53 protein-coding genes and 2 pseudogenes (2 of these 55 running past the window's edge) are annotated in these 57,671 nt (G+C 38.6%); 12 read left to right on the forward strand and 43 right to left on the reverse strand.

Annotated elements, in window-relative coordinates:
* The 3 genes from JNUCC41_RS21790 to JNUCC41_RS26885 all read left to right on the forward strand — a co-directional run.
* A protein-coding gene (locus tag JNUCC41_RS21790; RefSeq protein ID WP_192204811.1) for a sigma-54-dependent Fis family transcriptional regulator crosses the window boundary here: on the forward strand, positions 1-708 show its final stretch. Its footprint begins 1,179 nt before the window's first position; the window shows 708 of its 1,887 coding nt (coding positions 1,180-1,887); its start codon lies off the left edge, out of view; it ends in the stop codon at positions 706-708.
* A 72-nt stretch (positions 709-780) separates the two neighbouring features.
* A complete protein-coding gene (locus JNUCC41_RS21795; RefSeq protein ID WP_192204812.1) occupies positions 781-1,758 on the forward strand; it encodes an NAD(P)H-dependent flavin oxidoreductase in 978 nt (325 codons plus the stop codon).
* Positions 1,759-4,208: 2,450 nt separating this feature from the next.
* The gene (locus JNUCC41_RS26885) at positions 4,209-4,913 is read left to right on the forward strand and encodes an exosporium leader peptide (protein ID WP_228467406.1); all 705 of its coding nucleotides are present in this window, start codon (positions 4,209-4,211) and stop codon (positions 4,911-4,913) included.
* Between the two features lie 465 nt (positions 4,914-5,378).
* Here JNUCC41_RS26885 and JNUCC41_RS21805 read toward each other — a convergent pair whose 3' ends face one another.
* From JNUCC41_RS21805 to JNUCC41_RS21815, 4 genes are read right to left on the reverse strand one after another with little or no spacing between them, the layout of a single operon-like run.
* Entirely contained in the window at positions 5,379-5,651 is a 273-nt protein-coding gene (locus JNUCC41_RS21805) for a hypothetical protein (RefSeq protein ID WP_228467407.1), read from the reverse strand.
* Positions 5,645-5,782, reverse strand: coding sequence for a hypothetical protein (locus JNUCC41_RS26890; RefSeq protein ID WP_228467408.1), 138 nt, complete (start codon positions 5,780-5,782; stop codon positions 5,645-5,647). The genes JNUCC41_RS21805 and JNUCC41_RS26890 overlap by 7 nt, the downstream gene beginning before the upstream one ends.
* A gap of 45 nt (positions 5,783-5,827) precedes the next feature.
* On the reverse strand, positions 5,828-6,802 hold the full coding sequence (locus JNUCC41_RS21810; protein ID WP_192204813.1) for a bile acid:sodium symporter family protein: 975 nt from the start codon (positions 6,800-6,802) through the stop codon (positions 5,828-5,830).
* 4 nt (positions 6,803-6,806) lie between these two features.
* The gene (locus JNUCC41_RS21815) at positions 6,807-8,195 is read right to left on the reverse strand and encodes an FAD-binding oxidoreductase (RefSeq protein WP_192204814.1); all 1,389 of its coding nucleotides are present in this window, start codon (positions 8,193-8,195) and stop codon (positions 6,807-6,809) included.
* Between the two features lie 502 nt (positions 8,196-8,697).
* Here JNUCC41_RS21815 and JNUCC41_RS21820 point away from each other — a divergent pair.
* On the forward strand, positions 8,698-9,486 hold the full coding sequence (locus JNUCC41_RS21820) for a FadR/GntR family transcriptional regulator (protein ID WP_192204815.1): 789 nt from the start codon (positions 8,698-8,700) through the stop codon (positions 9,484-9,486).
* Positions 9,487-9,667: 181 nt separating this feature from the next.
* On the opposite strand, the gene JNUCC41_RS21825 is transcribed toward JNUCC41_RS21820, so the two are convergent.
* Complete coding sequence (locus JNUCC41_RS21825) at positions 9,668-9,850, reverse strand: hypothetical protein (RefSeq protein WP_192204816.1); 183 nt, start codon at positions 9,848-9,850, stop codon at positions 9,668-9,670.
* Positions 9,851-10,186: 336 nt separating this feature from the next.
* Here JNUCC41_RS21825 and JNUCC41_RS21830 point away from each other — a divergent pair, with 336 nt between their 5' ends.
* Positions 10,187-10,558, forward strand: a complete 372-nt coding sequence (locus JNUCC41_RS21830; protein WP_192204817.1) for a cyclic-phosphate processing receiver domain-containing protein — start codon at positions 10,187-10,189, stop codon at positions 10,556-10,558.
* Positions 10,559-10,913: 355 nt separating this feature from the next.
* Here JNUCC41_RS21830 and JNUCC41_RS21835 read toward each other — a convergent pair whose 3' ends face one another.
* The 12 genes from JNUCC41_RS21835 to JNUCC41_RS21890 all read right to left on the reverse strand — a co-directional run bounded on the left by JNUCC41_RS21835 (position 10,914) and on the right by JNUCC41_RS21890 (position 23,514).
* Positions 10,914-11,831: a DMT family transporter gene (locus tag JNUCC41_RS21835; RefSeq protein ID WP_192204818.1), complete on the reverse strand. Its 918-nt coding sequence runs from the start codon at positions 11,829-11,831 to the stop codon at positions 10,914-10,916.
* Complete coding sequence (locus JNUCC41_RS21840; protein ID WP_228467689.1) at positions 11,824-12,516, reverse strand: GntR family transcriptional regulator; 693 nt, start codon at positions 12,514-12,516, stop codon at positions 11,824-11,826. Before JNUCC41_RS21840 ends, JNUCC41_RS21835 begins: the two co-directional genes overlap by 8 nt.
* Positions 12,517-13,259: 743 nt before the next feature.
* Positions 13,260-14,084 (reverse strand): class I SAM-dependent methyltransferase, encoded by an 825-nt coding sequence (locus tag JNUCC41_RS21845; RefSeq protein WP_192204820.1) that lies wholly within the window; start codon positions 14,082-14,084, stop codon positions 13,260-13,262.
* A gap of 339 nt (positions 14,085-14,423) precedes the next feature.
* On the reverse strand, positions 14,424-15,245 hold the full coding sequence (locus JNUCC41_RS21850) for an alpha/beta fold hydrolase (RefSeq protein ID WP_192204821.1): 822 nt from the start codon (positions 15,243-15,245) through the stop codon (positions 14,424-14,426).
* 627 nt (positions 15,246-15,872) lie between these two features.
* Positions 15,873-16,328, reverse strand: coding sequence for a hypothetical protein (locus tag JNUCC41_RS21855; RefSeq protein WP_353618289.1), 456 nt, complete (start codon positions 16,326-16,328; stop codon positions 15,873-15,875).
* A gap of 42 nt (positions 16,329-16,370) precedes the next feature.
* Complete coding sequence (locus JNUCC41_RS21860; RefSeq protein WP_192204822.1) at positions 16,371-16,865, reverse strand: (2Fe-2S)-binding protein; 495 nt, start codon at positions 16,863-16,865, stop codon at positions 16,371-16,373.
* On the reverse strand, positions 16,858-17,700 hold the full coding sequence (locus JNUCC41_RS21865; protein WP_192204823.1) for an FAD binding domain-containing protein: 843 nt from the start codon (positions 17,698-17,700) through the stop codon (positions 16,858-16,860). The genes JNUCC41_RS21860 and JNUCC41_RS21865 overlap by 8 nt, the downstream gene beginning before the upstream one ends.
* A complete protein-coding gene (locus JNUCC41_RS21870) occupies positions 17,700-20,021 on the reverse strand; it encodes a xanthine dehydrogenase family protein molybdopterin-binding subunit (RefSeq protein WP_192204824.1) in 2,322 nt (773 codons plus the stop codon). The genes JNUCC41_RS21865 and JNUCC41_RS21870 overlap by 1 nt, the downstream gene beginning before the upstream one ends.
* Before the next feature lie 31 nt (positions 20,022-20,052).
* Positions 20,053-20,655, reverse strand: a complete 603-nt coding sequence (locus JNUCC41_RS21875; protein ID WP_192204825.1) for a nucleotidyltransferase family protein — start codon at positions 20,653-20,655, stop codon at positions 20,053-20,055.
* The gene (locus JNUCC41_RS21880) at positions 20,652-21,593 is read right to left on the reverse strand and encodes an XdhC family protein (RefSeq protein WP_228467691.1); all 942 of its coding nucleotides are present in this window, start codon (positions 21,591-21,593) and stop codon (positions 20,652-20,654) included. The genes JNUCC41_RS21875 and JNUCC41_RS21880 overlap by 4 nt, the downstream gene beginning before the upstream one ends.
* 316 nt (positions 21,594-21,909) lie before the next feature.
* The gene (locus tag JNUCC41_RS21885; RefSeq protein WP_192204827.1) at positions 21,910-22,356 is read right to left on the reverse strand and encodes a HEAT repeat domain-containing protein; all 447 of its coding nucleotides are present in this window, start codon (positions 22,354-22,356) and stop codon (positions 21,910-21,912) included.
* Between the two features lie 330 nt (positions 22,357-22,686).
* A complete protein-coding gene (locus tag JNUCC41_RS21890) occupies positions 22,687-23,514 on the reverse strand; it encodes a TrmB family transcriptional regulator (RefSeq protein ID WP_192204828.1) in 828 nt (275 codons plus the stop codon).
* A gap of 138 nt (positions 23,515-23,652) precedes the next feature.
* On the opposite strand from JNUCC41_RS21890, the gene JNUCC41_RS21895 reads away from it, so the two are divergent.
* The gene (locus tag JNUCC41_RS21895) at positions 23,653-24,282 is read left to right on the forward strand and encodes a homoserine/threonine efflux transporter (RefSeq protein ID WP_192204829.1); all 630 of its coding nucleotides are present in this window, start codon (positions 23,653-23,655) and stop codon (positions 24,280-24,282) included.
* Positions 24,283-24,560: 278 nt separating this feature from the next.
* On the opposite strand, the gene JNUCC41_RS21900 is transcribed toward JNUCC41_RS21895, so the two are convergent.
* Both JNUCC41_RS21900 and JNUCC41_RS21905 read right to left on the reverse strand, forming a co-directional pair.
* Positions 24,561-25,892: a (Fe-S)-binding protein gene (locus tag JNUCC41_RS21900; protein ID WP_192204830.1), complete on the reverse strand. Its 1,332-nt coding sequence runs from the start codon at positions 25,890-25,892 to the stop codon at positions 24,561-24,563.
* Complete coding sequence (locus JNUCC41_RS21905) at positions 25,889-27,295, reverse strand: FAD-binding oxidoreductase (RefSeq protein WP_192204831.1); 1,407 nt, start codon at positions 27,293-27,295, stop codon at positions 25,889-25,891. The genes JNUCC41_RS21900 and JNUCC41_RS21905 overlap by 4 nt, the downstream gene beginning before the upstream one ends.
* Before the next feature lie 112 nt (positions 27,296-27,407).
* On the opposite strand from JNUCC41_RS21905, the gene JNUCC41_RS21910 reads away from it, so the two are divergent.
* Entirely contained in the window at positions 27,408-28,049 is a 642-nt protein-coding gene (locus tag JNUCC41_RS21910) for a hypothetical protein (RefSeq protein ID WP_192204832.1), read from the forward strand.
* 63 nt (positions 28,050-28,112) lie between these two features.
* Here the strand turns inward: JNUCC41_RS21910 and JNUCC41_RS21915 are convergent, their stop codons facing one another.
* The 11 genes from JNUCC41_RS21915 to JNUCC41_RS21965 all read right to left on the reverse strand — a co-directional run bounded on the left by JNUCC41_RS21915 (position 28,113) and on the right by JNUCC41_RS21965 (position 42,679).
* Positions 28,113-28,919, reverse strand: a complete 807-nt coding sequence (locus JNUCC41_RS21915) for an ABC transporter permease (RefSeq protein ID WP_142244692.1) — start codon at positions 28,917-28,919, stop codon at positions 28,113-28,115.
* Positions 28,919-29,863: an ABC transporter permease gene (locus tag JNUCC41_RS21920; RefSeq protein WP_098372380.1), complete on the reverse strand. Its 945-nt coding sequence runs from the start codon at positions 29,861-29,863 to the stop codon at positions 28,919-28,921. Before JNUCC41_RS21920 ends, JNUCC41_RS21915 begins: the two co-directional genes overlap by 1 nt.
* Entirely contained in the window at positions 29,827-30,960 is a 1,134-nt protein-coding gene (locus JNUCC41_RS21925) for an ABC transporter ATP-binding protein (RefSeq protein ID WP_192208277.1), read from the reverse strand. The genes JNUCC41_RS21920 and JNUCC41_RS21925 overlap by 37 nt, the downstream gene beginning before the upstream one ends.
* A 46-nt stretch (positions 30,961-31,006) precedes the next feature.
* Entirely contained in the window at positions 31,007-32,107 is a 1,101-nt protein-coding gene (locus tag JNUCC41_RS21930; protein WP_192204833.1) for an ABC transporter substrate-binding protein, read from the reverse strand.
* Between the two features lie 20 nt (positions 32,108-32,127).
* Positions 32,128-33,135 (reverse strand): TAXI family TRAP transporter solute-binding subunit, encoded by a 1,008-nt coding sequence (locus JNUCC41_RS21935; RefSeq protein ID WP_192204834.1) that lies wholly within the window; start codon positions 33,133-33,135, stop codon positions 32,128-32,130.
* 163 nt (positions 33,136-33,298) lie between these two features.
* Entirely contained in the window at positions 33,299-34,675 is a 1,377-nt protein-coding gene (locus tag JNUCC41_RS21940) for a sigma-54-dependent transcriptional regulator (RefSeq protein WP_228467409.1), read from the reverse strand.
* A gap of 25 nt (positions 34,676-34,700) precedes the next feature.
* A complete protein-coding gene (locus JNUCC41_RS21945) occupies positions 34,701-36,641 on the reverse strand; it encodes a transporter substrate-binding domain-containing protein (protein ID WP_192204835.1) in 1,941 nt (646 codons plus the stop codon).
* Positions 36,642-37,574: 933 nt separating this feature from the next.
* Positions 37,575-38,672, reverse strand: coding sequence for an L-dopachrome tautomerase-related protein (locus JNUCC41_RS21950; RefSeq protein WP_192204836.1), 1,098 nt, complete (start codon positions 38,670-38,672; stop codon positions 37,575-37,577).
* A gap of 545 nt (positions 38,673-39,217) precedes the next feature.
* Positions 39,218-40,297 (reverse strand): Ger(x)C family spore germination protein, encoded by a 1,080-nt coding sequence (locus JNUCC41_RS21955; protein ID WP_192204837.1) that lies wholly within the window; start codon positions 40,295-40,297, stop codon positions 39,218-39,220.
* Positions 40,294-41,358 (reverse strand): GerAB/ArcD/ProY family transporter, encoded by a 1,065-nt coding sequence (locus JNUCC41_RS21960; RefSeq protein ID WP_192204838.1) that lies wholly within the window; start codon positions 41,356-41,358, stop codon positions 40,294-40,296. The genes JNUCC41_RS21955 and JNUCC41_RS21960 overlap by 4 nt, the downstream gene beginning before the upstream one ends.
* Positions 41,351-42,679, reverse strand: coding sequence for a spore germination protein (locus JNUCC41_RS21965; RefSeq protein WP_192204839.1), 1,329 nt, complete (start codon positions 42,677-42,679; stop codon positions 41,351-41,353). The genes JNUCC41_RS21960 and JNUCC41_RS21965 overlap by 8 nt, the downstream gene beginning before the upstream one ends.
* Positions 42,680-42,872: 193 nt before the next feature.
* Between JNUCC41_RS21965 and JNUCC41_RS27485 the strand changes: the two are divergent.
* A pseudogene (locus JNUCC41_RS27485) lies at positions 42,873-42,981 on the forward strand (GTP 3',8-cyclase MoaA); the annotation flags it as partial.
* A gap of 326 nt (positions 42,982-43,307) precedes the next feature.
* On the opposite strand, the gene JNUCC41_RS21970 reads toward JNUCC41_RS27485, so the two are convergent.
* The 5 genes from JNUCC41_RS21970 to JNUCC41_RS21990 form a co-directional block, all read right to left on the reverse strand.
* Positions 43,308-44,771, reverse strand: a complete 1,464-nt coding sequence (locus JNUCC41_RS21970; RefSeq protein ID WP_192204840.1) for an NAD-dependent succinate-semialdehyde dehydrogenase — start codon at positions 44,769-44,771, stop codon at positions 43,308-43,310.
* A gap of 57 nt (positions 44,772-44,828) precedes the next feature.
* Complete coding sequence (locus tag JNUCC41_RS21975) at positions 44,829-46,124, reverse strand: MFS transporter (RefSeq protein WP_192204841.1); 1,296 nt, start codon at positions 46,122-46,124, stop codon at positions 44,829-44,831.
* Positions 46,125-46,258: 134 nt separating this feature from the next.
* Positions 46,259-47,503: an iron-containing alcohol dehydrogenase gene (locus JNUCC41_RS21980; protein WP_228467410.1), complete on the reverse strand. Its 1,245-nt coding sequence runs from the start codon at positions 47,501-47,503 to the stop codon at positions 46,259-46,261.
* Positions 47,504-47,618: 115 nt separating this feature from the next.
* Complete coding sequence (locus JNUCC41_RS21985; RefSeq protein ID WP_192204842.1) at positions 47,619-48,824, reverse strand: hydroxyacid-oxoacid transhydrogenase; 1,206 nt, start codon at positions 48,822-48,824, stop codon at positions 47,619-47,621.
* Positions 48,825-48,842: 18 nt separating this feature from the next.
* Positions 48,843-50,285 (reverse strand): aldehyde dehydrogenase family protein, encoded by a 1,443-nt coding sequence (locus JNUCC41_RS21990; RefSeq protein WP_192204843.1) that lies wholly within the window; start codon positions 50,283-50,285, stop codon positions 48,843-48,845.
* Positions 50,286-50,870: 585 nt separating this feature from the next.
* On the opposite strand from JNUCC41_RS21990, the gene JNUCC41_RS21995 reads away from it, so the two are divergent.
* Together JNUCC41_RS21995 and JNUCC41_RS22000 are read left to right on the forward strand one after the other, a co-directional pair.
* Positions 50,871-51,536, forward strand: coding sequence for a GntR family transcriptional regulator (locus tag JNUCC41_RS21995; RefSeq protein ID WP_192204844.1), 666 nt, complete (start codon positions 50,871-50,873; stop codon positions 51,534-51,536).
* 367 nt (positions 51,537-51,903) lie between these two features.
* On the forward strand, positions 51,904-52,131 hold the full coding sequence (locus tag JNUCC41_RS22000) for a hypothetical protein (RefSeq protein WP_192204845.1): 228 nt from the start codon (positions 51,904-51,906) through the stop codon (positions 52,129-52,131).
* Positions 52,132-52,351: 220 nt separating this feature from the next.
* On the opposite strand, the gene JNUCC41_RS22005 is transcribed toward JNUCC41_RS22000, so the two are convergent.
* From JNUCC41_RS22005 to JNUCC41_RS22015, 3 genes are read right to left on the reverse strand one after another with little or no spacing between them, the layout of a single operon-like run.
* A complete protein-coding gene (locus JNUCC41_RS22005) occupies positions 52,352-53,488 on the reverse strand; it encodes a zinc-dependent alcohol dehydrogenase (protein WP_144529302.1) in 1,137 nt (378 codons plus the stop codon).
* A 15-nt stretch (positions 53,489-53,503) separates the two neighbouring features.
* A complete protein-coding gene (locus JNUCC41_RS22010) occupies positions 53,504-53,866 on the reverse strand; it encodes a spore coat protein (protein ID WP_192204846.1) in 363 nt (120 codons plus the stop codon).
* 12 nt (positions 53,867-53,878) lie between these two features.
* The gene (locus JNUCC41_RS22015) at positions 53,879-54,094 is read right to left on the reverse strand and encodes a spore coat protein (protein ID WP_192204847.1); all 216 of its coding nucleotides are present in this window, start codon (positions 54,092-54,094) and stop codon (positions 53,879-53,881) included.
* A gap of 188 nt (positions 54,095-54,282) precedes the next feature.
* On the opposite strand from JNUCC41_RS22015, the gene JNUCC41_RS22020 reads away from it, so the two are divergent.
* Both JNUCC41_RS22020 and JNUCC41_RS22025 read left to right on the forward strand, forming a co-directional pair.
* Positions 54,283-54,486: a hypothetical protein gene (locus JNUCC41_RS22020; protein ID WP_192204848.1), complete on the forward strand. Its 204-nt coding sequence runs from the start codon at positions 54,283-54,285 to the stop codon at positions 54,484-54,486.
* The gene (locus JNUCC41_RS22025; protein WP_192204849.1) at positions 54,486-54,785 is read left to right on the forward strand and encodes a spore coat protein; all 300 of its coding nucleotides are present in this window, start codon (positions 54,486-54,488) and stop codon (positions 54,783-54,785) included. Before JNUCC41_RS22020 ends, JNUCC41_RS22025 begins: the two co-directional genes overlap by 1 nt.
* 211 nt (positions 54,786-54,996) lie before the next feature.
* Here JNUCC41_RS22025 and JNUCC41_RS26895 read toward each other — a convergent pair whose 3' ends face one another.
* The 5 genes and pseudogenes from JNUCC41_RS26895 to JNUCC41_RS22040 form a co-directional block, all read right to left on the reverse strand.
* Positions 54,997-55,149: a DUF8096 family protein gene (locus JNUCC41_RS26895; RefSeq protein ID WP_228467411.1), complete on the reverse strand. Its 153-nt coding sequence runs from the start codon at positions 55,147-55,149 to the stop codon at positions 54,997-54,999.
* 106 nt (positions 55,150-55,255) lie between these two features.
* Entirely contained in the window at positions 55,256-55,849 is a 594-nt protein-coding gene (locus JNUCC41_RS22030; RefSeq protein ID WP_192204850.1) for a YdeI/OmpD-associated family protein, read from the reverse strand.
* 82 nt (positions 55,850-55,931) lie between these two features.
* A complete protein-coding gene (locus JNUCC41_RS26900; RefSeq protein ID WP_228467692.1) occupies positions 55,932-56,324 on the reverse strand; it encodes an SRPBCC family protein in 393 nt (130 codons plus the stop codon).
* 93 nt (positions 56,325-56,417) lie between these two features.
* Positions 56,418-56,657 (reverse strand): annotated as a pseudogene (locus tag JNUCC41_RS26905) (ArsR/SmtB family transcription factor); the annotation flags it as partial.
* A 903-nt stretch (positions 56,658-57,560) separates the two neighbouring features.
* A protein-coding gene (locus tag JNUCC41_RS22040) for a hypothetical protein (protein ID WP_228467412.1) crosses the window boundary here: on the reverse strand, positions 57,561-57,671 show its end. The gene runs 351 nt beyond the window's last position; only the last 111 of its 462 coding nucleotides appear in the window; the start codon falls outside the window, past its right edge — the gene reads right to left on this strand; the stop codon is at positions 57,561-57,563.

The raw sequence follows: 57,671 nt of genomic DNA on the forward strand, positions 1-57,671 counted from the left end.
GGGGCTAAACGGCAAGGGCACAAAGGGAAGTTCGAGCAGGCAAATGGAGGGACCATTTTTCTCGATGAAATCGGTGAAATCCCTTCAGCGATGCAAGTCGCCTTACTGCGTGTACTTCAGGAAAGAAAAATCGTTCCAATCGGTGGCACAAAAAGCATTTCATTGGATATTCGCATTATCACTGCAACACACCGTAATCTTGAAGAGCTTGTCAATGAAGGGTCCTTTCGGAAGGATTTATACTATCGGTTGAACGTTTACCCCATTCATGTACCGCCCTTGAGGGAAAGGATTGAAGACATTCCTTATCTAGTCAACTACTTGTGTGTGAAGAATAATTGGAATATTCCATTAACGGAAGAATTATTGAATCGTTTAAAAGAGTACAATTGGCCAGGCAATATTAGAGAATTGCAGAATGTACTTCAGCGATTGACCATCTTACTTGCGGAAGGACCTCTGGATTATGGTAAAGTGTTGAATTCCATGTATTCTCAACCCGTTACACGGCATGATGATTTCCCTGCATGGGAGGAACCTGGTGATAAAGGCATATCGGGAAAAGAACTGACGATCCGTGAAAAAATTCAACGGGATTTAATGATAGAGGCATTACAAAAATCAAGAGGGAATGTAACGGCTGCAGCAAAGTTGATGGATATACCAAGAAGTACATTTTACAAGCGGCTCCATAAGTATGGTATATAGACATGGCGTGTGTACATGATGTAAGAAGAGTAGATTGATGGAAATCCATGGAAAGTGAAAGGGGTATGGCAAATGAAAACAAGAATTACTGAATTATTGGGGATTGAATATCCGATTATTTGCGGCGGGATGTTTCAAGTTGGCCGAGCCCCGCTCGCAGCCGCCGTGTCAGAAGCGGGAGGACTAGGCATCATTACTTCGAAAACACAGGTGACCCCAGAAGGTCTCCGTGATGAAATACGCAAAGTGAAAACTTTGACCAAGAAGCCCTTTGCTGTCAACCTGAACTTGTTTCCAAGTCAAACCGAAACCCCGAATGATGAGTTCATTGATATTTTAATTGATGAAGATATAAAGATTGTTGAAACGAGTGGCCGAAGCCCAGAAAGTTTAATGTCCAAACTTAAAGAGCACGGCTTTACCGTGATACATAAGGTAGCGAACGTCAAAAACGCAATCTCAGCAGAGAAATTAGGAGTCGATGCCATTATCATTGTAGGGAATGAAACAGGCGGGCATCCAGGCATGGGGGATGTAGGAACGCTTGTCATGCTCCCTAGAGCCGTTGACTCCGTTACTATTCCAGTAATAGCAGGCGGTGGATTTTCGGATGGCAGAAGCCTAATTAGTGCCTTGTCACTCGGTGCCGAAGGAATCGTCATGGGAACTCGCTTTATGGCAACGAAAGAAGCGCCGATCCATGATAACGTGAAGCAGTGGATGGTATCTGCCAATGAAATGGATACAGTTGTCATCCAACGGAATATAGGCAGTCCGTCGCGTGTAGCATTAAATGCCATCAGTAAAGAAGTGGACAAACTTGAAAATGAAGGTGCCACCATAGAGGAATTGATTCCACTAATTACGGGACAACGAAGCAAGAACGTGTACTTTGAAGGAAATTTAGACGGAGGAATATGGTCATGCGGACAATCTGTAGGACTGATAAAAGAAATATTGACCGTCAATGAACTAATAACACAAATCATCCATGAAGCAAAAACTTCGTTCGAATTCATCCAAAGCCGTATCGAATCCATTCGAACATAAATAACGTATCAGGAACATGAGATCAAGTGCTATTTCGTGTTCCTTTTTTATAGGTTGATGGGAAATTGGGTTTAATCGAACTCTAACGCGAAATGCGTATTCAAGAAAGTAAATAGGTATATAACCCATCAATAACTTGCTTACCAATTTTCATAACATTTCGTGATTAGAGTTTACATAATATTATTATTCCGTTTTATAAAAATATGTTGTCATCTGGCATTAACTTATAATCTGCCTTTATTTCTGAAACTTTTTAAACCTTACTTAAAAATAAGTTTAAAACAGAGCGGATGGATCATCATTTATTAAAGATTATTCATGATATAGGCAGTTATAAGTTAAAAGAGAGATTATGTTGCTAAATAGAGGTGCCTATTATCACTTTCAGGAAGAAAAAGTGGGAATTTCAAGTTGAAGACCCTGGGAGTTGTTATAGGTAAAGTTATATTAATATATTTTTTTAGAAGTGTTAACCCGTGATTTTTGTCATATTGCCATATATTTTATATATCAGAATAACAAAAACAGTAGATTAGGTCAGTTAATGATAATATTTTGATAAATATAGAATTATTAATGAGCAGCATGAATAAAAAGGCATTCAGAGTAGCAGTTTGTGATAGAAGGGGGAACCTTTTATTGCTTCATGTCTATGTCTTTACACACAACAACAGAAGGTTTATCATATTTCTTTGCATCGAGAAAGGCTGAATTGGTTCAGATAGGAGCAATTATGATGTTATGACTTCCGATGACAACGTAATCCAAATGGACATGTATTAGTCCTTAAACGGACGGAAAAAGGAAGAAAATGAAGGTGCCACCGGGTTTTACTGAATGGAAAACTAATATAGCTTAGAATTGATATGAGATCCTTAAAGTCAAATGACTAAGTGTATTAAATAATTGAACTAAAGTGATTAATCGTAGTCATAACAAAATAGCGACAAACAATAAATATTAGCAATTATATTAACAGATAAATTACGATTGAGAATAAAAATCAGAATTTTATTTGACATTTGAGAATTAAATATTATGGGACTTAATTCATTGTAAAATTAGCTTAAATCAAGGCAAAAAGTTACTGCCAATATTTAATCCAATATAAATATAAAATTGAAGATCAACCATTTTTTCTAAATGAACGTAACAATATTTAATTAAAGTATTAGTTAACAATGAGTAATTAGATAAAAAGATATTAATAAATAATTGTAGTGTATCAATTTTTAAAATTCGTATTTCGTCTCACTAAGTTAAGTATTCTTAAGATATGAGATATAATTAACAATAAAAATATAACTTCCTATAATATATATTATGTAAACTAGAATCAAAATAATGATAGTACCAATTTGTTGTCTATCTCATCTCTTATCTCATCTTTAGGATATTTATCGTTTGATATAGTACTGTTTTTTTAAAATGATGTGTTTATCGTTGATACATTGCTTTTCCGTTTCCACTTTTGAAATATTTATAACAATGTACGTAGTACGTAATTATTGCTCACCACAACGATACCTTTTTATACATGCTAGACATATCCTACAATTACCATTTAAAGTTTTTTTATTAAAAGCTTCATTACTTATTTCATATAGATTATTGTGATTGATTCTAAATTCTCTGTTAAGACATTCTTTCTAAAATCTTTATCTAATTGATAAAGATCTTTGTTAGTATATATTCCTTTCATTCCGTTATTCTCGATAAATCCACAAAGTCTTTACAAGATATTCCATTCATGAATCTAAACTTTTCAAATAAACTCCAGGGTGATTCAAATTCAGAGATCCACTTATTGTTCCAATCGCAATGGGACTCGACAAATACTTCTCTTATTATGAAAATCATATTACTCAAAGGCGACAATCCATTGTTCGAAATGCACTTCGAAGACTTGAAAGTTTAGGTTACACGGATACATTGACAGAACCAGAGGCTTCTTAATTCAGTTTTATATCCAATCCGGTTCCACGAATAAGACGCTCCCCCCTTTTACAAATGAGCTGCGTCTTATTCAGTAATGCCCATAACTTCAGAAGTTAATTTTCATGGTGGTTCAACAAACACATTCTCCTCAGTTGCACTTTCTATTTGGTATATACATAACGTTGGTAAATCGCTATCCTAGCTTCTTCTTTAAAACGCCTGCGCCCAAACGATATTCAGTGATCCTTCATAAATAGTACGTACTCAATTTAAACTTTAAATAGAGCCTGATTTAAAAATCAAACTTAAAAATCCAAGCCTTTTTTTTATATCGGCATATATATTGTAGAAAGGAGTGATTAACATGTCCAATTACGATTAAAAGTATTATCAGGAAAAGTATCGATATTTTAAAAAGAAGTACAATTGTTGCAAAGAATGCCTCGAAGAAAACAGAAAAAAAAGCTTCATTGCTCGACTTTTCGGAAAGTGAACAATGAGGAAAAAGGGTGAGTAAAATAGAAAAGCCAATTCAAGGTCGTAGATTTGTTGACACGACCTATAAGAATAATAAAAATAAGAGTAATAAAGATGATTGCCTTAATAAAAACGAACATAAAAAATGTAAGGAGTGTGAACAAGGTCCTCGAGGACCTCAAGGACCTTCAGGACCCCAAGGATTTCAAGGACTTCCAGGACCCCAAGGACCTCCAGGACCAGGGGGTGCTTTGGCTTATGGATCATTGTACGATCCGTCTGGAGATTTTGTCACAGTGTCTACGGTAAATCCCCCTACTCTGGGGCAGAAGGTTGTTTTCACAACTCCTGGTCCGTTATTAGAAACAGCTCCTTTTCCTCCTGGTCTTGGACCTTATACTGATATTGAGGTTCTGACTGAGGGGTTATATGAGATTAGCATGGATTTAACAGCTAGACTAATTAATGCTTCTAACTTAACGTTTAATACGGAAGTGCAGTTCAGGTTATTCATCAATGACACAACCCCAGTTCTTGAAAGTACTTTTGAATCCTTTAATCGAATTACAGGCGGTCCAGGCGGGCAACCATCGCAAGTTGAAACTAGAAACACGATAGGAAGAACAATCCAACTTCAATTATCCGCAAACGATAGGCTAAGTATTAGAGTTATTACTGCTTCAGCCAATGTAACATATAGGTATCCCTCATTAGTAGTCACAAAAATCGCCAACTAGCTGCCAAAGTAAAGTAAATAGGAGCAAGAAAAGCCCCAACCTAATGTTGTGGGCTTTTTCCGTTTTACAACTTTATTATACTTAATGGCGGTGGTGGTTTTGGTTAACAGGTAAATTAAGCGAAGCCTCATTCCTTCTTCAACTAACATGCCCCATTTGTTAAATAAGCAACTCCTTCTTATTATGTATAAATATTGCCTTGAACTGTTATCTCTGCGATCAATGAAAGTAAATAATATCGTCTCTCGTTTTTTCCGGCAACACTCGTGGAGTCATAGTTCTTGATGTTACAGAATTTCCCCTATCCTCTACTCATTAAATTTGTAAATACAAAGACAACGGTTTTCTGTCAAAAAAATATAAAGATAGCAGATTAATGGCAAAAATCTGCTGTCTTCGGCCTAGAATTGTATATTTGATAAGCGAATGAAAGAATCTCCAACAGAATGCTGGAGATTCTTTCGGTTATTTTTTAAACTTATCCGGAAACTGCTTTGCAACTCCCGCAGAGATAGTATCGGCCATTAAGATTATATATGTAACCCCTTCATCAATTGAAACGATTCTTCCGTTCCAATTTTTTGCTATGCTTGAAGTTACATCATTTGTCACTAATTTCAAATGAATATAAAGCAGATTTTTTAGAGTTTCATTTTTCAAATAGGGGTTGGCACCGCTAAGGAAAGCTGCTATTTCATCAGCATTTCTATACCATTCTTTGTTTAGCTGTTTCACCAAGACTTCATTTCCGCTTTCTCTCCGTATACTGGCTTTATAGCATTTCCAATATCCTCCTGATTTTTCAGAAGCCTAGCCAATACCTGTTTTTGCCCCTCCACTTCCCCGCCCGGAAAATATTGCAACAGCAAAAAAATCCCTGCTGGGAGCATAGGATCTTTTTCATTTCAATATTATTAAAGCTTGTTCTCTACTGGCTGGACTGTCCCTTCCTCTATACTGACGCCGGCATGTTTTTTTGACCAGTAAGTCGCAAGAATTGGCCCTGATATGTTGTGCCATGCAGCAGCCAGGACACTTGGAAGTGCTGCCAGCGGGCCGAAATGTGCCGTAGCAAGCGCAACGCCTAACCCGGAGTTCTGCATGCCCACTTCAATCGAAATCGCTCTTCTATTGACTTCATCAAGTCCAAGCACTTTTGCTGTCATGTAACCAAACAGCAGTCCAAATCCGTTGTGAAGCATCACGGCAGTAAAAATGAGGAACCCGGATGTAGCGATGCTAGCTGCATTGCCTGAAACTACTGCGCTTACAATCGTAATAATGGCCGCTACCGAAATAAGTGGTAAAACGGTTAAGCTTTTTTCAACTATTACCGGGAAAAGCCGCTTAATGGCCAAACCTAAAACAATCGGAAGAAGGATGACTTGTATAATGGACTTAAACATATCAAAAAAATCGACCGGCATCCATTGGCCTGCCAACAAAAGCAGAAGCAGCGGAGTCATGATTGGAGCCAGTAAAGTTGATACCGAGGTCATAGCTATCGACAAGGGTACATTACCTTTTGCAAGATATACCATAACATTAGAGGCTGTTCCGCCCGGTACACAGCCGAGCAAAACCAGACCTGCAGCTAATTCGGCTGGCAAATTCATAAGTTTCGCAATAAGGAATGCCACAGATGGCATGATGATGAACTGGGCGCAAACTCCAATTATTACGGGCAGTGGTTTAGTGATGACGATTTTAAAATCAACTGCCTTCAAAGTAAGCCCCATTCCAAACATGACAACCCCTAGCAATATCGTAATATAGCCTCCCAATCCCAAAAATGGCTCTGGAAAAATAAAGGCAATGACGGAAATTAAGATAACCCAAACAGCAAAAAATTTTCCGGCTAATGCACTGAACGCTTCTAATACCTTCATTTCATCACACTCTTTCTTGCATAAATATTTTACTTGGATTTAATAAATTATCTGGATCAAGGGCTACTTTGATTTTTTCCATCACAAACAGTGAGTTCCCATGTTCTTTTTTCTGATATTTTTGTTTACCGACCCCGACTCCGTGCTCCCCAGTGCATGTTCCGTTCCGCTCAAGGGCATACAGGACAATTTGTTCATTTAGCTGTTCTGCTCTTTTAATCTCTTCTAGATTTTTGGTATCAATCATTAAGAGTACGTGATAGTTTCCATCTCCTACATGGCCGACAATCCCACCGGTAAGGCCCAGAATATCAACTGCCTCCCTTGCATGTTGAATGGCACCGGAGAGCTCTGAAATCGGAAGGCAGACATCAGTCACCATCAGTTTTTTTCCAGGATAGCCATGAATATAAGCATAGGCAAGATTATGGCGAGCTTCCCATAGGCGGTTCCTGGCAGCATTATCTGCCTCAAATTCAATATCGAGACAATGATGTTCTGCTACTATTTCTTTAGTGAACTCTACATCTTGCTTCAAACCTGCTTCATTACCATGAAACTCCAAAAATAGTGTAGGCGCTTCGTTATAGCTTGTATCACTATAATGGTTAACCTGCTTCAGTGATGGTTCATCGACAAGTTCCACCCTTGCAATTGGAACACCTGACTGCAAAATGGATACAACAGCTTCTACCGCATGGTCCAATGCCGGAAATGATGCTCTTGCCGCCATAACGTGCTCAGGAATTCCGTAAACTCTCAACGTCAATTCCGTAAAGCAGCCAAGGGTTCCTTCAGAACCAACAAAAATACCGTTTAGATGGTAACCTGATGACGATTTAGCTGCCAAATTGCCAGTATGTATAATCGAACCATCTGCAAGAACCACTTCAAGGTCACGGACTTGGTCACGCATCACACCATACTTTACTGATGTCGTTCCACTGGCATTTGTTGCCGCCATTCCGCCCAGAGTAGCATCAGCTCCAGGATCCACGGAAAAAAACAGCCCATATTTTTTCAATTCTTTATTTAGTTGCGAACGCGTTACGCCAGGCTGAACCTTTACGAGAAAATCGTTTTCACGCACTTCAATGATTTTATTCATTAGTGAAAAGTCAATGGTTATGCCATGATTGTACGGTATGACATGGCCCTCGAGGCTTGATCCCAACCCAAAAGGGACCATCGGGATTTTGTGCATATTGGCCAATTTCACAACATCACTAACTTGCTGTGTTGTTTCTGGAAATACAACAATATCGGGAAGACTTACAGCATGATATGATTCATCTCTGCCGTGCAATTCTCTCACTGTCTGGTTTACTGTTACTTGACTTTCCGAAAGAACTTCCTTTAAAGCGTTGATCAAATTTACACTAGTTGCTTCCATTCAATTCTCCTTCTTTCTGCTATAACATCCGCTTTTGTCATATCAAAAGCTTTTGTCGCACCTATACCAAGATTAAGTTTCTACTTCAAAGCTTCAACTATTGAATGAATCCCCCTCCCTAAAAATCTTAAAAATGATATCGTTTTCATTAATGAATAGATTGACCTAGACCATTTTTGTCATTTCATAATTGGTCTAACCAATTTTCATTATACTAAATTTTTTGACTTTTTCAACAATTATATATATATTACTTTTCTCCATAAATTAATCGTTATTTTGACAGTATTATAGGCGGTTTTCCTACCTTCTAACAAAAGATGAATCGCCTTCAATTCCTAAATGAACGGTTTTGACTGAAATAAAGTAATAATATATTTTCAAAATTGGTCTAACCAATAGAAGGTCTGAAATTATCTTCTTGCTTCATTAATGAATGCTTGTTAAGATGATTCCACTTAGTCGTACCAACTTGTTGTTATTGAAGGATGTGAAGGAAGTAATGGATTCTATACCAGTTAAATCCCCAAAAGTGTACGAAATCATCTTCAATCAAATTAAGGAATCTTTTATTAGCGGTGAATTAAAACCTGGGGATAAATTACCCCCTGAGCGGGAGTTGTCCAATCGTTTTAAAGTGAGTCGAACATCAATCAGGGAAGCCCTTCGAGTATTGGAGATTAACGGAGTCATTGAGGTCAGACCAGGTGACGGGACATTTATCAGACAATCTGATGTTAAGTTCCTGATCGAACTGCTATCCAACTCAATCATCAAAGCTAAGGACAACATGGTCTATGAAATGCTTGAAGTCCGTCGAGTAATTGAAACCGAGTGTGCTTTTCTTGCTGCACAAAGAGCAAACTCCCTAGATTTACAAAATATTCTTAATGCTTTAGAAGAAATGGCACGTTCGGAACATGATGAAGAATTAGGCTTGCGAGCAGATTTGATGTTTCACTATAGTGTCGCGAAAGCCACAAACAATTCCATATTTGCTGGATTGGTCCATACCCTTAGTGATCAAATGAAAGATACTATTCGTGCCACTAGACGGCATCGTTTCGCAAAGCCAGGTCATTTTCAAGAAACGCTTCAAGAACACAAAGAAATCTACTATTCTATCGCATTAAAGGAAGCGGATAAAGCCAAACAACTGATGGACGCCCATATCATTCGCATTAGAGAACAGATGGCCACAGCTACACTTGAAAGTATTGGAGATGATGCCAAAATTGTTGCTTATCAAAATGAAAAAGACCTTCATCATAATGCTGAAGGTGAAAAATAAGTTCCGCTTGCGATAACTAATGGAACATGGAGGTATACCTCTTAAATTATTGCTAACTGATGTTTTATCGGGGACCAATTAAATTTGACATAAAAAAGCGCCTTTTCTCAGAGGGCGCTAAGTTGGTTATTTATAGTTAAAAATTTGATTCCCTTTATATGTGAAATAGTAAATATTGGTTTTACCCTTTTGATATAGTGCAGGAATCAACGTTACATTCTTTTAGAGCATTATCAATCAATGAAAGCTGATCATTAATCATTGATAAGTAGAAATTATGATGATAGTCATTTATTTGTTCCTTTAACTCCAACAGCAGCGTTTTGTCCCTTAGTACAAGGAAAATCTCTTCTGGATGTAACATATCACTACTCCTTTTAGTCAAGATACTACCTTTTACCCTAATTATTACAATTATTAACTTTTAAGTAAGTTTTGTACCTTATTTCACAAGGAATATTTAGAGGGAGTTACTAAACTGTTCGAAATCATGCAACTGAGTTTCATAAGGGAGTGGCTGAAGAAGTACAACGATAAGTCTATAGAATATTTATAAAAAAAGGCTGTCGCATATTAGCCTTTAACGTCGAAAATGTCCCCTTCCTACATTTTTATGTTAGACTTAATATATAAAACCATATTTTCTTAGGGTTTTTTGACTTTTATTAATCACGCTTTTATAGGGAAAGGAGTATAAGAAATGGAGAAAATCAGCGTTTTTCTGGATGACTATCGGAAAGCTCCCGATGGCTATGTGTTAGTCGAGACTATTGACGAATGTATAGAGCTATTGCAAAACTTTGATATTGAACACCTCTCTTTGGACCATGATTTATTAAATAAAACTAGGAATGGTTTTATGCTTGTTCAAAAGATGGTCAAAGAAAAGCTTTTTGCTAACCGCATCACTATTCACTCTGCTAATTCAATTGGCGGTAAAGCAATGTATAACTGTTTAAAGCAAGCACAACGGAATTTAACAATGCCCTCTTCCATTATTGTTTCCTTACGTCCCCTGCCCCTCAAATTTTTCCCGTCAAAGGTTCTGCAACATTATATAGATATAAGGTAAACTCATCTCAATTACATTTCATGGAAAAATTATAGGATGCTTTTGAGACCGTATTACGGAAACGATTCTTTTTGCTTTAAATCAACTTGAATATGTTACTGTTAATGAGTCTATTGTAAGACCATCTCGACAAATGCCGTAATATATAAAATAGCATTTTCTAAAAATCAATGTATTTTTGAATGATTAAATGCATGCGTAAAACTCGGAAAATACAAAAAAGGCAATTCACATGCAGTGTAATTGCCTTTTTTTGATGTATGTTCAAGCTTCATGGTAGTTTAAAAGTTAAAGTTTATATCGCATTATATGCTATAGCAGAGATTCCATTATTTTGCCCGGCTTGCAACTGACATTACTTGTTTTTTACGATTGATAAAATCGTGATGGTACTTATAATGCAGAGTGTGCCGAGCCACTCGGCAAAACCGAATGTTACATTCAGCCAGAAAACGGATATTAAGGTTGCGGATAATGGCTCAACTGAAGCTAATAAACTTACCTCTGAAGCCGAGATGAATTTGGTACTTTCCAAATAAAAATAAAAAGCAATGATCGTTCCGAAAATGATGATGAATAATACCGCTGAAAATGAAGGTAACGTCCAATTGCCTTCGAATGCCCATGGAGGATGAATCATGCTAAAGCATATGCCTCCAATCAACATTCCCCATCCTACAACAATCATTGATCCCCATCTTGAAAGGAGTTCATACGGCTGCAATGTATAAAATGCCAATGCAAAGGCTGATGTTACTCCCCAAAATACTGCCCACCCCGAAATGGAAAGTGTATGTATGCTACCTCCAGTCACAAGCAAAAAAGTTCCTAAAATCGCTATGATCACAGCTACACTCACAGTAATGCTTGGAAGACGTCTGGAATGAATGGCTAAATAACAAGTGATCAGGGCCGGTGCCAAATATTGAAGGACTGTAGCGGTGGCTGCGTTGCCATGTTCAATTGCTGCAAAATATGTGTATTGGACAGCAAGCATACCCAGAATGGCAAAAAGGATAATTTGAAGCGCATCTTTTTTAGTTTTCCAAATCTCAAAAACTTTCAGTCTTTCGATCTTATATGCGACACCTAATAAGATGATTCCAGAAAGCAACAAGCGCACAACAGTGAGCCACTCAGGACTGAAACCTTGATGCTGAAATAGATATTGAGCTGCCGTTCCTGATACTCCCCATAACGCAGCGCCAGTCAGTACTAGTGCAATCCCTTTATTTCTTGAAGTTGACATAGCAACTAAAGTATCATTACTCATATTTATCTTCCCCGCTTTTTACACGTTTCGAATGGGCTTGAATTCTATAATAACTTTCTTTCCAATTCTTTTCTATCATATTAAGCGCCATAGTGAGATTTCCATTCCTTAATGCCTGTATGATTCTATCATGCTCATTAACGGAAAGATGAACATCACTAACCTGATTGAAATAAAACAGTTCTATCCGTATAAGTTTTTGTTTAAGTCCTGATAGAATCCGCTTTAATTCATCATTTGTAGAAAGGTTGATGTAAATGGAGTGAAAGTCATCATCTTTCTGAACGGCCACTATTTGATTTCCCTCGTCGATTGCTTTTTTCACTTCATGATTAATGGCTTCCATCTCAATTAAGTATTTTTCTTCAATGAAATCAAAAGCCTGTTCCATAGCCAACTTTTCCAGTGTCCAAACAATGGAATATATGTTTAATACCCCTTCGAATTGAATAGGGGAAACAATAGTTGAACGGCTAGGCTTGGTCTCTACAAATCCATCATCCTCAAGCCTTAAAAGTGCTTCTCTAATGGGGGTTCTGCTTACTCCCAATTGTTCAGCTAATTCTTTGTCACGTAATTGCTGGCCTGGTGTTAGGATTCCCTGTACTATCCAATCCCGCAATATCATGTATGCTTCTTCACGTACAGAAGTACGTTTGATTTTTTGTGATGAATTTGAATGCACCAACGGCTTTACCTCCTTGAAATACCAATATATAATATGCAATATATCACATATTGCATGCCGTTAAAATAGAAATAAGAAGATTTTGCTGCTGTATTATTTAATTGATTTCATAATTGCTCCACCACTTGGCGTAAGACTACTTGATGGTGTCTCGTCAATGGAGTAAAGTAAAAGCCAAGAATAAAAGAATTCAAACACTTGCTTTTCAAACCAAAAAGACAACACTCACAACCAGAGTACTGTCTTTTTATTTGGATTATCCCATCATTGAGAAAGTAATTGGCGGTCGATTTTCGTTCCTAAGTAGGGAAAAAGCAAAAAAATATCGGAGAATTCGAGGGGAGTCTTTCCATTAGGGTAGGTCATGTCGAAATACCAAAGAAACATGACTTTAGTCAAGCTTCTTCGGTTGCAGCAAAAGTCCGGTTGCGAATTCCATTAGAATTTTTTCTAAAAAAATGTCTTGAAAATGTCTTTGTGCTGACCGCACTCATTACAGGAATATTCTATTTCCAATGCATCTTCAGTTACTGTATGTACGGTCTCTTTTTTACAAGTTTCACAAAATCTCTTTTCGGATATTTCTTTCATGTATCATTCACACTCCGTTTTCCCATCAATGGTTTGTAGCCTTGTTACTATTATTTTGCGAATATCCTTCAGAAAAAATACCTTATTCCTGAACGACCTTAAAAAAGAAGATAATGAATTCAGGGAAAATGGTAATGGGAAAGTTAATTTCACCTCGGACTCCAATACATCAAAGCTGCATGAAACGGATATTCGTATTCAAAAACTCCTTCTTTTTCCACCACATATTTATTAAGGATCGATTTTACTTCATCATAGGAAAAATGTTCGTCGAGAATTTTAGTCGTATTATCACGAATCATTTCTTCATAGGTGGAATAGATTTTTTTACTTTTCAATTTAACGATCTTACAATCCGCCAGTATTCCAAGTTGATACAAAACATTCAAGATGTGTATGTAATCCCGCTTTCTTAAATTGATCGTATATCCTCTTTGCTTCAATTCCATATAATGAGGTTTTTCTGGTCCGGTTGTCATGCCTACTATCACTAATCGGCCTGCAGTCTCATTCATTTTTAATAAGGTTTGACCGATTTCTGTCATACGGTAATAACAATTAAAACCAAATACTACATCATAACTGTCTCTTTTTGTATCACTTTCCCACTTATCATGAATCAATTCCATGTTTTCGAAACCTTTTTCATTCGCTTGGGATTTTAAAAAACTGATAATGCTTTTAGAACTATCTATACAAGTTAGCTTCCTGACTTCTTTTGCAATTTCAAATGTATAATTGCCCCATCCAGGGCCGATTTCCAATACATGATCATCCTGTTTTAATAATGCCAATAACTCTCGCTGCACATGTTTTGCATAAGGATCCGCTTTATGTTGTTTTTTTCCTGCCACTTTGGAGGACCAAAAAGCTTCTTCTGCTGCATCATCTTTTAGTCGATTCGGCATTTTACCATAAGGATCTAGCATGGATTCTCTCCAAAGTTCAATATAATCAAAATTATCAGTCTTCATCTTCGCTCTCCCCAAATTATATAATTTATGTATAATGATTTTTTCTTACACTATTCTTACCCCATAGTTGCAAAAGAAAAAGAGCTGCAAATCAGCTCCCGATAATGAACAAAGCCTTTTTTATATTATAATCTCTCAACAAATTAGCATTGGTCATACTCAACTACTTGCAGCGTTTTGTCCAAAGACTCACTGCTTTAGGGCTTTCTATTTCTCTATTTTATAGGTACTCCTTTTAATAATACAATAAGATTATCCATAAAGTATGGTTAACATTATGTGCGAAAAGGGGGAGTGCTGACGTTTCATCCGCTTCTCCCCTACTATATATCTAAAGGTTTACACGTTTTTAAAATGCTGTTGAATATAAGAATTCACTTTATCAGGCACTTCGATTTGGATAAAATGCCCGGCATTTTGAATAATGTGAACCTGTGCATGTGGGAAACCTTCTTTCTGGAGCTTGTAGGCAAATTCAAAAGGTATATAAGGATCCATCTCTCCCCAAATTATTGTGACAGGTATTTTGATCTGATTTAGTTTTTGATTGTACGATTTTACCTTTTCTATATTTCCAGAACGGTATAGATCTAAGATGACTTTACAAGATTCGGGTGTTCTAAAGACACGAAAGAAGTCTTCCATAATTTCGTCACCTATGTTCGGAATCGTTTTCTTCATTTCGGTTTGAGCTTGGGGATCATCTGACATGCGCTTCATTATTTTCTCTCCAGCATTTGGTGTTCTCCAAATCTGAGCAAGTGAGTGCCACTTATAATCTACTGATATGGTTGTATTTGAAACAAAGAGACTTAGTATTCTCTCTGGATGATCACATGCCCATTTCAGTCCAATAAGTCCGCCCCAGTCATGAACAATAAGGTGGAATTTATCTAGTTTTAGTTCCCTTGTAAAATCCGATACAAACTGTTCATATCTTTCCCACGTTGAAGATTCATCAAACTGTTCACTTTGGCCGAATCCAGGGAGATCCGGTGCGATGGTTCTAAATCCACAAGACACAATGCATGGTATCATTTCTTTCCACAAAAGACTGGACTCAGGTACCCCGTGCAATAAAAGTACTGGGGGATCATTAACATTGCCTTTCTCGATATAGGATATCATCTTTCCATTTATTATCATTTTTTTCTTTTCCACTTTTATCAACCTCCTGAATAAAGTATTTTAAAACCTTATTAGCATAAAGACAGGTCATAGTTCCTCTCTAGAATAGGGATTTATTCGGAATAGACTATGGATAAAATAACGATATAGACAGTTTAAATGGAATTACTATCAAATCCCTCTCTCATTTCTATGTTAGTTTGTTATTCAATGCTTGTGTTTTTAGATTTTTATCTAAAGTTTAGTCATAAATGGAATTATTAAAGATGTGAATATGGACTCCTCCAATTCTTTGTCCGAAATTTATTCGCTTCCACCTATCCCTCATATAACATCAAACACAAAAAAAGGTAAAGCTACAAAAAGGCCTCACCTCTGAAATGATTAAAACCTTCATTACTCTAAAGGTATCAAAGTCATTTGATCAATCCACTTAAATTGTAGTTCCGCTCTTTAATGCATGATCTAATCTTTATGGGTGTATTTAAATCCGTAAATGATTCAATGTTTCTAATCCATTCTTTTCTAGGTTTATTGTAATTTAGACATCTGTGGACTTTTGCTGAGTGAAGAAAAATATGAAGATGATAATGGGAATGGCTATTAGAAAGGCATTGTTTCTCGAACTTTTAATTGTAGGAATATCTGTTAATGACATTTTTACTCATTTCCTTTTAATGTAGTTAATAATTCTGGTGGTACGTTATAATGCTTCTTTACAATCGTATTGAAAAAATTATAATCTTCAATTGGCAATGCCGGAACAACTTCAGGATAACCAAATATAGGACCGGAAACATTAATTGAGAAATCACCAGACGAAATAAATGTTCCTGTCACATGTATGGCATCATTGATTAATAATATTGCTATGATGATGTCCAATATATCGATAAAAAGATTTCCCACTTGCGAGTGGTCCGTCCCTTCTAAACGATGGCCCCCAAAAAGAGGCCCGCCTAATGAGATACTAAATCTTCCTGGTCTTACAAAAACGCCAATGATTGTGATTTGTCCAGTTAATAATAGGATGGCTGTTGTAATTTCGAGATTACGCTGAAAGGAGTGAATTACTTTTTTTTCTGAATTAACTACACAGGATTCAATCAATATCACCACTCCCCATGTAGGCATTTTATTCATATAAACGGGCAAACGTCACTGATTTGATTGATTTTTATTTAAAAGTTCTATTACTGAATATATGGCTTTTTCAATTTCTTTATATCCGGTACATCGACAAATATTCGAAGAAAGCCATGTTTCAATTTTTTCAGGGCTTGGGTTCCTGTCATTAAGGAGTAAAGCCTGGCAAATCATTATAAATCCTGATGTACAATACCCACATTGAAAAGCAAAATGTTCCACGAATGCTCTCTGGATCGGGGTATTCTTGAGGCCTTCAATTGTAAGGATTTCTGAATCAATGGCTTCAATGGCTAACATTAAACAGGATTTCATTGGCTGGTTATTCATTATAACCGTACAAGCGCCGCAATCTCCATTTAAACATCCAGGTTTAGCTCCTGTAAGTCCAATTTTATCTCGGAGAACATCTAGCAATATATCTGATGCCAATATATCCCTCTCATACCGTTCTTTATTAATTTCTAATTGAATGGTAATTTTTCGATCCGCCGAATGGCTACTCATGTTCCTCACCACCTAAATATGACAAAATGTATGAAAGGGTATTTTCTAAAACAAATAATCTATATTCATTGGATCCTTCTATATCGTTTAAAACCTGAGCTGGTAAAAACTCAAAAGAGGTTAAAATTCGATCTTTAAAAGATAAACTCTTATCATTTAGTTTGTTTTCCATTTGAATTGACCGAAAAGGAAATGGACATACCCCGCTGAATGCAAATCGAATAAATCCTTCTTTTTTTAATGAGGTAACTGTTAATAGCGGATAGCCCGTTTTCCATTGCTGCCTCTTCTTTACACTAATGTGTTTAGCTTTCAGGTATTCTTTTTCTGTTACAATTTGTACGAGAAATTCCCCATCGTCAAGTCGTAGCTCCTTATGGAAAATTTCATTAATAAATTCTTTCCTCGTTCCTTTTGGTCCTGCAATAATGACAGTACTATTTGATAATAAAAATGGAAGAACTGCCTCTCTATAAAAAATTTGACCACATATGTTTCCTCCAATAGTGATTTTATTTCTTGATGTATAATCAGCAACTTCTTTTGAAGTATCCGCTAATAGCGGAAATAGCCTATTTTCTTCGATTGCGCGTAAACTCAATGTTGAGCCAATGATCAGTTCTTGGTGTTGAAAACCGAATGTATTGCATTCGGGAATCCCTTTTAAATCAATAATCGCATCGGGGTATATAAAATTTAAACGTCCTAATGTTAAAACTTCAGTCCCCCCACCATAATACATAGGTTTTTTTTCTTGTAATTTTAATAATTGATAAAGTTCAATCGCCTCTTTTATCGATCGAGGTTTATAATAATCAAAATTATAAGGTAACATTACGCTCTTCTCCCTCTTTTCCCCCTCCAAATGAGTTCAGGAAGTAATGGCAACTGGTTCAAAGGAATCCCAGCCGCCAAAGATAAACTGTTACCTAAGGCAGCTGGCATACCAAGAAGCCCATGTTCTCCAAGGCCCCTTGCGCCATATGGGGCATCTAATTGTGGTGTTTCAACAAATTCACAGATATATTCAGGGTTTTCTCCATATCTTAGCGGTCTATAGGTTCTGAGTTGAGGGTTCAATACTCTGCCAAGCTGATCGAAATAGAATGTTTCACGCCCACCAAATGCTATGCCCATGCTCATTGCACCCATTATTTGTCCTTCTGCAGTTTTTTGATTCAGAACCTTTCCTGCATCAATGACAGATATTGCCCTTACAATCTTGTAAGTATATTCATTTATGTCATACTCTACTTCTACCCCTTGTGCGCCAACAGTCCATTCAGGACCTGGTCTGCCTGCACCTGTATCGGGATCTAAATTTGTTATATGTGGGATGGTATATTGCCCTCTACCGATGATTTGTCCTCCAATCGTGCTTCCGTCAGGATATGTATACCCATACACTAGCCGTTTGAAAGGAATTTCTATATTCGGTTCCCCTTTCATAAAGACCCTTTCCTGTCCAAGGACGATGTCTTCAATTGGAGCTCGTAATACACAAGAAGCAAGTTTCTTTATTTGTAAAAGAGCATCTTCCGCGGCTTGAATCGCAGCCCTTCCTGCCATTAATGTTCCACGGCTTGCTACCGTTTTCCAATGTTCTGGTGTATTTTGTGTATTTACCTTCAACTGAACGTTTACACGATCAATGGGGACCTTTAATTTATCTGATACAATCTGTGCTAATATCGTTTTCGTTCCTGTACCGATTTCTACTACTCCTGACATAAGGTTTACACTGCCATCAGGATTAAAGGTTAAAATCACACCAGATCCAGCGTTGGTATCGATCGTTGAAGTTTTCCATATACAAGCGATCCCTTTTGCCCTTATAATCTTGTCGTTTATTTTAACTAATTGGCCCTCTTCCCAATTCATTTTTTTCTTAAGCACCTGTATGCATTCAGGAAGATTACCCACCGTGCTCGAATTCAATTTAACTTGTGTTGGGGTGGAGTGCCCTGGGAGGATCGCATTCATTTCACGCAGTTCAAGTGGATCCATTCCAAGCTTTTTTGAAAGAGAATCCATAGTCCGCTCAAAAGCAAACAGAACTTCTGAATGGGCGAAACCTCGATAAGGCGAGGCATATGGATGATTTGTATACATGCAGAGAGAGTCACACCAAATATTTTCTATATTATAAGGTCCGGTGCAATCCACTGCTCCAGCACGGCTTAGATCTGTAGCTTTGTCGGCATATGCTCCCCCGTCCCATAAATACGTCAGCTCTGCGACCTTTAGCAAACCAGATTGTGTACAACCTAATTTAATGGTAGCATCTAATCCAATATGACAAGGTGATGTCAAAATATCCTCTTCACGACTATTTTCAACTTTTACTAGCCTGCCATTAACGGCCTTTGAAGCGATATAAGCTAATAGTTCAAGTTGGACCGAGGCTTTACCACCGAATGCCCCTCCAACAAGTGGAGTGTTTACTATGACGTTGCCAATTTCAACATCAAAGTAATCACTTATCAAACGCTTGATCATGAAGGGAGCTTGAGAAGAAGAAGTGATAATAATCTTGCCATCTGATTGAATTTCCGCTAAAGAACATCTTGTTTCCATGGCTGCATGGTCGGAGGGGGAAAAAGAAAACTTTTCCTCAATAATGATTTCGCTCTCTTGCCAACCTGTTTTTCTGTCGCCTTTTCTGATTTTGGTACGATTTGCTATATTTGTGCCTGGCTCGGGAAATACCTCGGATATTTTTTTATAAGTATCTAAATCTGGGTGGAGTAGAGGGGAATTGGAATTTAAAGCTTCCATTGGTGAATTGACAACGGCTAAAGGTTCATAGATAACTTGAATATTGTCAGCTGCAATCTCTGCTTGTTTCATTGTATCAGCAATAACAAGTGCTACGACTTCACCATGATAGCGGACCTTATCTTGAGCTATGGGGTACCGATCCCTGATTTCTTCTCCTGTTAGTGGTAAATTCCCACCTGTTATGATTGCACGAACACCTGGAACTTTTTCAGCTTTGGTTAGATTGATATGTTTAATAAGGGCATGTGCATAAGGACTAATTACCTTTTTAACATGGAGAATTTTCACTTCTTCTCGGTCTCCTGTGTAAATCGCCTGCCCTGTCACCTTTTCCCAAGCATCTTTTCGAATTACCCCTTTTCCGATAATATCCATATAGTCTCCTCATTTTCATTATTATTCTTATTTAATTGTTATCTATTTTGTTTTTCCAAAAAAGATATTCTTCCATATTATCAATATCAACAAACCATTTTTCCACATAAAAAGGAACAAGTATCCCCTGTTCTCTCTTCGCCATTAGAATCTGTCTTGCGCCTCGGTCTCCTCGTAAAAGGTGAATGTCGGAAAAGAGATCTTTGTCAATAAGTATGGGAGGTCGTATACAACCATGAAAACTAGAGGCAACAAAGGAGTAATTAGGGTTTCGTTTGTATATTTCGATGAGTTTGTTTATCATATTTGTTGTTATAAAGGGCTGATCAGCAAGTAAAATTACTACGGCGTCCGAATGTATGTTGTTTGCTGATCGTATACCTGTTTGGAGTGAATGGGATTGACCTGCTTCAGGTTCTTTAATTTCGACCGTAATTATTTTTTCAGAACTAAAACCTGATAAATCCAAGTGGTTTAAATGATTCGAAACAATGATAATATCGTTAAGTTCAGATAGAACCGCTTTTTCTAATCCCCATCTTCCCATTTCTTTATTTCCTAATGTCAATGCTAATTTATTTATACCCATTCGATTACTATTTCCAGCGGCCAGGTATACCCCAGTTATTTTCATTCGGGATGTCCCTTCATTCTTTTATCCTGAATTAATTCGGCTATAATGCTAACTGCAATCTCGAAAGGGCCCTTAGCTCCAATTGATAAACCGATAGGTGAGTGTATATTATTAGGGATTTTCGTGTCAAATAAACTGGCTGTACGTTTTTTGGAACCTAAAATGCCTATATAGGATAATGGCTGATTCATTATTAGTGAAAGTATTTCTTTATCTCTCTGAAAGTTATGAGTCATGATGATAACATAATCATCTTTTTTTAAAGATAATTGTTCCATAATTTCAGATGGGAATCCTATAATATGGCTAACTGCGTCGGGTATATTATTTTCGTTACAAAGCTCGGACCTCCAATCGCAAACAGTAACTGAAAACCCTATTGAGGTAGCCATAGTGACAACTGGATATACATCACATCCAGCTCCAAAAATGATTAAACGCGGTTTAGGTATAATCTTTTGCCTATAAATAAAGCTAACATCATTTTGTTTGGGTTCATTAGTATACTCATCCTCTGGCCGGAAAGAATACCCCAATAAGTTCCAATCATCATCTAACTTAATTTGATGGACGATCACCTTAGCTTCTTTAATGGAAGCCAATACATATGAAAGATTTTCTTTTAATTTATGGTCCACATACTCCAGTAATATATAGAGAGTTCCGTTACAACCTGTTCCAATTCCCCATTCTGGATCTTCATCACTTTCCATGTGATATACAAAGGTCTCTGTATTTTTCCTTTCAAACACTCTGCAAGAATGAAGAATAAGATCTTCCTCGATACACCCAACACTAATAACGCCTGAAGATGTACCATCTTTTTTTATAAGCATGGAGGTACCTTCACGCAAGTATGCTGAACCTTCCACGTGAATGATGGTAGCCAATACACACTCCATGGATATGGATTGAATTTCTTCAAGGATAGTGTACATTTGATTCACTTGTCATCCCCCTGGTTTTCGATGAGTTCATTCATTCTATTAATATCATTATGTTGATTTATAAAAAAAATGTGTTTATATAGAAATAGAATTATTCTAGTGTGTGCTGAGCACATGGGAAATGTAGTTTTTCTTGAATTGCTTTAAAGGCTCTCGGTCATTTAATCCTTGTATGCAAGAGAGTGTCCCATTCGATGGTTTAAAAAAGGGGAGGGATATACATGTATTCCTATTTTATTGGTAAACAAAAAGGAGCAAAAATTTTGCTCCTAAATCCAATCTTATTTGTTTTCCTTTTGAATGAATGTTATCTTTTCGATAACGCAGACCAAGTATTTTCTAACCACTTATCAAAATCTGCCCCTTTTTCACCCTCATAGGTATCATAAATATCCATTCTCATTTTCTGAAGTTTATCTTTGAATTCAGTATATGAGTGATTTTCTGGTAAACTCTTCTTGATCCTTACTAAGATTTTGGTTAATCCTTTAACCAGTTCTCCCTTTTTCCTTGGTGGCAATTGGACATCTTCGCCTAATCCTTTCAGTTGTCGGTATGCAGCCTCTTGAACTTTATATACAGAATCACTGTTCATGATATGTGCGAGAATGTCGATCACTTGTTTGTTTTTTGACTGTCCTAATTCTTCGATCGCATCCAAACGTTCTCTCCAATTAGATTTGCGATTGGCAGATTTTTTTAATTCCTCATAGTTGGCAGGTAACTCGATACCTTTTGTTTCTTTATTATCCAAATGAATCATTTCTCCTTCTGTCTTTATGTAATCCGGATATCAAGATGTCAATCCGATACTATAATAGTCCCATTACCAAGAATGGTTTATTCCACTCTTCATTATACCCGTTTCCCTATTTTAATATAGTTATATTTCTTAATCATCTGCTGTATCTTCAATCAGTCGGGTACCGGGGGCGATGCTTCTAAAAACTTACCTGCACCTATGCTCAAAAAGCGACTTCATCTTTAAAGGGCATAAATCCTGCCTGGATGTATGCCCCTATTGTTGACAATAATGTTCGCTTTCTTATTATGCTGTAAAAAACAGGGAATTAATAACACGAATCTAGTCCACGTAATGTTTTTTATAATCTGGATGGATAGAAAATTTTTTACGTAAATTGGCGAGGTTTACACCAAAGCTTTCTTCTAAAAGTCCCCTATGTTTCTCCATGATTTCCATGAGATACAAATCATGAATCATGACTTCTGTAATGGGCATGACCAAACCTACATGCATGGTCCATGCTGCACGGCTATCTTTACCAAGCGAGACAATACCTGCTACCACTTCTGAATCATCTCCACTAATAACAAGCCATCGCCCACCATACTCTTCTGTAATTTCATGACCCATATAATGAAGGTAAACATTAGCAAAATCACAGACGATTTCACCATAGGCAATAATTGTGACATTGACTCCTTTATTTGCAGCCTGTCTTAGTTCTGACTCTAATACTTCGAATTCTTCTTCCCAAATCTCTAAGAGTATTCTTTTTTTAGCAGATGATATACAAGCTTTTACCTTATCGAGTATTTCATTACGCCCCATGATGTTCCAGATGTTTTCACGATCATTTGCAGAACGTTCAAACTCCGCTAATGATTTTTCTGCCAGTTCAAAGTTTTCTTCTGCTTTCATGCGGCGGTTTTTTATTAGCTCGCTTGCAGGTACGGGAGTATACTGTGGTGTGTTTCCAGGACTAACTAGAATATCCCCTCTTAATGCGAGACTGTCCAGTATTTCATATATTCTTGAACGCGGTACACCGGAGTTTTTTGCAACTGCATAGCCTGTCAATGGCGATTCTTCCAATAAGGCAAGATATGCTTTCGCTTCATATTCGGTAAAATTTAGATTTTTTAATGTGTCTAAAATGTTTTCTTTCATAAACCCTCCACACAACCGTAGTTGCTACCTTTGTAACTAATATTTTAGCAAAATCTGTTGACGATTTCCATTTTCATCTAATATACTTACATAAGTAGTTACTTTAGTAACCCCTATTGAAGGGAAGGGAGAAATAGTATGGATAGCTTACTTACATACATATCAATAGTTGCAATGATGGTTATTATTCCTGGAGCAGATACCATGCTCTTAGTAAAAAACACACTTAGCTATGGTCCAAAAGCTGGACGTTATACCGTTCTCGGAATGGCAACGGGACTTTCTTTTTGGACGCTTATTGCTATTCTTGGACTATCTGTTGTCATTGCAAAGTCCGTGATTCTGTTCAGTACAATCAAATATTTGGGAGCCGCCTACTTAATTTATTTAGGGATAAAAAGTTTTTTTGCTAAAAGCGCTTTTTCATTAAAAGAAATTCAAGCACAAGCAAATACACCTACGAAGTATTCAAGCCGGCATAATAAAGATTCCTTTATGCAAGCATTACTTAATAATATTCTTAATCCAAAGACCGTTTTAGTTTATATAACAATCATGCCTCAATTTATCAATTTGAACGGAAATGTAAACCAGCAATTGATTATATTAGCGTTCATCTTAACCTTTCTTGCTGTATTGTGGTTTCTTTTTCTTGTCTTTCTAATTGATTACGCAAAGAAATGGATGAACAACTCTAAATTCCAGAAAGCATTCCAAAAATCAACTGGCTTAATTTTAATAGGTTTTGGCATAAAAACAGGAATTTAAGTTCATTTACTAACACATCTAATTTGATGATCCGTTCAGAAAATTGAACGGGTTTTTTCATATGTATTTACATGCAATTAACATACTGTGTACTAACATAATCAATCTTTCATCCATATATATGGCACTGCATTATTAATCTACATGGAGTTTTTCATCAATCATTATATTCCCTAACATGGGTCATTAATTAATTGAAAAATAAAAACGTCAGCATTTTCCCATAAGTGCGAAAATGCTGACGATTATTGCCTTATGAAGTTTTAATATCCTCTTTATCAATCCAAGCCGCAGGCCTTGGCAAGTATTTCAACAAGGTGCATACTTTTGATTTGGTTTGCTGCCCCCTCCCTTTGAATGCCAATGCTCATTTGCATTTGGCAGCCAGGGTTAACGGTCACTACTGTAGCGGCTTTTGTATCTTTTAGGTTCTTCATTTTATCATCTAGAATTTTCATTGATTCATCAAAGTGAAGAAGATTGTAAATGCCTCCAGATGCACAGCAACGGTCAAACCCTTCCATTTCCACATAACAAACTCCAGGTATGGATTGCAATAGTAAACGAGGTTCCTTTTGGACCTTTTGAACATTACGTAAATGACATGAATCTTGATAGGAAACGATGCCTTGCCATTCTTCAGTAAAGGGGAGAGGCCCCAATTGATGAAGAATTTGACTGATGTCTTTTGATTTTTCCGAGAAAGCCCTTGCCGCCCCAGCCCATTCGTGATCATCTGCCAATAAATGTCCATATTCAAGAAGCGAAGCGCCGCAGCCTCCTGCGTTATTTACAATTACATCAGCATCTGATTGCATGAAGGCTTGGATATTCCTCTTTGCCAATGCTTTCGCTTGGTTTGTTTCACCTTGATGGGAATGCAGTGCCCCACAGCAATTCTGATTTTCAGGGAGAATGACCTCACAACCTGCTAAGTTGAGCAGCTCAATGGTGAGACGATTTATTCGTGACATCATGGAATCCATGATACACCCAGCAAAAAATGCCACTTTTAATTTCGTTTCCCCTTTTGCCGGCATTATCGTACCTGTCCGAATTCGTTTGGAGGACGACTCGATGGCTGGAAGTGCTTGTTCTAATTGTGCAAGGGCTGGGGAAACCTTTTGCAGTACATTCGATGAACGGATAAGCTTGGATAACCCTGTTTTTTGATAGAACTGTACTGCACTACCAATCCTGTTCATCCGATTTGGATATGGAAAAAGATGAACCAAAGCCAGTTTTTTAATCTTGTTCATTTTGTTTTTTTTGTTGGCTGACGGGGAGTTTTCAATGGCTTCTTTTGCCGCTTCCAGTATATGTCCGTATGGCACACCGACAGGACATGCCGTTTCACAAGCACGGCAGCCTAAACATAGATCGATCGGTTCAGCTAAATCTTTTTGGAAATCTATTTTCCCTTCGGCTGCCATTTTCACTAGATTGATTCGACCGCGTGGAGAGGCGGATTCCACTCCCATTGATTCATATGTAGGACAAGCTGGTAAACAGTAACCGCATTTTACGCATTGGTTTGTCCAATCATAGGCATCTGAATATAAATTATTGGCTACTGCATTTGTCTCGTTCGGTTTGACGGATGGACTCATGTAACCAACACGACCCTCGTCTGGCCTTTATCAGGAAATATCTTTCCTGGATTCAGGATATTATTGGGATCCCATGCTTCTTTAATTTTTTTCATCATATTCACCCCTGTTATTCCTAATTCCATTTCCATATAAGGTGACTTTAAAGTACCGATACCATGTTCCCCGGAAAGTGTCCCTCCTAGTTCGATTGCGGCTTCAAAAATTTCACTGACTGCAAGCTCCACTTTTTTCATTTCCGTAATATTTCGTTTATCGGTAATGATGTTCGGATGTAAATTGCCATCCCCTGCATGTCCGAATACAACCAAGTTCAACCCGTATTTCTCCCGGATATTGTTTAATCTCTCCATCATCGCCGGTATTTGACTGCGTGGAACGGTCGCGTCTTCAGAAATTTTTGTAGGACCCATTTGTGTTATGGCCGGGGAAACAGATTTACGCGCACTCCAAATAGTTTGGCGTTCTTCCTCTGTCTCCGCTATCTTGACGTAGGAAGCACCCTCCGCCCTGCAAATATCGGCGCATTTATTGATTTCTTCCTCGATCGCCAATGGGTGACCATCTATTTCTATGATCAGAATGGCTTCTGCCTGTAGAGGCAATCCTGAAGGCCGATAGCTTTCGACAGCACGGATACACGCGTTATCCATCAGTTCCAGGGCAGATGGTAGAATCCCTGACGATAAAATGCTGGTAATGGCATGGCCAGAGTCTATCAAATGATTGAAGTGGGCGACAAATGTTTGTTTAGATTGAGGTTTTGGTATTAAGCGGATGGTTGCCTCAGTAACGATGCCAAGGGTACCTTCCGATCCTACGATCAACCGGGTCAAATCATACCCTGTTACATTTTTTACGGTCTTTCCGCCCGTACGAATGATTTCTCCCGTAGGGGTGACCACCTCCAGGCCTATCACATATTCTTTTGTGGTTCCATACTTCAACCCCTTTGGGCCACTGGAATTTTCTAATAGATTCCCGCCTATAGTGGCAACGTTGGAACTACTTGGATCCGGGGGATAGAACAAGCCGGCTTCTTCAGCCTTTTTATGGATATTTGCCGTAATCACACCTGGAGAAACAATGGCAAGCATATTTTCCCGATCAATGATCAATTTATCCCGTAAAAGGGTCATATCAAGAACCATTCCTCCTTTAACAGGTAATGGGCCTCCACTTAACGAAGTTCCAGATCCCCTTGGATAAACAGGTATTCTGTGAGTATTGGCCAATTTAATCACTTCACTGATTTCCTCCGCATTTTTTGGCTGTATAACGATTTCAGGTAAATATTCCCCAAAAGAAGCGTCATAGCTATAACAATACCTTTCTGCCAAATCAAGGAACATTCTGTCATTTGGAATTACCTGCCTAAGGTCGTCCAGGGCCTCTTTCTCCATGCTTCTCACTTCCTTTCATAATAGTAAATTGGAAAAGAACCATCTGCATGTTATATAATGGCATTTTATGATTTTGCTAGATATAATGATGAAAGAAAAAGGAGGTTTTTTTGTGAAAATCGCACTGATTCACGCAACCACAACTGCACTACAACCAATTGAAGTGGCCTTTCAGACTGTTGCTCCAAACATTGAACTCCTTCATTTCATGGACACAGGTCTGCTCGCCTTGATGGAAAAGAGCGGCAAGTTGACTCCGGAAATCATCCGCCGCTTTTCTGCATTAGTGAATATAGCGCATGATTCTGATGTTTCATGCATCCAACTTACTTGCTCTGCTTTTAATGACATCACTTCAATCTTGCAACCTCTATACCCTGTTAAGTTATTTCGTTCAGACGAGGCCATGCTTGATGAAGCGCTTCGCTATGCTAGCATCGGCCTGGTTTCAACCGTAAAAGAAACGCCGATCGCCCTTCAAAATTACTTATTAAATAAGAATCCTGACTGTATGATCGAATCATTGGTGGATCCCGGGATCATCCATTTATTATCACAAGGAAAAAGAAAGGAACATGACGATCGGGTTAAAAAGATGGTGGAACAATTGGACGGAAAGACAGAAGTGATTTTGCTTTCACAATATAGTATGGAACATATCGCAAAGCAGGTTAATCCCTCTGTCCCTGTCCTAACGGCTCCACTATTGGCTGCCAAAAGGTGTTTGGCTCATTTAAATGGAACATTTGGATGAGTTTTCTTCGAAAAAATCAGAACTTAACCACCATGATCGGTTGTCATATCATTCATCTCGTTTTTACCCGTTAGTATGATGGGAACCACCAAAAACTTTCCCGACACCTTGAATTTTTTCAAGTATGACGATCAGAAGGACAGATATGAAAATAACTACGCTTGATACGGATGCAACAATTGGATTGTAGGCATCCTGCATTTGCGAGAATATTTCGATCGGCAGCGTTCTCATTTCCGGTGATACCATAAAGAGAGAGACCGTTACATTATCAAAAGATGTCAAAAATGCGAATAATCCGCCTGAGATGGCCGCGGATCCTATTAGCGGCAATGTCACTTTCATGAAAACTGTTAGTGGATTCGCTCCAAGTATGGCCGCAGCCCTTTCGAGATTATAATCAAATCCACTTAAACCGGTTAATACGAGCCGCATAACATAGGGTATGCAAATAACGATATGGGCAATTAAAAATCCTGTAGACGTACCGGCAAGCATCATTGGTGTAAAGTACATTAAAAGTGCAATCCCCAAGACTAATTGCGGCACACTTAGTGGAGAAGTTAAAAGGGCCGTAATATATGATTTTCCAGGTATATCATACTTTGCGATGCCAAGGGCACCCAAAGTTCCGAATATGACGGAGAAAAGGGCAGCCAATGCTGCGAACTTCGCACTGTTCAAAAAGGCTTCCAAAAATTCAGGACGCTCCAAGATCTTGGAATACCATTGCAGTGAAAAGCCTTCAGCCGGAAAACTTGGATAATTGGCACTTGTAAAAGAAGCGGGAATAACGACAATGAGCGGTATCAAGATATAGATAATTGCCAACACGGCTACGGCAATCCGAAGGCCGCCAAACGTTTTCATCATCGGAATACCTCCTTGAATTTCCCTTTTTCAAACACCCTGGTAAAGACGGCCACTGATATGACAGTGGTTGCTAATAGAATATAAGAAAGAGCAGATCCGAATGTCCAATGCAGCAAGTTATTTATTTGATCATAGATGACAACAGGCATCACGGGCACATTGGCTCCCCCCATTAGTGCAGGCGTAACATAAGCACTCATTGATAAACTGAATACGAGAATGCAGCCAGATACGATACCAGGGATACTTAACGGCAATGTAATCGAAAAGAACCTTCTGAATGGGCTTGCCCCAAGTATTGCTCCTGCCTTATCCAGAGAAGGATCAATATTATATAAACTGGCAACGATGGATAAGATCATGAAAGGAAGATATGCATTGGATAGCCCTATCACAACCCCGATTTCCGAAAACAATAGTTTCAATGGCGCATCAATTATGCCAAGGGCCATCAAGGTTTGATTAATCGTTCCGTTAGGCAATAGCAATAGATACCAGCCAAAATTACGGACAACTATACTTACCAAGAGCGGTGACACGATCAAGAGAGTGATGTACCCTCTGATCCGCGCTGAACTTTTGGCCATCGTCAAAGCTACCGGATATCCAAGAAATAAAGCAACCAAGACCGAATATAAACTGATTTTCACTGTCAGCCATAAAGAAGATAAGTAATAGCTATCGGTAAATAATTGTGTATAGTTTTTCAGGCTATAAACTGCATCCGCTCCTCCAAGATTATCTGTCGATATGAAGCTTAAATATAAAATGTATAACATCGGTATGACAAAGAAACCAAATATGAAAAGCAGAATCGGCGTTAAAAGGAGTAATCCCGGAACCCAGACTTTCCTTTTCTTTATTTTAGGTTCCTTTTGCGGTTCGATAGGATTCGTCTCCTGTTCTATTTCTTGACTAGCATAACTTCTGATGGGCTCCATCCAATCAGCACCTCACTTCCATTTTGCCATGATGAATCGAAGGCGGAAGTCAATACTTGAATACTTTTCCCATGTAATAGAACATTGATTTCCCAAGAGGTACCAAGATAGTTAATTTGGCTGATCTTAGCATGTTGGAAATCCAATGGAGAGGCAGATTTTTCTTCAAGAGAAACTATTTGCAATTTTTCTGGTCTAATATATAGCTTCACTTCATCACCAGTTTTCAAATCACTATCATTTCCCATGATGTTGTTTGCATCGACATGAGTGATATCAGGTCCTATCTTGACTGAAACTTTCCGCTTATCCACAGCAGACACATTCCCTTCAAAACAATTCGATTTTCCGATGAATTGAAACACGAATTCAGTCTTGGGATGATTGTAAATCTCAGTTGGAGTACTGATTTGTTCAATTTTCCCTGCATTCATGACCACAACTCGATCTGACATGGAAAGAGCTTCTTCTTGATCGTGGGTTACAAAAATGGTCGTTACGCCAATCTCTTTTTGTAAGCGCTTTATCTCGGCCCTAAGTTCATGGCGTAACTTTGCATCAAGATTTGAAAGCGGCTCGTCAAGCAATAGGAGCTCCGGCTCAACTACAAGTGCTCTGGAAATTGCAACACGCTGACGCTGACCTCCTGATAATTCCCTTGGATAACGATTCTCCAATCCTGACATTTTCACTAATTCAAGCGCTTTACTTATCTTCTTTTTTTGCTCAGTTTTACTAACTTTGCGCAGTTTCAAGCCAAAACTGAGATTTTCATAGACTGTCATATGAGGAAAAAGCGAATATGTTTGAAAAACCATCCCTAAATCTCGCTTATAAGGCGGAACTTTAGTCACATTATTGCCTTTAATATGGACCTCTCCCCGATCTGCATCGAGGAACCCAGCTATTAGGTTCAAGGTTGTGGACTTTCCGCACCCTGAAGGCCCAAGAAGAGTAAGTAACTCTCCTTGTTTCACCTCCAGATCAATGCCATTCAGGACAACGTTCGTTCCAAATTGTTTAAACGCGCCTTTTATCTCTACATCATTTTTGTTTGACCCAAACCCCTGAACTGCCTCCAGGTGTTGCCTATTCATTTCCACATCTTTTTTTAATAATTCCATGTGATCAACACGCTCCTTTTTATTTGAGTTTTTTCCCTAATTCAGGAGTAACCTCTTTCGCCCATCTGTCTGACACCTCTGCGCGGATTTCGGCAAACTTGGCGAAATCAGGTTTGAATGTTTTATCACTTGCTTTAAGGCCGATTGACTCTTCATATTTCTCTGGAATTTTCATTCCTTCTACAGTTGGATAAAATCCTTTTTCTGAAATTAAAGCTTGCGCTTCTTCACTGATTACATAGTTGATGAATTCAAGGGCTTCTTTGCTATTTGGCGTATTTTTCACGAGACCAGCACTAAAAGCTTGAAGCGGTACACCTTCTTTAGGTACGGCCATCTTAATGGGAATACCTGAAACGGCTAGTTCACCAATGGAGTAACTTCCCATGACCGTTACGTCAGCAGCTCCTTGTTGGACAGCTGGCATCATTTGCGTTGAGTTTTTATAAAAGGTATTGGAATAAGCTGCAAGATCTTTCGCTTTTTCAAGACCTGGTTCCATATCTTCCGTACTGCCGCCGTTTGAAATCGCCAGACCATTAAGGGTATTGAAACCCCAGTCATTCGTAATATCTGAAAATGCCGTTTTACCCTCGTAATCAGGTGATACAAGATCATTCCAAGATTCAATTGGTTTTAACCCATTCTTTTTAAAGGTTTCCGTATTATAGGCTGGTGCAATGACTAAACCGAATGCTGGCGCGGCAGCATTTTCAACCGGAATGAAACGTGGATCCACCGATTTCATATTGGGAACATTGGACTCATCAATTGGTACGATCAGTTCCTTCTCCTTAGCGCGAATTACATCAACCGGTACAAAAAGGGCAACATCTATTTGCGGAGCGTTCTTCTGTAATTCCACTTTGGATAGAATTTCACCTGATAAACCGGAAATATAATTAACAGTGATTCCCGTTTCTTCTTTGAACTTTGGTGCAATCACATCCCTGATGGCACTTTCAATGACACCGCCATTACCGGCAATCGTTATTTTTTTCTCTCCTTTTTCACCCGAACCCGTTTGGACGGATTCCCCCGGTTTTTGCGGAGTAGGATTACCACATCCCGCAAGAGCGATCAATACTATTATTGATAAAAGAGTCAGCAGTTTTTTCATAGTCATTACCTCCCGTTTTTTCATTGATCTTCAATTATTCCTTGTTCGTTAAAATAATTCATGGCCCCTGGATGAAAATCAAGTGGCACTTGTTTAGTTGCTTCATTTATTGAAATATCAGAAGCAGCTGGATGTGTATGCTGTAGTTCAGGCAGATGTTCATATAATGTTTTCACAAGACTGTATGCATGAGGATCAGACATTTCCTTGTAGGTCACCAGGACATTTTTAATTGAAATCGTTTGGACATTTTTTTTCATTCCACTGTATGTATCTCTGGGAATTTCATCATGGGTATAAACTCCATATTGTTTTTGAAGACCTTCAATGATGTCACTCGGGATTGGAATAAAAGATAGTTCAGTCCGCTTGGATATGAAAGCGATTTCATTATTCGGAATCCCCGAAGAAAAGAAAGCCACATCAATAGTACCATTTCGTAATGCTTCTGCAGATTGAGAAAAAGAAAGATAGGATAAATTCAATTGATCAGTCGGTAAATTAGATTCTAACAGTATCCGCTCTGCAATAAGCCTTGTACCGCTTCCTGCCGTTCCCACACTAATGCGTTTCCCAACTAAATCCTCTAAGGAATCAATACCATTTTGTTTAGTAGTAACAATTTGTACATAATTGGAATATAGGGCCGTTAAAGCTCTTAACTTGGATTTATCCGTTTCAGGCAAATCCAGTACATCCACTGTGGTAAAACCAATTTCTGCGCGATGGCTGCTAACCAATTCAGTATTTTCGATGGAAGCATGGGTTACCTGGGTACCTGACACGGTTCCATTATATTTTTCATACATATTTGATAATCTTTGTCCTAACGAAAAATAAACACCTGTCATATCTCCAGTTCCAATGATTATCATCCTATTATTTAAATCCTGTCCTTCAGAAGTTAGTTGACTCTGAATCAAGGTAGTAGCAGGTTTAGATATTTCCTGCTGCTCATTCATAAAAGAACATCCTGTCATGAAACAAAATAACAAAGCGACTTTTATAAAGAGTGCTCCATCCTTCATCGTGGCCCTCCTTTCTTAATGTATTTTAGATGCAAATACCATGCCAAGTCGATTTTCTGCTTTAAAACGCAAATCCTGCCGATTTATTGAATGATATACACGTATAAATCGGCAATTTTTGCCGGTTATCCAGAAAAAAATGCCGATTAACACGATGAGCCTTTTATTCTCCTTTTGAAATGAGCTTGATTTTATCACGAAGGCTTCTTTCAGAAATTTTTAGGATTTGAGCTGTTTTTTGCCGATGGTTTTTACAGTATTGAAGTGTGGCCGTTATGGCTTTTTCTTCTATCTCTTTCATGGATATTCCGATAGGGATTTTGAAACTATTAAAATCTTCGTCATTGCCCCCCTGCTGAAGAATGAACTTCTGTTCTTGAACATATTGCGGCAAGTCGGTATCCTCCATTTTTTTCGAGTTCGATAGGGCGACAGCATATTCTATGATGTTACCAAGTTCACGGACATTGCCAGGGTAATGGTAATCCAGTAAAATCCGACGTGCGGCTGCCGAGAACGTCTTATCTTCACGATTCATATCCTTAGCGTGCTTTTTTATGAAATAATCCATAAGGATTGGTAAATCTTCTTTTCTATCTCTTAGAGGCGGCATCGAGATGGGAATGACATTAAGCCTGAAATACAAATCCTCCCTAAATTCCCCTTCCATCACCATTTGTTCCAAGTTTTTATTGGCTGCACTTATAATACGGACATCCAATGAGATTTTTGCATTGGACCCAAGAGGCGTCACTTCCCGTTCCTGCAATACTCGTAATAATTTGGCTTGAAGCGGAAGGGGCATTTCACTAATCTCATCGAGAAAAAGGATGCCTCCATTAGCAGCAACGAATTTCCCTTCCTTCCTTTGTGTTGCACCGGAAAATGCTCCCTTCTCATAACCGAACAACTCCGATTCCAGCAGCATCTCAGGAATTGCTGCGCAATTGACAATCTGCATTGGATTGTTTTTCCTTCTTCCTAGCGTATGGATGTTCCGGGCTACAAGCTCTTTTCCAGTACCACTTTCACCCGTGATAAGAACACTGGAATCAATATCTTTCACTCTTTCGATCATTGAGAAAATACGCTGCATCGCCTTGCTGTTACCAAGAAAGTTACCAAATCCCTTTTGAATCCCCAATTCTTCATGTAATGTCTCCAATTGATTGGACATCTGTTTGAATTCGGCTGCCCTCATCAAGAGCAAAGAAAGTTCTTCAATATTAATTGGCTTTTCAATATAGTAGTAGGCCCCCTTTTTTATGGCCTCGATGGAAGTTTCAATGGATGAATAGGCAGTCATCATGATGACTGTTACGTTAGGTGCTATTTGTTTGATTTTCTGCAGGACATCAAGTCCACTTTTATTTCCTATTCTCAAATCTAGTAATAGAATATCAAAAGGTTGATTGTCGATCTTCCGGAGCCCCTCATCCGGGTCAGTGGTTGCCACGACCTGATAAGAATCTTCCAACGCAAAGCTAAGAGCAGTGCAAATAGCAGGTTCATCATCAATCACCAATACTCGCATTTTCATATAACTCCCCCTCTTTCCAGGCTTCCTATTCGATATATAAAGGTAGTGAAATGGTGAATTTCGTACCTGTATTAGGATAACTTTTTACATGGATATCTCCGTTATTTTCTTTAATTAACCTATACGATAACGTTAGTCCCAAACCGACCCCCTTTTCTTTATTTGTAAAAAACGGCTCGAAAATATGGTTCAGTTCCTCCTGTTTCATCCCTTTTCCCGTATCGGATATGGTAATCCGCCCTGTCTTTTCGTTCTCTTTATCAATGTAGATTTTAATGGTCTTTTCCTTTGTTTCTTCAACGGCATGAATCGAATTCAACACCAAGTTAAGAAGTACTTGTTGAATTTGTTGTAAATCTATATAAAAAATAACGTCCTCCTCAATCGTCTGCTCGAAATTTATTTGTTTTTTTTCCATTGTCACCTTATGAAAAGCAAGTAAGGATATAAGTTCATGAGCGTGGCAATTTGTAATATTTGGCGGACGCGGACGTGCATATTCAATTAAATCGGTAACAATCGCATTCAAACGGTTAACTTCAGTAGGCAAGTGCTCCATTAGAACTTGTCGGAATTGAGGATTATCATATTTACTCGGAAGTAAATCAATGAATGTTTTAATCGATGTCAAAGGATTCCTTATTTCATGTGCGACACCTGCAACTAGTTGACCAAGGGCGTGCAGCTTTTCTTGCGTGACCAATTTTTTCTCCAATGTTTTCTTTTCCGTCTCATCATTCATGGAAAGTAAGTATCCGGTTTGTATATCTTCAGAATTGAACATCTTATGCATCGAATATGAAATCACCTTCTGGTCATTTTCCTCATCAAATACCAAGATCCGAAAAGAACCCGTAAGATTATTCCCATTTTGTTCTTGATGTAAAGCTCCGAAATTCCTCATTAATTGTGAGTGATTCATAAAATTCAGAATCATTTCCTTGGAAATTTCAAGAATGTCTGATGCCTTTGCATTACAGCTGGTAATCATGAAATCGAGATCGAATGTAATGATCCCATTATTGATATTGTTTAAGACTTGATCTTTGAACGCTTCAGCATTAGCAATGTTTTGCCGTTGTTTCTCTAAATCCTTATTTAATAAATGTAATTTTAACGTCTGGTTATGAACGGATTTTTTTAGCTTTTGATTCCATATGTAAATGATTAGAAGGATAAGGGCCACGGCAGTTAGGGTGATGATCAACCAGAATATGAATTGCTCCAGCCTGGCAATTTTTTGATTGGATTGTGGCATGACCCAATTATCGATTATCCCATTGATATTCCGGTTGGCTTTAAGTTCCGTGAGTGTATTATCCATCATGAAAAGAAGCGATTGATTCCCTTTTTTCACTGCAATCGTATAATCCGCTGGTTCAATGACTTCATCGAGAATGATGTAATTCTTTTCTTGGCGGAACTTTTTCAAATAGAAATCTGCAGTCCATTTGTTCCCGATGAATACATCTGCACGGTTGTTCAATAATGTTAAAATACCCGAGTATTGATTCGAAACGGTCGTTAAATTTGTATTCCTCATATTGAGAAATGTACTGATTACTGGAGTATTTTGGTCAAGGACAACATGTGAATCCCGCAGATCCGTTAACGTATGAATATCCTGTTTCCTTTTACTAGGAATGATTATGGATTGGGACATTGTAAAATAGGATTGAGTGAAATCAAGTTGGTTATCTTTTTCGGTATTATAGGTACTTCCAACAATAGCATCAATTGTTCCGTTGCTTAAGGCTTTTTCCGCATCTTCCATCCTCATCGGAATATATTTGAAATCTACGCCATTATATTTTGCTATTTCCTCCATTAAATCAATATTGATGCCTGTCAGCTCACCAGCTTCATTTTCAAATGAAAATGGAGGAAGAGCACTTTCCCCAGCAATAATAAATTTTTTTTGTTCAGCAAAAATCGTGGGAGACCAAAGCGTTTGAACAAAGACCATCAAGCAAAATATACTAATTTGAAACAGCTGCTTTTTAATTAAGAGCCCTCCTTCTGTGTCAAAATCTTTGCAGTCAGTATTTCTCGGCTAAAAACACCCTGATAATATACTTCTCCAATGAGGACTTGAACCCTTTAAATTCTTAACATAATCTGACACAATCTAACAATAACCTACATTGTAACAGGGATATATTACGGGATAAATTAAAGAATTAATATATGGTATATGGAGTATCCATTAAACCCAATTGTTACTGGGAGAAACAAAACCTAAAATTTTATTTTAAAAATATAAATTTTTTTATGTATCAATACCATACATTTTACGATTAATCCCGCCAAGATTTTATTTCGTAAACCATAGTATAGAAGAATGGAAAAAATAAGAGACTGCAATTATAAAAGATACTACCATGCCCTTTAGTTACATAACAAAGTTGCTTCAGCAACCCGAACCACTTGAGACTGCCCCGTAAGTTCCATAAGGGGTACGGAAACGATTCAAAGAATGAGGGCCGCTATGGATATCGATATATTTGAATCAGCCAAAAAGGTTTTGTTAAATTTTCCCCTATACTAGTGATCCTTGCCAGTATTACTATATTAAAACTAGCCGTGTCATATTAGAAAGATTACTGTTACTTTTAGTTAATACCTTACTTTATCTCAGGTCCGATAAAGCTATAACTCGGCATATTTCCCAACTGTATCAAAGAAAAAGAATCGTACAATGAAATCAAAATCAGAGTTTTGCTCTCCTTATATACGTGTTGGAGATAAAATTACCATTACTTCTGCTCAACGGAAGGCTTATAAAGAAGCAGGCTTTTCAATTTGAGTTAAGTCACCTCTTTATTATAGGACAGTTGCGGGCATATCTGACAAAAAAGGCAGCTCCCTGATGGGGGATAGCTACCTCCGTTTACGATTACTATGAAAAGGTAGGAGCAGGTAATTCATCAATTCTCATACGAAGTAAACTATATGGTTTTTCCCGGAGGTCTCTTCCATAATGAAATCTCGCCTGCCGATGTAATTGATTCACAATGACATATAAGTATTGATCAGGGCCAATCGAAAAAGTATCCGGCCATAAAATTCTCGGGTCATGTGCGATGGTTTCCATTGCGCCATTCGGCAATATCTTCCGGATGCTATTGTTTTCATAGTCTCCCGCATAAACGGTTCCTTTTGAGCCGGTGATCATTCCATCAGACGCACCTTTTTCCCCCCAATACTGCACATATTGGGATAAATTCAGGTCTTGTATCCCCCTGTCTCTTAGGGCATCTGTTGAGATCGAGAACAGCTGACGGCTGGTTAGCGGAGCATAAAATAAAACCTTTCCATCAGGAGAAATCGCTAAACTATCGGAAGCCAATCTAAATGGGAAAGTCGAGCCGTCCGGGTTTCGATTCATCAAAATTTCACCTTCTACTTTCGGCAAAAAATAGGGATCAGGTGAAGTTGATATTGCCCCATTTAACCGTCTAAACGCGTTCCCATTTTCTAAATCTACGACGATAATAGCCCCTGGCCCTCTGGAAGAAGAATCCGTTATATATGCATAGCCTGCTCTTCCAACCCTAAAATCCAAACGGACATCATTCAGATAAGTTGTTGGCAAGACAACATCTTCTGTAAAGGTATATACTCTCCTTATTGTATTCGTGCTTAAATCAACAGCAACTAATTTTGCTCCCCCTTGAATAGGTTCAGAAAAATTTGGTGCCCCTGTATCTAATACCCAAAGTGTTCCTCTTCCATCAGCAACGATACTTTGGACACTGACGAAAGACATCGTAATATTCCCAGTATTAACTAAATTGGTTTCTGCACTGGGATAAGGCTGCAATTTACCCTCAACAATTTCCGCCACAGTAAATTTAACGTCGTCTCCCCATTTCGGAAAGCATACAAAAATACGACCGGTTTCAGAAACACTGACACCTGTAGGCATAGCCCCATAAAAAGCATGCACCAGTTCAAACTGCCCAAAATATTTTTCCATAGGTAACATAGGTTGCATGATATCCTCCTTATCAAATCCGAACGGATAACACCTATATATGATGAAAATTTTTTGTAGTGCCTGGTTCTTGATAAATTTTTCTATCGTGATGGATGCTGTGGGTTTATTAGTCCTGGAGAAACATGGGAGTTTCGATAAAGTGATTCAAACTTCCACTGGCTCTTCAAGGACGGGGAATGAGAGCATCTGAATTTACGTTTGCAGTCAATTTTAGAACTAACATAAAAACTATTATGATTTGCTCCCGTCCAGCAGCCTGGTTAGAAAATAAATCTGTCTCCTTACAGGGGAGTATTTTTAAGTTTAGTGTAACCTTTTCATCCTGAGCATAAGTAAGAATTTTAGAAGCCTATAAAGTGGGCGGATATTCTTTAATATAGATTATTTAAGAACCTCATTTACTTATGATACGGTTCCCCGTAACGAATCAAAATGGATAAACTGTAGTATTTCCACTTCAAAATGCACGATGATGCATGGGGCTCTTGATAATAATCATTTTAAAATTAAAGCTTACCCATTTTTTGTATGATATCCAAAATCTATTTGTCAGTTATAGTCTTGATACTTCCCTCGTTTTGTATAGTAGTATGAATGGTAAGCTTCATTTCTAGATTGGGATAATATTTCTTTCGCCAGTCCTTCAATTCCTCATAAGGAATTTTATTTCTATAGTATTGTCCCAAACCGAAGACATCTGATTCTTGCTTTTGAAATCGTTTCAGCATTCCATCAAAACGATTTGCCAATACCTTTTCCAGCTCTTTTTTAATTATTGCATTGGAAACATTTCCCCTTCTCTCTTGAATAACTACATTTAAACGAATCGTTGAGAACATATATGGAATATGATTTCTTAGTTCACCTTTATGAAAACCTGTATTTCCAACAATCATGATGGTTGCATGTTCCATTACTTCTACCCTTCCCTTCATACTGTTCCCATGAAAGGCATTAAAAAGGAGGGTTTCTTTAGGATCCATTTTAGATACGAGTTTTCCTTTTTTCATCACTGCAGAACCTGTATAAGTAACTGCAGTGTTTTCCCCTGATTTGACCATAGGAATTGCTACATTTTGAGTGTAGGAATTAAGGGCTCGATAAACATGCCATAGACGTGTTAAAGATATTTGTGGGGTCCAACCTGCATATTTCTCAAAAAAGTCATAAATATTTATCCCTTTTTCTATATTCTTTTTGAGTGCTAAGAAAAAAGAATCTATATTATCATCACATATTGCGATTAATGTTTTTGAAGATATTTCACGAATTCTCATAAACGTGTTAATCGGTTCTTCCATCCCGTCTTCTTCTACTAATTTTCGATCAAATATAATTATCCTTATGTGCAATAAGTCTACACTGCTTTCCATATTAGTTCTAATATCCTCTACAGCTTTTAAAATGGTTAACCCTGTTCCTTTGACAATTGTCTGTTTTTGAACACCCTCTGAAGAAATAGGAATTTGAAGTAAGACTTTGAATTTTTCTCCCTCTTTTGTAATTCCCATTGCAATCGGAAAGGCTCTATGGTTAATGTCTTTAATATCCCAGCAACCACTTAATGGCATCAATATACATAGGCTAAGTACTAGTTTAAAACAAATCATAATACTTCTCATGATAGTCTTTTTCTCCTTACACCGATTAGGAATATTATTAAAGGGAGTACGATTAAAATATAAAATCGGAAAGCAGTATTCCACCATAGCAACTTCTCAGTCTCTTGCCAACTAGGAATACATAAGCAAATGATAAAAATGCTAACAGATAGGACTACAATATGATATTTTTGCTTTAATCCCGGGATATATTGACTCATTATTATAGAGGACTGCCATAAGAGTAAGGAAGTAAGCAACATGATAAAGGTAACTAGGCTTAACGCAAAAAACAAGGTTGCCCTGTCAAATATAAGCCATTGAAGCTGAACTTTATCCAATGTGGTTATAAAGGGAAAAAGCAGCGTACTAGCCGTTTCATTTCCAAAGGTTAAAAGAGGTAAATAAACGGATAAGAAAAAAAATGGGATAAGAAAAAAGACTGCAAACATGATTTTTTTAGAGTTATACGATATTTTTTTTGGAATAAAACCTAAAAATGAAAAAACAATGGCGAAAGAAAAAAAACTTGTATAAAAGGGAGGTTCTCGAAAAAAATTAAAGCCGGTATCCATAATCGGAAATGCATTATGCCAATCAACGTCTTGAAAGCAAATCAAAAGCGTAAGTAAGATTAACGGGAAAAAGATACAGAATATTAATAAGGCTGTACGTAAGATGGTTTCAATTCCTTTTACGGCGATATAAGTTGATATAAGAATCATTAATGTAATAATTGCCCATGTAGGAGTATTCGCTAAAAAGATAATGTTGGTCACTTCTGCATAGGCGCTAACAAGTTCAATAGTAGTTATAATTAAGTAAAGAAGAACAGGAAAAAGTAATGTGAAAGAAAAAGCTTTACCTAAGGTCTTTAAAATACCGATAATATCCTGTTTTGGAAAATAAGATAGACCCTTTAGGTAAAGCCATAAAAATAGAATAAATATGACACATTGAATTAAAATCGGTTCCCAGTGACCTTTTTGTGTGCTGGCAATAATTCTTTCCGGATAAATGAAAAAAATAAGACCAAAATGAGACATTAACCCCATGCATATAACCTGAAGGCTTTTATCCAATTCCCCCCCTCCCCTTAGTTAAACTAGTGTATGGAATTCCAAATATCTCTCGACTTGCAAAGTAAGCGCTTATTAATACCAGACCGGATAATATTCCCAACACGCCATAGATTGAAGCAAAAATAACAACTACATATTTAAGTAAGCGCAGGATTAACGCATTTTGAAACCCTACAACGCTTGAATTCGCTATCGAGGTTGCTGCTACAATGATAATTAACAGGTTGCTAACCAGCTTTGCGTCTACTACTGCTTGTCCGATGACAATTCCCCCTACCATTGTTACCGTTGGACCGATACTGAGCGGAAGCCTTATACTCGCTTCAATAATTAACTCTAAAATAAGGAGCATAATTGTAATTTCAACAAAAGGGGGATAGGGTATTCCCTCCCTGCTCTGAGCAATCGATAGAGCCAGTTCAATTTTTAATATCTCAGGATTTACAGCAACAAGGGCCACATAGAGAGCTGGAAATATAAGGGTAACCAAAGCGCCAAGAACACGTAAAAATCGGATGGCGCTCATTATTGGGTAAGCAAAGTTACGGTCATTCGCCTGGGCGAACATATCCCATAATAAATGTGGCAAGATAAGCGCAAAGGGAAAACCGTCAACGAATAGAATGACCCTTCCTTTGTTTAAACCATCTACTGCTTCCAATGGCATTTCTGTGTTATTAAACTGAGGGATAACCTCCCATTTTCGCATACCCATAAAACGATAAAGATGCTGAAGATAGAGAATATTTGTGTGTTGATTCATTTCAATATGTGAAATGATCTTTTTAATCACACCTTTATCTGCTCGGTCGTCCAAATAAACTATTGATAATTTCTTTTTTTGATCACTTCCTAACGTATAGGTTTTAACTGAGAGCTGAGCAGAGGAAACTTTTTTTCTCACTATTCCTATATTTGTTGACATATCTTCAATAAAAGAATCTAAAGGACCTTGCAATACGTTTTCATTAGCTGGCGGTTCAATTGACCGATTTAATTCTATGGGAATTGGTTCAAATAGCAACATTATATTTTTTTCTTTTGAGTAAATAATGAGTTTACCCTGAAGAATAGACTTTATTGCTTCTTCACTATTTATTTCAATACCTTTTCTGTTGAAAAAAGTTCTTTTTACTTTTATTGAATGAATCACTTCACTGGTATCCATATCTTTTTTTAATATTTCTTTTGTTTTTATAAGGTTGACTATTGAATGTAAACCAAGTAAAAGGACTGCTTCACCAGCCAAACTAAACGGTTCTATGAAAAAGTCTTCTGCATCTTTAAAAACCTCATTTATTTCTACTATTATTGAGTTCATGACTTCTCATTTTCCCTTTCAAATTTCATTATTCTTATATCATTTTCCCCCTTTGCTTGTCATTTATACAAATACCAAACTAGGTAAAATAAGACGTCTGAGATATGTTTTTTAACGCCACAACCACATATTCGCATGTGCATATTTCGAGCATGTTTTTTTTGCAGAGGATAATAACCCGGTTATTTGGAGGGGGATAAAGCCTGTCATAGAAGGTATAGCTGCTGCCAAAGAAGCAGGGCCTTGGAGTTAAAGTGAATATGGTAGTGAAAAAAGAAACCAATCAATCCCAAATGCTTCCGAATTTCACTTTGGAACCAGAGGGACGACTTCTATTCGGATGAGAGGTCAGCTGGAACAGTGAAAAAACAGGATAAAATCGAAATGTCATTCATGGGCGGGTGACAAATAGCGGGTTCATCCTCAATCATAAAGGGATGGTGACGTTTCCATCCCTAATTCAAAAATTTGATTATTTTTTTGTCTTAGGATGTAAAACAACCTGGCCATAGGTTCTGTAACTGATGTTTAATCAATTGGGAGCGTGTGTTGAATTAAGACTTTTTATGAGGTAAATAAGAAAAGGCTTAAGGATTCGACTTCACCTTAAGCCTTTTCTTGCCCTATTTTAAAAACCCATCGATATATATTTTTCTTCTAAATATTCATCTAGGCCTTGATGGCCGCCTTCCCTCCCCATGCCGCTTTCTTTCATGCCGCCAAATGGGGCTTGTGCAACGGTGGGAATGGCGTCGTTGTAGCCGATGATGCCGAATTCCAGAGCTTCGGATACCCTGACTCCCCTGCTTATATTCTGTGTGTAAAAATAAGCGGCCAGCCCGTACTCTGTATTGTTGGCAAGCTCGATCACCTCTGCTTCTGTATCAAACGGGATGATTGGTGCGACCGGTCCAAATGTTTCCTGGTGTGTGATGAGCATATCCTTGTTCACTCCATCCAGAACGGTCGGTTCATAGAATAATCCATCAGCCAATTCCCCTTCAACTCTTTGTCCGCCACAAAGAAGGCTGGCACCTTTTGCCAAGGCATCTTGTACATGTTCCTCTACCTTTTCCAGGCCATCACTGCTTACAAGAGGTCCGACTTCAACAGTTGGATCGATGCTATTTCCGACTTTTAGAGCTTGTACCTTTTCAACAAAAAGTACAGAGAATTCATCGATGACAGAACGGTGGACGTAAATGCGATTGGCGCATACGCACGTTTGTCCGGTGTTCCTGAATTTGCTTGCAACGGCACCAGCTGCTGCGGCTTCCAAATCAGCATCCTCAAAAACGATGAACGGTGCGTGTCCTCCAAGCTCAAGGGAAAGTCTCTTGAGCTGCGGGGCTGACTTGGTAACCAGCAATTTGCCTACTTCAGTAGATCCGGTAAAAGAAATTTTCCTTACTACCGGATTTTCAAAAATTTCATCCGAGATAGGTCCGGCACTCCCTGTTACGATACTGACCACTCCAGCAGGCACTCCCGCCATTTCAACTAATTTCCCAAATGCTAACGCACTAATAGGAGATTGTTTTGCAGGCTTGACAATGACTGTACAACCAGCGGCCATGGCAGGTCCTACTTTCCGCGTCATCATGGCCAACGGGAAATTCCAAGGGGTAATGGAAGCGACCACTCCAATCGGCTGGCGAATCACCGATAGCCTTTTATTTTGTGCAGAAGCAGGGATCGTTTCCCCATAAATCCGGCGGCCTTCTTCAGCAAACCATTCCAGGTAGCTTGCAGCAAAATCCACTTCGCCCCGGGCTTCCGTTAAGGGCTTGCCCATTTCCATACTCATGATTTCTGCTAATTCATCTTTATATTCATGCATAAGGTCATGCAATTTCTTTAGATATTTACTGCGTTCCTGTGCCGTCAGTTTTGACCAGGATTTAAACGCTTCCTCAGCAGATGCAATGGCCGCATGCGTTTCTTGGCGTCCTCCATTTGGAATCCTTGCCACCACTTTCCCTGTTGATGGATTTGTTACTGGTAAGGTTTCTCCAGTATGTGCTGCAGTCCATTCACCGTTCACATACATTTTCAGTTCAGATAAATTGATTAATCCACTAGTTTTCAGCATGAATAAGTCTCCTTTTTTGTTGTATTTGCAAAGCGCTTCATTATTTACACAAAAAGATTAGAGCCCTGAAACTTTAGTTCCCCCGTCAATGTCCGTGTTAATGGAAATCCTTTCATTTTTAAGAACGAAGGTATACCCCACAGCAGCAATTAGGCAAATGACTACAGGTATAATCAGGGCTATATTGAAATTATTGAACTTCGCTACTAAGATCCCTGTTGCGACTGGAGCAATCCAGCCAGCGAGGTTCCCCACGAAGTTTTGCAGCCCGGCAAGCTTTCCTTCCGCACCCTTTGGAGCAACATCCGAAACAGTGGCCCAGAGAATGCCCGCAGCCAATCCTTCACCGCCGATTGCTATTGAGATATACGTAAGTGCCATTATGGCGCTGTCTGTATAGATCGTCGGTATTATGGCTAATGGAAAAAGCATGCCTATGGTTAAAACAGTTTTTCTTGCTTTGATGGAATTCCAGCCTTTTTTAATCAAGAAATCCGACAACACCCCTCCTAGAATATTTCCCAGAAAGGACATGATCCAAGGCAGCATCGTGAAAAATCCGGCTTTTAAAAGAGTCATTTGCCTTTCGACTACAAGGTAAGTGGGAAGCCAGGTCATCATTAAATAAGTAAGATAGTTATGGGCAAACAAGCCATATAACATAGGGTAAACACTTCTGAATTTGAAGAATTTAAATGGCGAGATGTTTAATGTCGTCGCTTCTTCGGTTTGAGTTTGCTCCCCTTTGATATAGGCTACTTCGGCCTCGTTTGCAATCTTACTTTGCTCTGGATGGTTTTTGAAAAAGAATAACCAGAATGCCAGCCATACAAAACCGATGGATCCAATTACCACAAAGGATGCTTGCCATCCCCAAGTCTGGATGATCCATGCTAAAATGGGTGTCGTTATCCCAATCCCGATAGCTGTACCAGAATTAAAAATCCCGTTTGCAATGCCCCGTTCGTGTGACGGCAGCCAGTCTGAAATAACGCGCGTATTGGTCGGAAACGCTGGCGCCTCTCCGATTCCCATTAAAACGCGGATACCGATCAGTCCGCCAAGTGATCGTCCCATTCCAGTAAACACCGTACAGAGCGACCACCATACGATGGCAATCGAATACGTTAAGCGTGCCCCCAATTTATCAACGATTACCCCGACCGGGATCTGCATTAAGGCATACGACCAAAAGAACGCTGACCCCAATATCCCGAATTCGACTGCCGAAAGCGAAAGTTCCTTCATCATCGAGGGTCCTGCAATGCCAAGAATTGCCCTATCCATATAATTGATTGTTGTTGCGACGAAAAGGAGTACCACTACAAGCCATCTTCCATTGGTCTTTTTCATACGTCACCTCATTAGATAATTATATTCAGGTAGAAAAAATGCTGCGGGAAATCCATATGTCCGAAAAAAGTTAAAAAGGGAAAACTGATTCGAAATCCCCTGAAATCCCAGGTGATTTTCAAATTGAATGGTTTTTATACATTCACGATGGCCGTTTCTGAACTTTTGGCACTGCTTGCACTTCGATTACCATTATTAAAACCTTCAAAATCCCCCTCATAAGCCTTCTCTATAATCAGTTGGATATCCGATGCCTTCGTCAGCCTTGGATTAACGACCACGTTACCGCTTCGCATGGAATCTTCCACTAATTTCGGTAAAACGTCCAATGAGACTCCAAGCTCTTTAATATTTAGAGGAATATTCATGCTCCGATTCATTTCGATGATGGTTTCGATTGCTTTTTCGGCTGCTTGCGCATTGGATAAACCGCTTACATCCTTTCCTAAAGCTATTGCAATTTCTCTATACTGATCTTCACATGCCGGCAGATTGAATCTCATGACGAATGGCAATAGTGCTGCATTTGCGATGCCATGCGGGATATTAAAGACTCCTCCAAATGTATGAGAAATGGCGTGTACATTACCCAGTCGGGATTGTGAAAAGGCTGCACCAGCTAACAAGGATGCTACAAGCATGTTTTCCCTGCTTTCCATATCCGTTCCCACAAAGTACGATCGTGTTAAATTTTCACCGATCATCTTAATGGCCTGCATCGCGAAAGCCTTGCTGACAGGGTTGGCAGATTTGGAGGTGTAAGATTCAATTGCATGAGTAAGAGCATCCATACCAGTAGCTGCAGTAATCTCTTGAGGCAAATTCAATGTAAGGGCAGGATCCAATATAGCTAGCTTTGGAAACAGAAGTGAACTAAGTACACCTAATTTAAAAGAGGTTTCCTTATTCGTTACCACTGTCGAATTAGTAGCTTCACTGCCAGTTCCAGCCGTCGTCGGGATTGCTATGATCGGGAGCGGGGGATTGGAAATCTTTCCAACCCCTTCATAATCCAGGATATGGCCGGGATTAGTAGCCATTGCCGCGATGCCCTTGGCAGTGTCAATGCTGCTTCCTCCGCCTACAGCTAGAACCGCCTCCATCTTTTGCTGCTTAAGATACACTGTACCCTGTTGGATTGTTTGAGCTGATGGATTAGGCTCCACCTCATCGTAAATCTCAAAATAAAGATTTGCCGAGGCAAGGGATTTTTCAATGCCTTGTAAGATACCGGCTCCTCTAACCCCTTTATCTGTTACGATCAGCACACTCGATACACCTAAATCCTTAATTAGTTCCCCTGTTTTTCCAGATATTCCGTTACCGCATTCCACCCGTGTCGGCATACTATATGTAAAAGGCATAAGAGACATTTTCATCTTCCTCTCCATTTATATTCTATTAGATAGTGAAACCCTTTCCGCCCCGGTCTGCAGATCCATCATGAATGGTTATGATGCTTAACCTTCCAGGGACACCATTCCTTCAAGCAATCTATAAAGCTTTTCTAAGTAATTCTTCTAAACTGTGCTGGGTTGGCACTCTTGGGTTATTCCGAATCAGGCGATCGATCTGGAGGGTCTTCTCAGCAATTTCGGGAATATCCTCTTCTTTGATCCCAATCTCCGCCAGCTTTGTAGGCAGTCCAATTTCCCCAAGCAGGTTAAGCACAGCTTTTGAAGCAGCCAAAGCGGCTTCCTTATCGGAGAGGCCCTCCGAGTTCACATTGAATGCCTGGGAAATCCTCACCATTTTTTCTGTTTCTACAGTTGCATTATATTCCATGACATATGGGAGCAAGAGCCCGGTCACCTCTCCATGCGGTGACTTCACAAGCCCTCCGATTGGGTAAGCCAATGCATGGGCTGCAGCCGTACCTGCATTTGAAAAGGACATTCCTGCAAGGAGGCTGCCCATTAGCATATTGGAACGGGCCTCGAGATTGCTTCCTTGCTGTACAGCAAGCGGCAGGTTTTTTGCAATCAATTCGATAGCTCTATAGGCGAGTGCATCGCTAATGGGGATTGAACCTTGGAATAAAATGTTTCCTTCTGCCTGGATATATGCAGAAGGTTTGGCTGTGTATGCCTCTATCGCATGTGACAGAGCATCAATTCCGGAACAAGCTGTAACATAAGCGGGAAGCCCTAACGTTAATTCTGGATCAAGCAGAGCAACGGTTGGTCTTAAGTAGTTATCCGAGACACCAACTTTCAGGTTATTTTCCACATCGGTCAATACCGCTACTGATGTCACTTCTGAACCGGTTCCAGCAGTCGTCGGAATCGCTACTAGAGGGGCGATTGGTCCAGGAACCTGGTTTTCCCCGCCATAATAGTCCAGAGGATATCCGCCATGGGCAACCAACAGGGCGACGATCTTGGCCATATCAATGCTGCTTCCTCCGCCAAGGCCAATTACTGCATCAATATCCATTTGAGATTCTGCAAACTTATAGCAGTCCATTGCCGAATCTACAGGCGGCTCCGGTACGACCTGGTCATAGATAACTGTTTCGTAATTTGCTTGCTCCAACAACGATGAAATTCTGTCCACGATACCAGCGTTTTTGATCCCTGGGTCAGTAACGATCAAAATGTTTTTCGCCTTTAACCTTTGCAGGATTGAATCCAATTGCCCGATCGCCCCGTTTCCAAATACGATTCTTTCGGTAGAATAAAAATCCCATGTGTTTCTCATATCCCTTACCTCCAAAGTCTAAAGATTGATGACGACAAGTTTTTCGTCTGTCATCTCTTGCACGGCATAATGCGGTCCTTCTTTGCCAATTCCGCTGTCCTTCACGCCGCCATACGGCATGATGTCAGCACGGTATGTAGAAACATCATTGATGATCACACCGCCAAAATGAAGTTCCTGTGTTGCCCGCATGGCTAAAGTGATATCGGATGTAAATAAACCAACTTGTAAGCCGAACTTCGTATCATTAGCCTGACAGAAAGCCTCCTCGATGCTATCGAAAGGAATGATGCTGATCACCGGTGCGAACACTTCCTGGCAGACTACCTTCATTTCCGGTTTCACATCTATTAATATAGTAGGTTCCAGGATCGATTCCCTCCTTTTTCCTCCATATACCACTTTGGCCCCTAGACGCTCAGCTTCCTGAATCCATTCTTCCGCACGCCTTGCTTCCTTCTCGGAGATCATGGGACCAATGTCCATGGAAGGATCTGCAGGATTTCCGACCTTCAAGCCCTGTGCCACCTTGACTGCCTTCTCCACAAACACATCGCAGATATCTCTATGAACGTAGATGCGCTGCACAGAGATGCAGGCTTGCCCTGCATTCACATACCCCCGCGTGACACAGAGTTCAACTGCTCTGTCTAAATCAGGGACATCCTTGTGAATGATATTTGGGGAGTTATTCCCTAATTCCAAGGTAACCTTACGAATTCCCGTACTGCTCTTAATGTGCCGGCCTACGCCGGGACTCCCTGTAAAAGTGAACATCGCAATTCGTTCATCCTCCAAAAGGTATTGACCTGTTTCCTGCCCAAACCCGTTGACCACATTGAGGAAACCTGCGGGCAATCCAGCTTCGGAAAAGATTTCTGCTATCTTGCATGCAATGAGCGGCGTCATTTCAGCTGGCTTCAACACGATTGCATTTCCCGCTGCCAACGCAGGAGCCACCTTGTGGATGGTGAGATTGAACGGGAAGTTAAACGGGGTGATCGCACCGATAACTCCAACAGGAACCCGGATGGTGAAAGCCATCTTATTGTCGTTTCCAGATTGCCCCAAAGGAACGCCCGTACCGGCAATCCGTTTTGCTTCTTCCGCTGATGCAATCATCGTTTGAATCCCTCTATCGATTTCCCCTCTGGCGTCCTTCAATACTTTACCGACTTCCTTAACCAGAATCATCGCCAGCTCTTCTTTTCTTTCTTTCGCGATTTCCGCTGCACGCATTAAAATCTCGTAGCGTTGATCGGAATCTAGCTTTCTCGTATTAAAGGTTTCCAAGGCATTGGTCACCGCTTCAGAAACAATTTCGCGGGATGCCCTGCCAATCTGGGCAATTTCTTCTTTGTTATATTTGTTCATAACAGCGATTGTATGTTGATCGGATATCCATTGCCCATTTATGAAATGGCCATAAAATGCATTTTTTCTACTAAGCGATATGCTCATTGAAGATTCCCCCTTTGAAAAATTACAATCACATTTTTTCACTTCACAGTTATTTCTGCTAATAGATGGAATAAATTCAATCAGGAAAACACTTAAAGCGCTTTCATTTAAATCTCATGATTTTGTCTGCCTATCAATGCTCTTTCATAAACTGTTTATCATACATTTCAAAAATCATATGTAATCGTTTCCGAAAATATATCACATAATATACAATTATGTAAATATTTAAAATTAAAAATATTCAGTGTATTTTTTATAAATGTTGATATAACAGTATTTTAAACAAAAAATAATAAATATAGATTAAATATTTCATAATTATTTAATGATTTTATATATAATCTCTCCAAAATATATCAAATATCATATATAATTATCGGTAAGGAAGATATATTTTTGCAACTTTCCAACAGACTATTCGGTCTCCTTCCAAACTGTCTATTCTTGATATCAATATGGATTCGCCTTATCTTATTGATAGGGCAAACACGCTGTAAGTTGCTTCAGTTATAATTTAAGTTGTTACATCAATATGCAATAACACTTTTTCTCATAGAATTTTTTCAAGTTAGGGGCATTTCGATGATAAAGGAAAAAGAACGCGGAGAGACAACGGAATATGTATACAATTTATTAAAGGAAAAGATTTTTGAATGGGATTTATCGCCGGGCCAAAAAATCAATATCAGCCATTTAACCCGGGAAATCAACATTAGCGCCATACCTCTCAGAGAAGCATTGTCTCGTCTTAATTCCGAGAACTTGGTCGTTTTGGAACCGAATAAGGGGTATCGTGTCAGTGACATATTAGATGCGGAAAATATGGCGAAAATGTTAGAGGCCCGGATTTTATTGGAGACACATGCGGTCCGGAACATGATTCGCTTAAATAATGTAAGCGTGACGGAAGAAATGGCCGCGCTTACAGATGAGATGTTTTCCACAAACACAGGTGCTTCCAACAAAAAAATACTTGATTTCACTCATTTAGATCAACAATTTCACCATGCCATCATGAAAGCTGGAGGAAACTCGTTTTTATACGAAGCGTATAAAGGCATGCACTGCCATCTTCATATAGGGCGGTTTTATCATGTCAAAGGTGAGATCGACCAAAAAGACGCACCCTCGGAACATATGGAAATCATTGAGGCTATCCGGACAAGGGACGTATATAGGGCCGAGATTGCAATCTCCAGTCATATACAGGATTCCATAGATCGTTTATTGGAGAGGACAAAGAGATAATACTTGGAAGCTATCGAGGATAATCTGCTTCGGATATCAGTCATCGTAACCGCTTTGATCACATTTTATTTTACTTGGATGTTCGGAATATGCAAGTGGTGTAAACAGACATTCCCATCTCAAATGCTTAAAGAAAATTGACAGAAAAACATGTGAAAGATTTATGCACCAAGAAAGAAAACAAGTGTGATCATAGGGGTGAAACCAAAGGCAAAAGAAAAGAAGCCTTTTGATGCTTCTCTTGTTTTGAAAGATGATGGATCGATTGGATTTGAATTTTTTAAAAAAACATTTGCTAGATCAAAATAACGAACTAAAATCCCTATCACAATTGTTAGGGATTTTACTATAAAAGAGTATATGCCGAATGATTCGCAGAATGAATTCACTTACTGCTATAACCTTTTCTGCTTTTGATCTCCAAAGAAAAGAAAAAGTAAATGTGATAAATTCAAACGAAAAAAGTAAAAAAAACAAAAATCCTATAACTAATTTGCCACTTATAGTTTTTGTAGGTCGTGAGTTTTACTTAATGAAAAAAATCTCTTTGAAAAAAGATAGCTTAGAGCACCAAAAAAAAACGATTTTCCCTTAATGTGGGCAAAATCGTCTTTTCTGGTGCTTAATTTGAATAAGGTAAATGTAGCTCTCAAGACAGGGATGTTCACTTTTCTTAAATCTTCTTCTATGCGTATTTCATACAGAAGTAAAAATTACTCCAAAAAATTAAAAAAAGGGTTTGATGCCTTCCCTTCTTACTCATAGTCCATACCCATAGTTGTAAAATCTATTTTTCTAAATGAAAATAACCATCTTTATGGCTTAAGGACCACTTTAATACATCCATCTGTCCTTGTATCAAATACTTCATACCCATGCTTTGCTTGGTCAATTGGAAGTACATGGGTTACAACATCGCCAGGATCTACTTTTCCTTCTGATATTAGTTTATAAAGGTAGGGCATATAAGGAATAACAGGAGCCTGTCCGGTTTTAATATCCACGTTTCTTTGGAAAATATCTCCTAGGGGGAATCCATTATAACGGCCGCCATAAACGCCTGTTATTTGTATGGTTCCTGCCTTACGCACGGCTTGGGACGCAATTACAATCCCTCCCATGGCTCCCCCATGTAATTTAAGACCCGATGCAAGATATTCCATCGGAGTCATTTTGCCGCTCATCCCGGAACAGTCAATAACGATATCTGCACCACCTTTAGTGATTTCTTTAAGGTATTCGCCAGTGTTTTCATATTGTGCAAAATTTACGGTTTCGACTTTATTCGTCCTTTTTGCATGCTCTAAACGATAATCGAGATGGTCGACAGCAATCACCCTTTTCGCCCCTTTAAACCAAGCGAATTTTTGAGTAAGTAGACCTACTGGACCACAGCCTAAAACGATAACCGTATCGCCAGGTTTAACACCTGCGTGATCTACACTCCAGAATGCTGTGGATGCTGCATCAGCGAGCAACACCAATTTTTCATCTTCTACCTCGCAGTTTTCTGGGATTTTGAACGGGGTAAAGTTTCCATAAGGAACACGCATATATTCAGCTTGCCCGCCTGCATACCCGCCAGTTGTTTCTGAGTATCCAAAAAAACCACCCATTTCCCCATGAGGATTTGAATTATCGCACTGACTTGTAAGGTCGTGGTCACAATACCAGCAGCTCCCGCAGCTAACGTTAAAGGGGATAATGACCCGGTCTCCCTTCTTTACCTTAGTTACCCCTGGTCCAACTTCCTCAACAACCCCCATCGGCTCATGACCAATCACATAATCTGTAGGCATATTGGGAATTAATTGATGAATTAAGTGCAAATCGGAGCCGCAAATCGCTGAAGTAGTGATTTTTACGATAATATCATCCGAATTTTTGATGTTAGGGTCTTTAACTTCTTTAACCTGTACATTTTTATTGCCCTGGTAAGTTACGGCTTTCATGATGCTTTTCCTCCTTTATTTATTCGGCGTTGCGAACATGCCGAGTCTGTCAGTATCATTCGGGAAAAGATTCATTCCAGCAATACTAACCGCCATATCGGCTGATTTCAAATCTAATTCCACCTGTTTACCTAAATCGTTCGGATAAAGCCAGCCCTTCCTGATCATTAAATCGGATAACTCACCATGTAAATCAATAGATTGCTCCATTTGCTGGTACAGTGCTTTTCTCAATGCGGGATTCGCTGTTTCTGATAATGCAATACCATAAGTATGAATCCCACTTTTGATAGAGAGTAGAAAATCTAGCGCGAAAGAGGAATCAGCCATTTCCGGCATATGTTCAGCACCTTGAGGATCTAAAAAATCCATTTCCATTTAAATTCCACCTCATTTTTCATAGTTTGTTAGGGCTTCTGTATAAAAACCCTTTAGCTCGTTTATAGCAGCTATGGATTGTTGTACGTCTTTTTCCATTAAAGCTTTTAAGTCATTGTCAAAGCAAATTCCTTGCATTAATTTTGATCTCATTAAACCTATTGTTTTAAAATTTAAAATTTCATGCGTTTCCATGGTTTCATGAAATGCCAAGCTTTCATTTTCCATACGTTCACCTCCCTAATCTATATCACAAAAAATACTTTTCCCAGTTCATCTGTTTGTTATACGGATTATTGACCGATAGGTAGTTTATTTCCCAAAATACACGTTACTTTTGCAAATGATGATGTATAAAAACTTTTGTATTACGAAAGATACAAGAGTGAATTCTCAAAGAAACGGAGTGAAAAATCATGACGGAAAATTTAGGACTGCATGAAACTTTAGAGGCGCACGAAATTTTAACTTTCAAGAGTCTTTGTCTAACAAAGTCCTCTACAATGAGCAGCTTAGTGCAGGATACAGAACTACAAAATATTCTATTAAAAGACATGAGCACTGGGACACAAGATATTCAAAAACTGCAGGAAATCCTGACGAATCGAGGGGAACAGTAATGACGAATTTTTTGCAAAATATGGCGGGTATGAGTGGCATGACTGATCAGGTGATTGCAACGGACTTCTTAATATCCGCAAAATCAGGAATAAGAAATATTACATTTGCCATTACAGAAACAAAATCACCTGAATTGAAAGCAGCCTTAAGAGAACAGCTTCGTGTCGCTGTAGAAAGACACGGAGAGATAAGTAACTATATGATTTCAAAAGGTTACTATCATCCACATGATTTAAGTGAACAATTACAAGTTGATATAAATACAGCAAATACAGCCCTAAACCTTCCTCAACAATAAAGTCAACTCATGGATGTGAAAACAGACAGATAACACAGAGGTACGGGCAAATGGAAAAAAAGCAATGCATTTCTCGAAACTTGAGATACATTGCTTTTTTTAGGGGTATCTTATAGTAAGTTCTTAGCTAAAAGGGGGAATACAGGTAATGTAGATGATCCAATCTATAAGCTGTTGTGTTTTAACTAATTTTACTTCTTTCTTTATAGGGTTAAATCGATTTCTTCATCCCACTCTCTCTGCATTTACGGATATATACGTAGTTCTTAACCGAACATTCAAACTGAGCTTTACCGCAATTGTCACAGCGACCATTAACGATGTCAGGATAATCTTCGTAGTCATAAATAATTATGGTGTCCATTTTTAGATTATTGATTGAGTGGTTACTGCGATCCAAAAAAGAGGTTTGCTGATCGCAAAGTGAGGTAAGGTCTTAAACTTGATTAATATATTTTCTCAACGAATTACTAATCTTTTAATCCCTTTCCATTGAGAATTTTCTGCATGCATTTTTCAACTCTTGATTCTCGAGTTTTGGATTGTTTGGGTTGAGAAAAATGAAGAATGTATGCTCTTTGCCGTCCCGGGGTCAATGCTTCAAAAGCATTTTTCAAAGCAGGGATTTCATCGAATTTATTTTGAAGTTCTTCTGGAACTATGAATTCTGTATTATCTTTAAACTTCACTTCCAAACCGGCTTTTTCAACTTCAATTGCCTCATGGATATAGGCTTTCAGAATGGATTCCGTTGCAACTATTTCTTGAACATTGGTGAACCGAATCTGGCGCGCCCCCTGTACATTCTCCGTTTGTTGGATTAGAATCCCATGGGTATCCTGTAACAAAGCACCTTTGTGAAATAGAAGCGCACAATATTCTTTAAATCCATGGATTAAAACGATGTTTTTTTTCTCAAACGTGTAACAGGGATGCATCCATTTAAATTCTTCGGTCAGGTCACAGTCGAGAACGATATTTCTCAACGTCTCATATTCTTCCTGCCACTTTTTGGATTTACCCAAAAATTCATCAACCTTAGGATTCCTTTTACTATTTGTCATCACGGAACACTCCTCTTTCCGAGCAGTTTGCTTTTTCCTATACGTTAGCTAAATACTAATAAACAGGTTCAAAAGTTTGGTCTTACATTTCCCCTAACACTTTTTTAAGATCTTCGCCCATTTTCGCCCAACCATATTTCGCACCATTGAACGCTTGATCTTCTTTTTCGAATCCTGCTTGATCAAGATGTAAGTAAGTTGTTCCGTCCTCGTGCTTTAATGTCCATGTGACTGTAGTGTTTATCCCACCACCTACCCAAGTGTAGGATAACTTATAAGGTTCCTCCACTTCAAGAACTTCGGAATCTATAATTAAATTCCACTGTTCATTCCGAAACTGGAATTTATGGCCAACTATAGGTTTAATATCATTAGCCATTACCCATTTCGCAAGAGTATTTGCATCTGTTAAGGCGAGCCATACTTTCTCGATCGGGCTCTTAAAATTAAAATCTTGTGATACTGTTAAAGTCATTTTTTGTTCCTCCTGTAATATTTGGTTTAAAAGCAACATTCTTTCGCTCCAGAATCTCTTGTAAAACGATACCCAATCCTCAATTTCTTTCAACGGGGCAGCATTCAGCCGATAACGCGTTTCCCTGCCGACCTTTCTGCTGTTTACGAGACCAACCTCCTTAAGGATTGCCAAATGCTTTGAAACCGCAGTACGACCCATTTCAAAATGAACGGTCATCCCATTGAGCGGCAATTCTTCCACGTCCGCCAACAAACGTAGCAATTTACGTCTTGTTGGGTCAGCGATGGCTACATAAATATCACGATCTTGATTTTTCTCGTTCAAAATCACCCCCCCTTTAATTGGACACCAATTGGTGTCTTTTATTATATGACACTAATTGGTGTCGTGTCAATTTATTATTGACAGGACCGTATTTGTTTTATTCTCCTATCATCAAGGTATAGGTTCCTTTTTTAATTATTTGTTCATAGATTAAGCTTCAAACTTATTAAATCCTTTCACAACTAAGCTGCCCCCATTAGTTAAAGAACATTTCTTCATAAACTAACTTTTTTACATAAATAAACCAATATTGTTAGCTGCCATTTTTAAAATTGAAAATGCTCGTTTTTCGGCAAAAAATCAAAATCCAGAACGGCAGCTTATTAACCGGCCTCAATTTCAGGGGCTCTTGATCATTAGCGAAGGCGATTTGTTATTCCTTAATTCAATAGACAGATTGGGTATAGATTACTATGGTATCATTCGAGCATGGAAGTACATTACTTGAGATTTGAACGCAGAAATTGTGGTACTGAAAATGAGGCACTTTTTGGTAGGAAATCCAGAGGTATGGGTGATACTGAAAAGTTATTGGTGGACCAATTTTTACCTCTGTTTTCATATGTGGCTGAGCAAGAACGTAAAAAAATAGGCATTAAGGAATTGAAGGGGCAAAGAATAACGGAGTGATATACGGTACGACATAAACATGAAGGAATAACGACTTCATTCAGGTATATGAAACCGGAGTATCGCAAATGTCTACAACCCAATAAAGATTACAGGAAAAAACATTAAGAACTCCTAGGCTTGTTTCAAAATCATGCTTCGGGATGGGACCATTTCATCTAATTTTTTACAAAGTTGATTGGAACGGGTGTACGAGACTCCCTCGGGGAAAGCGCGTCCAAAGGAGACCCCACAGGTGCAAATCGCTCCAATCATTTTGCAAACCCTCAATATTGTAAATTATTTTTCTATTTCAAGGCTTTTTAACATTTGCCGTAACGCTCCAAGATGATAAGCCGAGTGGGCAATGGTCGCATTTACATTTGTCAGCCATTTTCCTAAATCGATTGT

The sequence above is a fragment of the Brevibacillus sp. JNUCC-41 genome (assembly GCF_014844095.1).
Classification (GTDB): domain Bacteria; phylum Bacillota; class Bacilli; order Bacillales; family DSM-1321; genus Peribacillus; species Peribacillus aracenensis.

Excerpts from the sequence above, each read along its gene's own strand:
- JNUCC41_RS21895 (WP_192204829.1), top strand. The coding sequence starts at position 23,653 with ATGGATAGCTTACTTACATACATATCAATAGTTGCAATGATGGTTATT.
- JNUCC41_RS21930 (WP_192204833.1), bottom strand. The coding sequence starts at position 32,107 with ATGAAAAAACTGCTGACTCTTTTATCAATAATAGTATTGATCGCTCTT.
- JNUCC41_RS21985 (WP_192204842.1), bottom strand. The coding sequence starts at position 48,824 with ATGAGAAACACATGGGATTTTTATTCTACCGAAAGAATCGTATTTGGA.
- JNUCC41_RS21920 (WP_098372380.1), bottom strand. The coding sequence starts at position 29,863 with ATGGAGCCCATCAGAAGTTATGCTAGTCAAGAAATAGAACAGGAGACG.
- JNUCC41_RS21980 (WP_228467410.1), bottom strand. The coding sequence starts at position 47,503 with ATGAAAATGTCTCTTATGCCTTTTACATATAGTATGCCGACACGGGTG.
- JNUCC41_RS21875 (WP_192204825.1), bottom strand. The coding sequence starts at position 20,655 with ATGAAAATAACTGGGGTATACCTGGCCGCTGGAAATAGTAATCGAATG.
- JNUCC41_RS21865 (WP_192204823.1), bottom strand. The coding sequence starts at position 17,700 with ATGTTACCTTATAATTTTGATTATTATAAACCTCGATCGATAAAAGAG.
- JNUCC41_RS22025 (WP_192204849.1), top strand. The coding sequence starts at position 54,486 with ATGACGAATTTTTTGCAAAATATGGCGGGTATGAGTGGCATGACTGAT.
- JNUCC41_RS21915 (WP_142244692.1), bottom strand. The coding sequence starts at position 28,919 with ATGAAAACGTTTGGCGGCCTTCGGATTGCCGTAGCCGTGTTGGCAATT.
- JNUCC41_RS26895 (WP_228467411.1), bottom strand. The coding sequence starts at position 55,149 with ATGGACACCATAATTATTTATGACTACGAAGATTATCCTGACATCGTT.
- JNUCC41_RS21995 (WP_192204844.1), top strand. The coding sequence starts at position 50,871 with ATGATAAAGGAAAAAGAACGCGGAGAGACAACGGAATATGTATACAAT.
- JNUCC41_RS21870 (WP_192204824.1), bottom strand. The coding sequence starts at position 20,021 with ATGGATATTATCGGAAAAGGGGTAATTCGAAAAGATGCTTGGGAAAAG.
- JNUCC41_RS22005 (WP_144529302.1), bottom strand. The coding sequence starts at position 53,488 with ATGAAAGCCGTAACTTACCAGGGCAATAAAAATGTACAGGTTAAAGAA.
- JNUCC41_RS21845 (WP_192204820.1), bottom strand. The coding sequence starts at position 14,084 with ATGAAGACTGATAATTTTGATTATATTGAACTTTGGAGAGAATCCATG.
- JNUCC41_RS21990 (WP_192204843.1), bottom strand. The coding sequence starts at position 50,285 with ATGAGCATATCGCTTAGTAGAAAAAATGCATTTTATGGCCATTTCATA.
- JNUCC41_RS21970 (WP_192204840.1), bottom strand. The coding sequence starts at position 44,771 with ATGCTGAAAACTAGTGGATTAATCAATTTATCTGAACTGAAAATGTAT.
- JNUCC41_RS22000 (WP_192204845.1), top strand. The coding sequence starts at position 51,904 with ATGATTCGCAGAATGAATTCACTTACTGCTATAACCTTTTCTGCTTTT.
- JNUCC41_RS21940 (WP_228467409.1), bottom strand. The coding sequence starts at position 34,675 with ATGAAAATGCGAGTATTGGTGATTGATGATGAACCTGCTATTTGCACT.
- JNUCC41_RS22020 (WP_192204848.1), top strand. The coding sequence starts at position 54,283 with ATGACGGAAAATTTAGGACTGCATGAAACTTTAGAGGCGCACGAAATT.
- JNUCC41_RS21975 (WP_192204841.1), bottom strand. The coding sequence starts at position 46,124 with ATGAAAAAGACCAATGGAAGATGGCTTGTAGTGGTACTCCTTTTCGTC.
- JNUCC41_RS21820 (WP_192204815.1), top strand. The coding sequence starts at position 8,698 with ATGGATTCTATACCAGTTAAATCCCCAAAAGTGTACGAAATCATCTTC.
- JNUCC41_RS21955 (WP_192204837.1), bottom strand. The coding sequence starts at position 40,297 with ATGAGAAGTATTATGATTTGTTTTAAACTAGTACTTAGCCTATGTATA.
- JNUCC41_RS21890 (WP_192204828.1), bottom strand. The coding sequence starts at position 23,514 with ATGAAAGAAAACATTTTAGACACATTAAAAAATCTAAATTTTACCGAA.
- JNUCC41_RS21900 (WP_192204830.1), bottom strand. The coding sequence starts at position 25,892 with ATGAGTCCATCCGTCAAACCGAACGAGACAAATGCAGTAGCCAATAAT.
- JNUCC41_RS21925 (WP_192208277.1), bottom strand. The coding sequence starts at position 30,960 with ATGAATAGGCAACACCTGGAGGCAGTTCAGGGGTTTGGGTCAAACAAA.
- JNUCC41_RS22015 (WP_192204847.1), bottom strand. The coding sequence starts at position 54,094 with ATGGAAAATGAAAGCTTGGCATTTCATGAAACCATGGAAACGCATGAA.
- JNUCC41_RS21815 (WP_192204814.1), bottom strand. The coding sequence starts at position 8,195 with ATGGAAGCAACTAGTGTAAATTTGATCAACGCTTTAAAGGAAGTTCTT.
- JNUCC41_RS22030 (WP_192204850.1), bottom strand. The coding sequence starts at position 55,849 with ATGACAAATAGTAAAAGGAATCCTAAGGTTGATGAATTTTTGGGTAAA.
- JNUCC41_RS21945 (WP_192204835.1), bottom strand. The coding sequence starts at position 36,641 with ATGGTCTTTGTTCAAACGCTTTGGTCTCCCACGATTTTTGCTGAACAA.
- JNUCC41_RS21795 (WP_192204812.1), top strand. The coding sequence starts at position 781 with ATGAAAACAAGAATTACTGAATTATTGGGGATTGAATATCCGATTATT.
- JNUCC41_RS21835 (WP_192204818.1), bottom strand. The coding sequence starts at position 11,831 with ATGAGTAATGATACTTTAGTTGCTATGTCAACTTCAAGAAATAAAGGG.
- JNUCC41_RS21965 (WP_192204839.1), bottom strand. The coding sequence starts at position 42,679 with ATGAACTCAATAATAGTAGAAATAAATGAGGTTTTTAAAGATGCAGAA.
- JNUCC41_RS21905 (WP_192204831.1), bottom strand. The coding sequence starts at position 27,295 with ATGGAGAAAGAGGCCCTGGACGACCTTAGGCAGGTAATTCCAAATGAC.
- JNUCC41_RS21810 (WP_192204813.1), bottom strand. The coding sequence starts at position 6,802 with ATGAAGGTATTAGAAGCGTTCAGTGCATTAGCCGGAAAATTTTTTGCT.
- JNUCC41_RS21935 (WP_192204834.1), bottom strand. The coding sequence starts at position 33,135 with ATGAAGGATGGAGCACTCTTTATAAAAGTCGCTTTGTTATTTTGTTTC.
- JNUCC41_RS21860 (WP_192204822.1), bottom strand. The coding sequence starts at position 16,865 with ATGAGTAGCCATTCGGCGGATCGAAAAATTACCATTCAATTAGAAATT.
- JNUCC41_RS22010 (WP_192204846.1), bottom strand. The coding sequence starts at position 53,866 with ATGGAAATGGATTTTTTAGATCCTCAAGGTGCTGAACATATGCCGGAA.
- JNUCC41_RS21950 (WP_192204836.1), bottom strand. The coding sequence starts at position 38,672 with ATGCAACCTATGTTACCTATGGAAAAATATTTTGGGCAGTTTGAACTG.
- JNUCC41_RS21825 (WP_192204816.1), bottom strand. The coding sequence starts at position 9,850 with ATGTTACATCCAGAAGAGATTTTCCTTGTACTAAGGGACAAAACGCTG.
- JNUCC41_RS21880 (WP_228467691.1), bottom strand. The coding sequence starts at position 21,593 with ATGTACACTATCCTTGAAGAAATTCAATCCATATCCATGGAGTGTGTA.
- JNUCC41_RS21830 (WP_192204817.1), top strand. The coding sequence starts at position 10,187 with ATGGAGAAAATCAGCGTTTTTCTGGATGACTATCGGAAAGCTCCCGAT.
- JNUCC41_RS26900 (WP_228467692.1), bottom strand. The coding sequence starts at position 56,324 with ATGACTTTAACAGTATCACAAGATTTTAATTTTAAGAGCCCGATCGAG.